General features: G+C 52.2%; 58 protein-coding genes, 5 tRNA genes and 2 rRNA genes (2 of these 65 running past the window's edge). 8 read left to right on the plus strand and 57 right to left on the minus strand.

Features of this window, described 5'->3' with window-relative positions; genetic code table 11:
* From uvrA to ACJJI5_RS21145, 6 genes are all read left to right on the plus strand, one after another.
* Nucleotides 1-2,553, plus strand: partial view of an excinuclease ABC subunit UvrA gene (uvrA, locus tag ACJJI5_RS21120; protein ID WP_445355115.1) — the 3' portion only. Its footprint begins 273 nt before the window's first position; 2,553 of the gene's 2,826 nt are visible here — the last part of the coding sequence; the start codon falls outside the window, past its left edge; the stop codon is at nucleotides 2,551-2,553.
* 88 nt (nucleotides 2,554-2,641) lie between these two features.
* Nucleotides 2,642-3,241 carry a hypothetical protein gene (locus tag ACJJI5_RS21125; protein ID WP_445355116.1) on the plus strand — a complete coding sequence of 200 codons (600 nt, stop codon included), beginning with the start codon at nucleotides 2,642-2,644 and terminating at the stop codon, nucleotides 3,239-3,241.
* A gap of 66 nt (nucleotides 3,242-3,307) precedes the next feature.
* Nucleotides 3,308-4,057, plus strand: a complete 750-nt coding sequence (pxpA, locus tag ACJJI5_RS21130) for a 5-oxoprolinase subunit PxpA (RefSeq protein WP_445355117.1) — start codon at nucleotides 3,308-3,310, stop codon at nucleotides 4,055-4,057.
* Complete coding sequence (pxpB, locus tag ACJJI5_RS21135) at nucleotides 4,054-4,782, plus strand: 5-oxoprolinase subunit PxpB (protein ID WP_445355118.1); 729 nt, start codon at nucleotides 4,054-4,056, stop codon at nucleotides 4,780-4,782. Before pxpA ends, pxpB begins: the two co-directional genes overlap by 4 nt.
* Before the next feature lie 12 nt (nucleotides 4,783-4,794).
* Nucleotides 4,795-5,772, plus strand: coding sequence for a 5-oxoprolinase subunit C family protein (locus tag ACJJI5_RS21140; RefSeq protein WP_445355119.1), 978 nt, complete (start codon nucleotides 4,795-4,797; stop codon nucleotides 5,770-5,772).
* Nucleotides 5,773-6,132: 360 nt separating this feature from the next.
* Nucleotides 6,133-7,587 (plus strand): pectin acetylesterase-family hydrolase, encoded by a 1,455-nt coding sequence (locus ACJJI5_RS21145; RefSeq protein ID WP_445355120.1) that lies wholly within the window; start codon nucleotides 6,133-6,135, stop codon nucleotides 7,585-7,587.
* Nucleotides 7,588-7,643: 56 nt separating this feature from the next.
* On the opposite strand, the gene ACJJI5_RS21150 is transcribed toward ACJJI5_RS21145, so the two are convergent.
* The 30 genes from ACJJI5_RS21150 to rpsJ all read right to left on the minus strand — a co-directional run bounded on the left by ACJJI5_RS21150 (nucleotide 7,644) and on the right by rpsJ (nucleotide 22,855).
* Nucleotides 7,644-8,279: a hypothetical protein gene (locus ACJJI5_RS21150; RefSeq protein WP_445355121.1), complete on the minus strand. Its 636-nt coding sequence runs from the start codon at nucleotides 8,277-8,279 to the stop codon at nucleotides 7,644-7,646.
* 133 nt (nucleotides 8,280-8,412) lie between these two features.
* Nucleotides 8,413-8,670, minus strand: a complete 258-nt coding sequence (locus tag ACJJI5_RS21155) for a YeaC family protein (RefSeq protein ID WP_445355122.1) — start codon at nucleotides 8,668-8,670, stop codon at nucleotides 8,413-8,415.
* A 72-nt stretch (nucleotides 8,671-8,742) separates the two neighbouring features.
* Entirely contained in the window at nucleotides 8,743-9,129 is a 387-nt protein-coding gene (gene rplQ, locus ACJJI5_RS21160) for a 50S ribosomal protein L17 (RefSeq protein ID WP_108731671.1), read from the minus strand.
* A 123-nt stretch (nucleotides 9,130-9,252) separates the two neighbouring features.
* Nucleotides 9,253-10,257, minus strand: coding sequence for a DNA-directed RNA polymerase subunit alpha (locus ACJJI5_RS21165; protein WP_282934387.1), 1,005 nt, complete (start codon nucleotides 10,255-10,257; stop codon nucleotides 9,253-9,255).
* Between the two features lie 44 nt (nucleotides 10,258-10,301).
* Entirely contained in the window at nucleotides 10,302-10,922 is a 621-nt protein-coding gene (gene rpsD, locus ACJJI5_RS21170) for a 30S ribosomal protein S4 (protein WP_108731669.1), read from the minus strand.
* Between the two features lie 15 nt (nucleotides 10,923-10,937).
* Nucleotides 10,938-11,327 carry a 30S ribosomal protein S11 gene (rpsK, locus tag ACJJI5_RS21175; protein WP_020411406.1) on the minus strand — a complete coding sequence of 130 codons (390 nt, stop codon included), beginning with the start codon at nucleotides 11,325-11,327 and terminating at the stop codon, nucleotides 10,938-10,940.
* Between the two features lie 89 nt (nucleotides 11,328-11,416).
* Nucleotides 11,417-11,773 (minus strand): 30S ribosomal protein S13, encoded by a 357-nt coding sequence (gene rpsM / locus ACJJI5_RS21180; RefSeq protein WP_282934388.1) that lies wholly within the window; start codon nucleotides 11,771-11,773, stop codon nucleotides 11,417-11,419.
* A 344-nt stretch (nucleotides 11,774-12,117) separates the two neighbouring features.
* Nucleotides 12,118-12,234: a 50S ribosomal protein L36 gene (gene rpmJ, locus ACJJI5_RS21185; RefSeq protein WP_010133825.1), complete on the minus strand. Its 117-nt coding sequence runs from the start codon at nucleotides 12,232-12,234 to the stop codon at nucleotides 12,118-12,120.
* Between the two features lie 41 nt (nucleotides 12,235-12,275).
* On the minus strand, nucleotides 12,276-13,622 hold the full coding sequence (secY, locus tag ACJJI5_RS21190) for a preprotein translocase subunit SecY (protein WP_282934389.1): 1,347 nt from the start codon (nucleotides 13,620-13,622) through the stop codon (nucleotides 12,276-12,278).
* 11 nt (nucleotides 13,623-13,633) lie between these two features.
* Nucleotides 13,634-14,068, minus strand: a complete 435-nt coding sequence (gene rplO, locus ACJJI5_RS21195) for a 50S ribosomal protein L15 (protein ID WP_282934390.1) — start codon at nucleotides 14,066-14,068, stop codon at nucleotides 13,634-13,636.
* Nucleotide 14,069: 1 nt separating this feature from the next.
* On the minus strand, nucleotides 14,070-14,255 hold the full coding sequence (gene rpmD / locus ACJJI5_RS21200; RefSeq protein WP_020411402.1) for a 50S ribosomal protein L30: 186 nt from the start codon (nucleotides 14,253-14,255) through the stop codon (nucleotides 14,070-14,072).
* A gap of 38 nt (nucleotides 14,256-14,293) precedes the next feature.
* On the minus strand, nucleotides 14,294-14,800 hold the full coding sequence (gene rpsE / locus ACJJI5_RS21205; RefSeq protein ID WP_282934391.1) for a 30S ribosomal protein S5: 507 nt from the start codon (nucleotides 14,798-14,800) through the stop codon (nucleotides 14,294-14,296).
* A 10-nt stretch (nucleotides 14,801-14,810) separates the two neighbouring features.
* Nucleotides 14,811-15,161, minus strand: coding sequence for a 50S ribosomal protein L18 (gene rplR, locus ACJJI5_RS21210; RefSeq protein ID WP_282934392.1), 351 nt, complete (start codon nucleotides 15,159-15,161; stop codon nucleotides 14,811-14,813).
* Between the two features lie 13 nt (nucleotides 15,162-15,174).
* Nucleotides 15,175-15,708 carry a 50S ribosomal protein L6 gene (rplF, locus tag ACJJI5_RS21215; protein ID WP_282934393.1) on the minus strand — a complete coding sequence of 178 codons (534 nt, stop codon included), beginning with the start codon at nucleotides 15,706-15,708 and terminating at the stop codon, nucleotides 15,175-15,177.
* A 12-nt stretch (nucleotides 15,709-15,720) separates the two neighbouring features.
* The gene (rpsH, locus tag ACJJI5_RS21220) at nucleotides 15,721-16,113 is read right to left on the minus strand and encodes a 30S ribosomal protein S8 (RefSeq protein ID WP_282934394.1); all 393 of its coding nucleotides are present in this window, start codon (nucleotides 16,111-16,113) and stop codon (nucleotides 15,721-15,723) included.
* Nucleotides 16,114-16,153: 40 nt separating this feature from the next.
* The gene (gene rpsN / locus ACJJI5_RS21225; RefSeq protein ID WP_020411397.1) at nucleotides 16,154-16,459 is read right to left on the minus strand and encodes a 30S ribosomal protein S14; all 306 of its coding nucleotides are present in this window, start codon (nucleotides 16,457-16,459) and stop codon (nucleotides 16,154-16,156) included.
* A gap of 9 nt (nucleotides 16,460-16,468) precedes the next feature.
* Nucleotides 16,469-17,008, minus strand: a complete 540-nt coding sequence (gene rplE / locus ACJJI5_RS21230) for a 50S ribosomal protein L5 (RefSeq protein WP_020411396.1) — start codon at nucleotides 17,006-17,008, stop codon at nucleotides 16,469-16,471.
* Between the two features lie 31 nt (nucleotides 17,009-17,039).
* Nucleotides 17,040-17,351: a 50S ribosomal protein L24 gene (rplX, locus tag ACJJI5_RS21235; protein WP_108731661.1), complete on the minus strand. Its 312-nt coding sequence runs from the start codon at nucleotides 17,349-17,351 to the stop codon at nucleotides 17,040-17,042.
* A gap of 20 nt (nucleotides 17,352-17,371) precedes the next feature.
* Nucleotides 17,372-17,740, minus strand: a complete 369-nt coding sequence (gene rplN / locus ACJJI5_RS21240) for a 50S ribosomal protein L14 (protein WP_067151032.1) — start codon at nucleotides 17,738-17,740, stop codon at nucleotides 17,372-17,374.
* Nucleotides 17,741-17,786: 46 nt separating this feature from the next.
* A complete protein-coding gene (gene rpsQ / locus ACJJI5_RS21245; protein WP_108731660.1) occupies nucleotides 17,787-18,050 on the minus strand; it encodes a 30S ribosomal protein S17 in 264 nt (87 codons plus the stop codon).
* Between the two features lie 2 nt (nucleotides 18,051-18,052).
* Nucleotides 18,053-18,244: a 50S ribosomal protein L29 gene (gene rpmC, locus ACJJI5_RS21250; RefSeq protein WP_020411392.1), complete on the minus strand. Its 192-nt coding sequence runs from the start codon at nucleotides 18,242-18,244 to the stop codon at nucleotides 18,053-18,055.
* Entirely contained in the window at nucleotides 18,244-18,657 is a 414-nt protein-coding gene (rplP, locus tag ACJJI5_RS21255) for a 50S ribosomal protein L16 (protein WP_282934395.1), read from the minus strand. Before rplP ends, rpmC begins: the two co-directional genes overlap by 1 nt.
* An 11-nt stretch (nucleotides 18,658-18,668) precedes the next feature.
* The gene (gene rpsC, locus ACJJI5_RS21260) at nucleotides 18,669-19,349 is read right to left on the minus strand and encodes a 30S ribosomal protein S3 (protein ID WP_282934396.1); all 681 of its coding nucleotides are present in this window, start codon (nucleotides 19,347-19,349) and stop codon (nucleotides 18,669-18,671) included.
* A gap of 19 nt (nucleotides 19,350-19,368) precedes the next feature.
* On the minus strand, nucleotides 19,369-19,701 hold the full coding sequence (rplV, locus tag ACJJI5_RS21265) for a 50S ribosomal protein L22 (protein ID WP_282934397.1): 333 nt from the start codon (nucleotides 19,699-19,701) through the stop codon (nucleotides 19,369-19,371).
* A 15-nt stretch (nucleotides 19,702-19,716) separates the two neighbouring features.
* Complete coding sequence (gene rpsS / locus ACJJI5_RS21270) at nucleotides 19,717-19,995, minus strand: 30S ribosomal protein S19 (RefSeq protein WP_069946924.1); 279 nt, start codon at nucleotides 19,993-19,995, stop codon at nucleotides 19,717-19,719.
* Between the two features lie 37 nt (nucleotides 19,996-20,032).
* A complete protein-coding gene (gene rplB, locus ACJJI5_RS21275; RefSeq protein ID WP_108731657.1) occupies nucleotides 20,033-20,857 on the minus strand; it encodes a 50S ribosomal protein L2 in 825 nt (274 codons plus the stop codon).
* A 14-nt stretch (nucleotides 20,858-20,871) separates the two neighbouring features.
* On the minus strand, nucleotides 20,872-21,168 hold the full coding sequence (rplW, locus tag ACJJI5_RS21280) for a 50S ribosomal protein L23 (RefSeq protein WP_282934398.1): 297 nt from the start codon (nucleotides 21,166-21,168) through the stop codon (nucleotides 20,872-20,874).
* Nucleotides 21,165-21,779: a 50S ribosomal protein L4 gene (rplD, locus tag ACJJI5_RS21285; protein ID WP_020411385.1), complete on the minus strand. Its 615-nt coding sequence runs from the start codon at nucleotides 21,777-21,779 to the stop codon at nucleotides 21,165-21,167. The genes rplW and rplD overlap by 4 nt, the downstream gene beginning before the upstream one ends.
* Nucleotides 21,780-21,797: 18 nt before the next feature.
* Complete coding sequence (rplC, locus tag ACJJI5_RS21290; RefSeq protein WP_108731654.1) at nucleotides 21,798-22,433, minus strand: 50S ribosomal protein L3; 636 nt, start codon at nucleotides 22,431-22,433, stop codon at nucleotides 21,798-21,800.
* Nucleotides 22,434-22,543: 110 nt separating this feature from the next.
* Nucleotides 22,544-22,855, minus strand: coding sequence for a 30S ribosomal protein S10 (rpsJ, locus tag ACJJI5_RS21295; protein ID WP_010133849.1), 312 nt, complete (start codon nucleotides 22,853-22,855; stop codon nucleotides 22,544-22,546).
* 174 nt (nucleotides 22,856-23,029) lie between these two features.
* On the opposite strand from rpsJ, the gene ACJJI5_RS21300 reads away from it, so the two are divergent.
* Nucleotides 23,030-23,506, plus strand: a complete 477-nt coding sequence (locus ACJJI5_RS21300) for an aminoacyl-tRNA deacylase (protein ID WP_282934399.1) — start codon at nucleotides 23,030-23,032, stop codon at nucleotides 23,504-23,506.
* Between the two features lie 190 nt (nucleotides 23,507-23,696).
* Here ACJJI5_RS21300 and tuf (ACJJI5_RS21305) read toward each other — a convergent pair whose 3' ends face one another.
* From tuf (ACJJI5_RS21305) to ACJJI5_RS21425, 25 genes are all read right to left on the minus strand, one after another.
* Nucleotides 23,697-24,890 (minus strand): elongation factor Tu, encoded by a 1,194-nt coding sequence (gene tuf, locus ACJJI5_RS21305; RefSeq protein ID WP_108731642.1) that lies wholly within the window; start codon nucleotides 24,888-24,890, stop codon nucleotides 23,697-23,699.
* 76 nt (nucleotides 24,891-24,966) lie between these two features.
* The gene (gene fusA, locus ACJJI5_RS21310; RefSeq protein ID WP_282934400.1) at nucleotides 24,967-27,072 is read right to left on the minus strand and encodes an elongation factor G; all 2,106 of its coding nucleotides are present in this window, start codon (nucleotides 27,070-27,072) and stop codon (nucleotides 24,967-24,969) included.
* Nucleotides 27,073-27,162: 90 nt separating this feature from the next.
* Entirely contained in the window at nucleotides 27,163-27,633 is a 471-nt protein-coding gene (rpsG, locus tag ACJJI5_RS21315) for a 30S ribosomal protein S7 (RefSeq protein WP_152451131.1), read from the minus strand.
* Between the two features lie 110 nt (nucleotides 27,634-27,743).
* Nucleotides 27,744-28,118, minus strand: coding sequence for a 30S ribosomal protein S12 (gene rpsL / locus ACJJI5_RS21320; protein ID WP_108731651.1), 375 nt, complete (start codon nucleotides 28,116-28,118; stop codon nucleotides 27,744-27,746).
* A 250-nt stretch (nucleotides 28,119-28,368) separates the two neighbouring features.
* Nucleotides 28,369-32,598: a DNA-directed RNA polymerase subunit beta' gene (rpoC, locus tag ACJJI5_RS21325; RefSeq protein ID WP_282934401.1), complete on the minus strand. Its 4,230-nt coding sequence runs from the start codon at nucleotides 32,596-32,598 to the stop codon at nucleotides 28,369-28,371.
* Between the two features lie 135 nt (nucleotides 32,599-32,733).
* Entirely contained in the window at nucleotides 32,734-36,807 is a 4,074-nt protein-coding gene (gene rpoB, locus ACJJI5_RS21330; RefSeq protein WP_445355123.1) for a DNA-directed RNA polymerase subunit beta, read from the minus strand.
* A gap of 298 nt (nucleotides 36,808-37,105) precedes the next feature.
* Nucleotides 37,106-37,474: a 50S ribosomal protein L7/L12 gene (gene rplL / locus ACJJI5_RS21335; protein ID WP_282934403.1), complete on the minus strand. Its 369-nt coding sequence runs from the start codon at nucleotides 37,472-37,474 to the stop codon at nucleotides 37,106-37,108.
* Between the two features lie 77 nt (nucleotides 37,475-37,551).
* Entirely contained in the window at nucleotides 37,552-38,046 is a 495-nt protein-coding gene (rplJ, locus tag ACJJI5_RS21340; RefSeq protein ID WP_282934404.1) for a 50S ribosomal protein L10, read from the minus strand.
* A gap of 277 nt (nucleotides 38,047-38,323) precedes the next feature.
* Nucleotides 38,324-39,019, minus strand: coding sequence for a 50S ribosomal protein L1 (gene rplA / locus ACJJI5_RS21345; protein ID WP_108731646.1), 696 nt, complete (start codon nucleotides 39,017-39,019; stop codon nucleotides 38,324-38,326).
* Nucleotides 39,020-39,451, minus strand: a complete 432-nt coding sequence (gene rplK / locus ACJJI5_RS21350) for a 50S ribosomal protein L11 (protein WP_108731645.1) — start codon at nucleotides 39,449-39,451, stop codon at nucleotides 39,020-39,022. It lies immediately after the preceding gene.
* A 154-nt stretch (nucleotides 39,452-39,605) separates the two neighbouring features.
* Entirely contained in the window at nucleotides 39,606-40,139 is a 534-nt protein-coding gene (gene nusG / locus ACJJI5_RS21355) for a transcription termination/antitermination protein NusG (protein ID WP_108731644.1), read from the minus strand.
* 10 nt (nucleotides 40,140-40,149) lie between these two features.
* A complete protein-coding gene (gene secE, locus ACJJI5_RS21360) occupies nucleotides 40,150-40,518 on the minus strand; it encodes a preprotein translocase subunit SecE (RefSeq protein ID WP_108731643.1) in 369 nt (122 codons plus the stop codon).
* A gap of 116 nt (nucleotides 40,519-40,634) precedes the next feature.
* Nucleotides 40,635-40,710 (minus strand) — tRNA-Trp (locus ACJJI5_RS21365).
* A 97-nt stretch (nucleotides 40,711-40,807) separates the two neighbouring features.
* The gene (gene tuf, locus ACJJI5_RS21370; protein WP_108731642.1) at nucleotides 40,808-42,001 is read right to left on the minus strand and encodes an elongation factor Tu; all 1,194 of its coding nucleotides are present in this window, start codon (nucleotides 41,999-42,001) and stop codon (nucleotides 40,808-40,810) included.
* Nucleotides 42,002-42,130: 129 nt separating this feature from the next.
* Nucleotides 42,131-42,205 (minus strand) — tRNA-Thr (locus ACJJI5_RS21375).
* A 69-nt stretch (nucleotides 42,206-42,274) separates the two neighbouring features.
* Nucleotides 42,275-42,348: transfer RNA gene (locus tag ACJJI5_RS21380), tRNA-Gly, on the minus strand.
* A 56-nt stretch (nucleotides 42,349-42,404) separates the two neighbouring features.
* Nucleotides 42,405-42,488, minus strand: a tRNA-Tyr gene (locus tag ACJJI5_RS21385).
* Nucleotides 42,489-42,596: 108 nt separating this feature from the next.
* Nucleotides 42,597-42,672: transfer RNA gene (locus ACJJI5_RS21390), tRNA-Thr, on the minus strand.
* 192 nt (nucleotides 42,673-42,864) lie between these two features.
* Entirely contained in the window at nucleotides 42,865-43,554 is a 690-nt protein-coding gene (locus ACJJI5_RS21395) for an SPOR domain-containing protein (RefSeq protein ID WP_413664282.1), read from the minus strand.
* A gap of 14 nt (nucleotides 43,555-43,568) precedes the next feature.
* The gene (locus ACJJI5_RS21400; protein ID WP_413664281.1) at nucleotides 43,569-44,306 is read right to left on the minus strand and encodes a type III pantothenate kinase; all 738 of its coding nucleotides are present in this window, start codon (nucleotides 44,304-44,306) and stop codon (nucleotides 43,569-43,571) included.
* Nucleotides 44,303-45,304 carry a bifunctional biotin--[acetyl-CoA-carboxylase] ligase/biotin operon repressor BirA gene (birA, locus tag ACJJI5_RS21405; protein ID WP_445355124.1) on the minus strand — a complete coding sequence of 334 codons (1,002 nt, stop codon included), beginning with the start codon at nucleotides 45,302-45,304 and terminating at the stop codon, nucleotides 44,303-44,305. Before birA ends, ACJJI5_RS21400 begins: the two co-directional genes overlap by 4 nt.
* Nucleotides 45,305-45,309: 5 nt before the next feature.
* The gene (gene alr, locus ACJJI5_RS21410) at nucleotides 45,310-46,422 is read right to left on the minus strand and encodes an alanine racemase (RefSeq protein WP_444895287.1); all 1,113 of its coding nucleotides are present in this window, start codon (nucleotides 46,420-46,422) and stop codon (nucleotides 45,310-45,312) included.
* Between the two features lie 27 nt (nucleotides 46,423-46,449).
* Nucleotides 46,450-47,640: an ABC transporter permease gene (locus ACJJI5_RS21415; RefSeq protein ID WP_444895288.1), complete on the minus strand. Its 1,191-nt coding sequence runs from the start codon at nucleotides 47,638-47,640 to the stop codon at nucleotides 46,450-46,452.
* Nucleotides 47,637-48,374, minus strand: coding sequence for an ABC transporter ATP-binding protein (locus ACJJI5_RS21420; protein ID WP_444895289.1), 738 nt, complete (start codon nucleotides 48,372-48,374; stop codon nucleotides 47,637-47,639). The genes ACJJI5_RS21415 and ACJJI5_RS21420 overlap by 4 nt, the downstream gene beginning before the upstream one ends.
* Entirely contained in the window at nucleotides 48,371-49,837 is a 1,467-nt protein-coding gene (locus ACJJI5_RS21425; protein WP_445355125.1) for an alpha/beta fold hydrolase, read from the minus strand. Before ACJJI5_RS21425 ends, ACJJI5_RS21420 begins: the two co-directional genes overlap by 4 nt.
* 136 nt (nucleotides 49,838-49,973) lie before the next feature.
* Here ACJJI5_RS21425 and ACJJI5_RS21430 point away from each other — a divergent pair, with 136 nt between their 5' ends.
* Nucleotides 49,974-50,933, plus strand: a complete 960-nt coding sequence (locus tag ACJJI5_RS21430; RefSeq protein ID WP_445355126.1) for a hypothetical protein — start codon at nucleotides 49,974-49,976, stop codon at nucleotides 50,931-50,933.
* A 775-nt stretch (nucleotides 50,934-51,708) separates the two neighbouring features.
* Here ACJJI5_RS21430 and rrf read toward each other — a convergent pair.
* Together rrf and ACJJI5_RS21440 are read right to left on the minus strand one after the other, a co-directional pair.
* A 5S ribosomal RNA gene (rrf, locus tag ACJJI5_RS21435) occupies nucleotides 51,709-51,824 on the minus strand.
* 203 nt (nucleotides 51,825-52,027) lie between these two features.
* Nucleotides 52,028-54,829: ribosomal RNA gene (locus ACJJI5_RS21440) — 23S ribosomal RNA — on the minus strand (it continues 80 nt past the right edge of the window).

Below are 54,829 nucleotides of genomic sequence, written 5' to 3' on the forward strand. Positions count from 1 at the left end.
CACAACCCCCGCTCCACTGTAGGTACCATCACAGAGATCTATGACTACCTGCGGCTGCTATTTGCCCGGGTTGGAGAACCCCGCTGCCCCGAGCACGACGAACCCCTGCAAGCCCAGACGATCAGCCAGATGGTGGATCAGGTACTGGCTTTACCGGAAGGCAGCAAGATTATGTTGCTGGCGCCGGTAGTTCGCGATCGAAAGGGTGAGCACCAGCACGTATTTGAACAATTGCGCCGGGACGGATTTGTGCGAGCACGGATCGACGGAGTTATCTGTGACCTGGACGACACCCCCAAGCTGGATAAGCGCCGCAAGCACACCATTGAGGTGGTGGTAGACCGCTTTAAGGTGCGTGAGGACCTGCAACTGCGTTTGGCGGAGTCCTTCGAAACTGCCCTGAATCTCACCGACGGTATCGCCTCCATCAGTTTTATGGATGGAGACCAGGAAGATCGCCTCTTCTCTGCCCGCCACGCCTGCCCCGTCTGTGATTACTCACTGGATGAGCTGGAACCGCGTCTGTTCTCCTTCAACAACCCCGCGGGTGCCTGCCCCAGTTGTGACGGCCTGGGCGTCAAACAGTTCTTCGATGAAGACAAGGTAATTATCGATTCGGAAAGCAGTATTTCCGAGGGCGCCATTCGCGGTTGGGACAGACGCAACATTTACTATTACCACATGCTCGACTCCCTCGCCGAGCACTACGGTTTCGATCTGGATAAGCCCTGGAAAAAATTACGCAAAGCCCACCGCAAGGTTATCCTGCAGGGCAGTGGCGACGAAGAGATAGACTTCAGCTACGTCAATGATCGCGGCGATGTCACCGTGCGCCAGCACACCTTCGAGGGCATTATCCCCAACTTCCAACGCCGCTATCGGGATACCGAGTCCCAATCGGTACGGGAGGAGTTAGCCAAGTATCTGAGTACACAAAAATGCCCAGAGTGCCACGGTACCCGCCTACGCCGCGAGGCCCGTCATGTCTTTGTGGATAACCGCACCCTGGCGCAAATTACTGAGCTGCCTGTAGGCGATGCGTTCGAGTATTTCGGCCATGAGCTGGCTTTTAAAGGCGCCCAGAAAGAGATTGCCGATAAGATTCTCAAAGAGCTGCGCGATCGATTCCGCTTCCTCGTCGATGTCGGCCTGAATTACCTGACCCTAAACCGCAGTGCAGAAACCCTCTCCGGCGGCGAAGCGCAGCGCATTCGCCTCGCCAGCCAGATCGGCGCCGGCCTCGTGGGCGTAATGTATATTCTCGACGAGCCCTCTATCGGCCTACACCAGCGGGACAACGAGCGCCTGCTCAACACCCTTACCCACCTGCGCGATATCGGCAATACGGTTATTGTGGTGGAGCACGATGAGGATGCCATTCGCAGTGCTGACTTTATTGTCGATATTGGCCCCGGTGCCGGTGTCCATGGCGGAGAGGTCGTGGCAGCGGGCACCGCCGATAAAATTACCAAATGTAAGAAGTCCCTAACCGGTCAGTACCTCTCCGGCAAAAAGAAAATTGCCGTACCGGAAGAGCGCTACTTACCCGACCCGGACTATTTGTTGCGTCTCGAAGGCGCCAGTGGAAATAATTTACAGGACGTCGATCTGGAAATCCCAGTAGGATTATTTACCTGTGTAACCGGTGTATCGGGCTCTGGTAAGTCCACCCTGATCAATACAACCCTCTATCCACTTGCCGCCACTGCACTTAACAAAGCAACAACCCTTAAGGCCTCCCCCTATAAAGAGGTGCACGGCCTGGAGCACTTCGACAAATGCGTGGATATTGATCAGAGTCCTATCGGGCGCACTCCTCGCTCAAATCCGGCAACTTATACCGGTATTTTTACCCCAATTCGCGACTTGTTTGCCGGCACCCAGGAAGCCCGCTCACGGGGCTATAAACCCGGGCGCTTCAGCTTTAACGTCAAGGGTGGGCGTTGTGAAGCCTGCCAGGGCGACGGGGTGATTAAGGTAGAAATGCACTTTTTGCCGGATGTCTATGTACCCTGTGATACCTGCCACGGCAAGCGCTACAACCGCGAGACCCTGGAGGTACACTACAAGGGCAAAAATATCCACGAAGTATTGGAAATGACCGTGGAAGATGCACGGGAATTCTTTGACCCTGTGCCCGCAATCGCGAAGAAGTTGCAAACCCTAATGGATGTCGGCCTCTCATATATCAAGCTGGGCCAGGCTGCCACCACTCTCTCAGGTGGTGAAGCCCAACGGGTAAAACTCTCCCGCGAGCTATCCAAACGAGACACTGGGCAAACCCTGTACATCCTCGACGAACCGACTACCGGCCTGCACTTTGCCGATATCCAATTACTGCTGGATGTTCTGCATCGCCTGCGCGATCACGGCAATACCATCGTAGTGATCGAACACAATCTGGACGTGATCAAAACTGCAGACTGGATTATAGACCTTGGCCCGGAGGGTGGCTCTGGCGGCGGGCAAATTATTGCCACGGGGACACCTGAGGATGTTGTAGAAATGGACATTTCCCATACCGGGCGCTTTCTAAAAACCATGCTGAACTAATTGAATAGGAAAGGATGCCAATCTATAGATCGGCATCCTTTCTTGCTCAATTCACTTAAAAATAACTAGTAGGTAGGTGCGACAAGATATGAAGTTATTCAATCGCGACCGCTTAAACTCAGTGATCGCAGTAAGTGCAATTATGATTTCTCTGGCATCCTTCTATGCCACCTATTTACAAGCCAGAGCTGCCAATCAACAAGTCAAAATAATGACAATGCCTGTTATTCAGTTCAGCCATGGCAACTATGACGAGGAGAGCAATCAAAGCAAAATTACATTTGGCTTTCGCAATGCTGGGGCCGGCCCTGCCATCCTAAAATCCGTTAGCTTTAAATATAAAAATGTAGAATACTCAAGCACCCATGATTTTTTGCGCGCCTGCTGTCAGGAAGAGCATAAAATGATGAAAAATAAATTTAATAGAAATTATAAAAATCACCACCCACCCCTTGACGAAGGCTTTCAAAGCTCTTCAGAAATAAATGAAGTTATCATTCCCGCACAATCGGAGTACCCTTTCTATTCTTTAAGTCGTGGCACTGCAACTTCTGAACTATGGGAAAAAATTAATCAAGAAAGATGGAACCTTTCAATTTCCGCCTGCTTCTGCTCCCCACTGGGAAATTGCTATGAATCAAATTCAAAGAAAATCTCTATGGAAGTAAATCAGTGCCCTGACAATTAACCACTTTAATAGGCAGATTCTTAGCGTTAAAACCCATTCAAAATATATTACAGGCAGGATGCCACAGTGAACATTGATATCAACTGCGATCTGGGTGAAGGTGCTGATTTACACAGCTGTGACAGGGACGCCCAAATCATGCCGTTTATTTCCCGTTGCAATATAGCTTGCGGCGGTCACGCTGGCACTCCCGAGATCATGGGTAGATCAATCGAAAACGCCCTAAAAAATAGCTTAAAAATCGGCGCGCACCCCAGCTACCCCGACAGGGAAAATTTTGGCCGCAAATCTCTAGTTATTCCTCAAAATAAATTGCTCGACTCTCTTTGCACACAAGTAAACCAACTAGAAAATATCGCGCGCAGCCTAGGAGCAACTTTAGACCATATTAAACTACACGGCGCTCTCTACAATGATACAGAGTCAAACAGAGAACTCGCTAAAAGTATTATTACCCTACTCGACAAAGAATATCCTTCACTGAAAATTATTGGGTTAGCCAACGCTGCCATGCAGTTCGCTGCTGCCAAACAAAATAAAACATTTATTCGCGAAGGATTTATGGACAGGCAGTACCTCAGCAATAACCAACTAGCTCCACGCTCAATGGCGGGCGCTGTTATTGCTGAGACAGAACAGTGCTTAGAGCAGGCTATCTGCTTGGCAAAGGGCTTAGAATTTAACGATTATCATGGTGAAAAATTACAATTCTCTGTGGATACCATCTGCCTCCACGGCGATAATCCCCAAGCGCCCATTATCGCCAGACAACTTAATCAACATCTCAATGCAAACGGCGTGAGCATAGCTCGGTGACACACCCTGCCCCCCATATACCACTAGCTATAACCATTAACGGAGATTGTGCAGTAGATATCCGCTTTTCCGGTAAACCATGCAAAGCTCTTAGCCGGACAATTATCGGTTTGAGAGCGGCTCTATTAAATGAAGTGCATCCAGGTATCATTGATATCATTCCTGCATACCAGTGCTTAACTGTTATTTTCAATCCTTCCCTATGGGATCACAAAACCTTATACCAATTACTCACTAAAACTACCGAGGACGTTCTAAACAACCCTGCCCCCTCCACCAGTAGACCACGTATAGTGCGTATTCCCGTATGCTACGAAGAAGGCTTTTCTCCAGACCTTGAGGCATTATCAGAACATACCAAATTATCGTCACAGGAAATCATCAAGCGACATACCGCACAACGTTACTTAGTGCATATGTTGGGCTTTACTCCAGGCTTCTTATACCTTGGCGGACTTGACCCAAAGCTATATTGCCCCAGAAAAGAAACTCCCCGAACCAGAATTCCCGCAGGCGCTGTCGGGATAGGTGGAGAACAAACAGGCATCTACCCGCAAGCTACACCGGGGGGATGGCAAATTATTGGCCAGACACCCCTTAGTCTTTTTCAACCTGCGGAACCCTCCCCATTTATCGCTGCACCTTTAGATGAAATTGAGTTTTATGCAATAGATTCTCAGCAATTTCATATACTCTCGCAGAGTACTAAAAGTAGTTCACCCTAAAAAGGAGGGTCTATGGGTATTCACTTTCTTCGAGCAGGGCTACAGACAAGTATTCAGGACCTGGGTCGTCCAGGCATGATGCACTGTGGAATTCCATGGGGAGGTGCTGCCGACCCACTATCGATGAAAATAGCCAACCTGTTATTAGGAAACCCGTTAGGGCACCCAACCTTTGAGATCACCCTGCTCGGTCCTAGAATCGAATTCCTCTGCAATCTCACTATCGCTATAGCCGGAGGCCAATTCAGAGGTTCCTTAAATAACGAGTCAATTGATAATTTCCGAACCTATAGGGTTAAGCCTGGTGATATTTTGGATATAGCTCAAGCTATTTCCGGTGCAAGAACCTACCTTGCGATTTCTGCCAAGATAGACGCACCCAATATCTTAGGTAGCTCTGCAACTCACGTTATAAGTAAATTTGGCGCAAATAGTGGCAAACCGATCACATCTAACGAAGTCATCCACTTTAAAGAAGTCCACAACGCAAAAGAATCTGTACTAAATAAAAGGTTTCACCTTCACTACTCACATAATTCAAAGCTACGACTAGTGGCTGGACCAGAGAGCAATTTATTTTCCAAGAAATTTATTGAACACTTTTACGGCTCAATCTATCTGGTTTCTACCCAAAGCAATCGTATGGGCATTCGTCTATCCACTAAAAACAATTCTACAATTCATAAAATTACAAACGGAAAGACACAACTATCATCAGCTGGACTCTATCCCGGCAGCATTCAAGTACCACCCGATGCCAATCCTATTATTTCCTTTATTGAGGGACAGACTATTGGCGGGTACCCCCGAATAGGCCATATTATAAAATCGGAACTTCATCGCCTGGGCCAGCTGGCCCCAAAAAACAAAATCACATTTCAAGAAATAAGCATTGAAGAATCGCGTGAAATTTTCAAAAAGAAACAAGACCTAATTAAAAAACTCCAACAGAGCCTGAATCTTAATCATAGGGAGGCACTATCCCTTTAATACAAGCATAAACATTATCAGATACAGAACTATTTAATGCTCAAAAATAACAGCATAAAGTAGAGAATAAAAATTACGCCAAAATAGACAAAATAATTTTATTAAAAATTTAAATGGAATATTTTTGGACAAAAAAAGAAAAAATATTACAGAAATTCTGTGACCGGCAAGTTTCCCCTCATATCTTTCTAGACCAAAACATCATTATTAACTAACCTCATTGGGTTTTACCCAAACAGCGATTTGGACTAGCGTGCAAGTTGATTATCTATAGGGAGCAAATAACCTCCAAACAATTATTGCAGGATCAACAAAGCACACTCCAAAGAGAAAACACACAATACCTTAAGGGGATTAATAATGATAAAAATTCTCCGTGGTTTTATTTCAATACTCTTAGCGAGTTCTCTACTTATCACAGCGCATGCAAATGCAGAACCGGGTGATTACAACTTCTGGACTACCCTAAAGCATTTGTTTGATCCACCCAATGCCGATGCGCCAGTCACCTCGCAGCAAGCTGAGGGGATGTATCCACTAACTATGGACGATCCCAGTTTTAATGATGATTTTGATCCTGGCGACTACAACACCTGGCAAAAAATTGATGTACCTACCAGTACAGGTGCCATGTGTGGGAATGGATCACCCTATAAGTTCTTTGTTCACCGTGTTCCAGATACCAGTAACACCATTTTCTATTTCGAGGGTGGTGGGGCATGCTGGGACTATGAAAGCTGCTCAGGACAAGCTGGTATTCGCGGGGCTCGCAACCCCAATGGCATTCCCGATGATTACCTAAGCAATGTGCACTTGTTAGATTTTACAAATTTCGAGAATCTTACTACCGCTGGCGTATCCCCTTTGATTTATACACATCATCCCTACGACCAGTATAAAACTGGCGAGTGGAATATGGTTTACGTGCCATACTGCACTGGGGATATCTACGTAGGCGATAAAACTGAAATATACGAGGACACTACTGGCGAGAACCCCGACCTTATCTGGCACCACAATGGATTACGCAACGTTCAGGCAGTTACTTCCTGGGTGAAAAATAATTTGCAAAAACCGAAGCAGATGCTCGCTGCAGGTTGTAGTGCAGGCAGTATTGGTGCCCTGTTTAATTATTCAAAATTGCGCGAGGATATGAATGTCGATTATGGCTATCTCCTCGATGATTCAGGCCCTCTCTATCAGGCACCTTTAGACGGGAGTGACAGCACCCAATATCCCTCATTACCGCTACATAAAGAAGTGCTGCGCTCTTGGACTACCTATACCGCCGATAGCGATGAAAGCTCGGAAAACCCCATCACTATGTTAAAAGCCATAACACCGGGATTCGAAGCCAATCAGCTAGCCTCACTTTATGCTGCGCTTTCCAATAAATTCCCTTCAGATCGATTGGGTATTACGCACTTTCTTGCTGACGGGAATTTTTCATCGTACTCCTACGAGAGATTTTATGAGGATATTTATAATGATCCCAATGCAGACTCCCGTTTAAATAAATTGCGACAGCGCTGGCAGAAAGATACCCATGAAAATTTGATTCCACTGCTGGATCAAACTAGTAACTGGGGCTATTACTTCCCGATGTTCCGCAACTTGAACGAGAGCCACTGCACAACCATTATCGATTTAAACTATGGTGAGATTGCCGAGCACGGGCTTGAATTAAAAGATTTCCTCGACAACATCGTCAATCATAACGGTGGAGGAATGATTCGGGCATACGAAACCGATGAGGTTTCAGATTATGAGGACAATAGTAACTGGTTCTATGATCTGATCGGCTTGTTTATGTAATTAAAATGTCCCCAGCGCTGCCGGTAACTAGCTGGCAGCGCTGAATGATAGAAAGCCTAACTGCCATATACCGCCTCACGGGCGTCCTGAAGGCGTTTACGTAAGTATTCATGTCTACTCATACCATCGGGAAAGGACGTCATCTGCTGAACTTCCTCAACGATCGAGCGCTCAAGATCCTTATAGGTGGAAAAGCCCGGAACCTCGACATGAGGGTCGTAATCCCTGATCACCGTTTGCGCTTTATCCCGATAAATATTAAATAGCTCTTCAGCTCTTTGGGTGAACTCTGCCTGGTTAAGGCTATTTTTTTCCAGCCAGGCCAACTTCATTGAAAGCGCTTCATAGCCTGTAATACGCGATTCCCGCTCTATTTTTTCAATTGCATCCCAGGCCTCTTCACCAGAGAGACTGCCCAGGTCTGCAAAGTAGTCCTTGAGCGCCTGCTTAACATTCTCACGGTCCAGATAAGCCTGAACCCGAGGATGATTTAATAACTCTTCGACCTCCCCATGTTCCAGCTGGGACCAGGGTATGCTGTCAGAAATATTCTTTACTAATTCACTATCATCTTTTAGCGGCTCTATCATCTGGCGCACCTTGGCCACACTTGAGCGCACATCAATATCGTAGTGATCAACCCCTACAACGGCGAGCGTTACTGCTCCGGCAAGCAAAATCAGCTTTTTCATAATTAGTTACCGAGCAAATTAGAAATTATGTATTTGTCTGTCGGTAACTATCTAAGCAGAGAATTGGGAGAGCATGAAAGAAAATAACGCCCTCACCAATGAATAAAGTGCCAATATCTTACAGACTGATTAGCTAGCCAACCCAGTTAACAGCTTGCTCATCGTCTTTTTTTCCTACACAGGGCTCATCCTTGGTCTTCGGCGCCACATAGCCTACCTGTTGCTCCCGCGGAAGGTTTGCGGACTCCCAATTGGAAACCGCTTCTGCGCAGAGGCTGCGTTGCTCAGGGGATAGCGCAACACCACTAGGCCATTTTCCAAGTTCAATGGCCCGCTTTAAGCTGCCCACAATCTCGGGATTCAAACTCTTTAACAGTTGCTCAAAAGACATACAAAAATCTCCTTATGGCAAAAAAAAGGCCGGTCAAAGACCGGCCTTCCGTAGCGCTATGGCTAATAACGCTTAAGCTTCAGCAGCTTCGTCTTCTACTTGAGGACGGTCTACCAGCTCAACGTATGCCATCGGCGCCTTATCACCAGCGCGGAAACCACACTTCATGATACGGATGTAACCACCAGGACGGGCTTCGTAACGAGGACCCAGCTCGTCGAACAGCTTGCGCACAGCATCCTTATCACGGATACGAGCGAAAGCCAGACGGCGGTTAGCAACACTGTCTTTCTTAGCCAGAGTGATCAGCGGCTCGGCAACGCGGCGCAGTTCTTTGGCTTTGGCCAGTGTGGTTTTGATCAGTTCGTGCTCCACCAGAGAGGCGCTCATGTTCTTGAACATGGCCTTGCGGTGAGCGCTCGTGCGGCTGAATTTACGGCCACTATAGCGATGACGCATGACTCAATTCCTTACGACCTAAGTTGCTGTCACAGCAGGTCGTTCTGGAGCGGTGTCGCGCTAAGCTGTAGCACCGCTCGGGTTCTTTCTACTAATCACGACACCGTCGCGACTACCAAATGCTTACAGGGGGCTTAACTTGCTGTCGCCTTTCAGGCTGGCCGGCGGCCAGTTTTCCAGGCGCATACCCAGGGACAAACCACGGGAAGCCAGTACGTCCTTGATTTCAGTCAGAGACTTCTTACCAAGATTCGGCGTCTTCAGCAGTTCTACTTCAGTGCGCTGAATCAGATCACCGATGTAGTAAATATTCTCTGCCTTCAGACAGTTCGCCGAACGTACAGTCAACTCCAGGTCGTCTACCGGGCGCAGTAGTACCGGATCAACTTCAGGCTCTTCAGCCTTCGGTTGTGCATCCTTCTCGCCTTCCAGGTCCACAAATACTGCGAGCTGTTGCTGCAGAATAGTGGCGGCGCGACGAATAGCCTCTTCCGGGTCCAGGGTACCGTTGGTCTCCAGATCCAGAACCAGCTTATCCAGGTCAGTGCGCTGTTCTACACGCGCGCTTTCCACGCTGTAGGAAACGCGACGCACTGGGCTGTATGAAGCATCCAGCTGCAGACGGCCAATTGCACGGCTTTCCTCTTCCTCGCCACGACGAGCATCGGCGGGCTGGTAGCCGCGACCGCGCGCTACAGTGAGACGCAGGTTGAGCTCGACATCACCAGTAATATTGGCGATCACGTGCTCAGGATTAACGATCTCGATGTCGTGATCTACCTGGATATCTCCAGCAGTCACCGCACCTGGGCCCTTTTTGCTCAGGCTCAATACCGCCTGATCCTTACCGTGCATAACAACGGCGATTTCTTTCAGGTTGAGCAGGATTTCAATTACATCTTCCTGCACACCTTCGATCGCGCTGTACTCGTGCTCGACACCTTCGATTTCCACCTCGGTGACGGCGCAGCCCGGCATGGAGGACAGCAGGATGCGACGCAGCGCATTGCCAAGAGTGTGGCCAAAGCCACGCTCCAGGGGCTCCAAAATCACTTTGGCGTGATTCGGATTGTACTCGGTGACGTCAATACGACGCGGTGTCAAAAACTCGTTGACAGCAGTCTGCATAGCCATACCTGTTTACAGTTGCATTCCTTAAAGTGGACTTATTGTTACTTGGAGTACAGTTCCACGATAAGGTTTTCGTTGATCTCTGCCGGCAGATCGACACGATCCGGAGTGCGCTTGAAAGTGCCTTCCAGTTTGCTCGCGTTTACGTCTACCCACTCGACATCGCCACGCTGGGCAGCGAGGGAAACGGAATTCTGGATACGCAGCTGCTTCTTGGCTTTCTCACGTACAGCGATAACGTCGCCTTCTTTAACCTGGAAAGAAGGGATGTTAACGGTAGTGCCGTTTACAAGAATCGCTTTGTGGGAAACCAGCTGACGCGCTTCAGAGCGAGTTGAGCCGAAGCCCATGCGGTAAACCACGTTGTCCAGACGCTGCTCGAGAAGTTGCAGCAGGTTTTCACCTGTAGCGCCCTTCAGACGTGCTGCTTCCTTATAGTAGTTACGGAACTGCTTTTCCAGTACGCCGTAGATACGACGAACTTTTTGCTTTTCACGCAGCTGAATACCGTAGTCGGACAGACGACCGCGACCAGCGCCGTGCTGACCGGGTTTGGATTCTGCGCGACACTTGGAGTCGTGCGGACGAACACCACTCTTCAGCTGCAGGTCAGTCCCTTCACGACGGGACAGTTTACATTTTGGTCCAATATAACGTGCCATTTTGTCAGCCCCCTCTTACACGCGACGCTTTTTAGGTGGACGACATCCGTTATGCGGGATAGGCGTCACGTCGGTGATGTTGGTGATCTTGTAGCCGCAGTTGTTCAGTGCACGAACGGCAGATTCGCGACCGGGGCCAGGGCCCTTAACTTCTACGTCGAGGTTTTTCAGGCCGTATTCCTGAGCTGCAGTACCTGCGCGCTCAGCGGCAACCTGGGCTGCAAACGGGGTGCTCTTACGCGAGCCACGGAAGCCAGATCCACCTGCGGTGGCCCAGCTGAGGGTATTACCCTGGCGATCAGTGATCGTCACGATCGTGTTGTTGAACGATGCGTGGATGTGGGCAATACCGTCGACAACGGTCTTTTTGACCTTTTTGCGAACAGTAGTTTTTGGCTTAGCCATACCAGTATCCTAAATCCTGTATCAAATCCCCTCGGCGATTAGCCGGACGGGGCATCTTGAACCGCGATTTCGCGCCTTTTAGTTAAGGCTTACTTGCGAATCGGCTTGCGCGGACCCTTACGGGTGCGAGCATTGGTCTTGGTGCGCTGACCACGCAGCGGCAAGCTGCGACGGTGACGCAGACCGCGATAACAACCCAGATCCATCAAACGCTTGATGTTCATGGATATTTCACGGCGCAGGTCGCCTTCCACGGTCAGTTTTGCAACTTCACCACGGATGGTTTCGATCTGCTCTTCAGACAGTTCGCGGATTTTGGTGGATTCAGCGATACCAACCGCTGCCAAAATAGACTTAGCCGTAGTGCGACCAACCCCATAAATGTGGGTCAGGGAGATTACGGCGTGCTTGTGGTCTGGTACATTGACACCAGCAATACGTGCCATAGAGGCGTACTCCACGTATTGGAGTCACTGCTTTATATTAAGTATGTGACTCTACTTTGATTTCGGCGCTGACAGCGACTAAAAAACCGGCGGCGCCACCAAAAAGGCGCGCAAGAATAGCTTTTCAGACACTAATTTGCAATAGCCAACGTCCGCATCGGTCCCCCGAAGCGGATGAAGACGACAGTCAACGCCCCCAGTTGGAAGTTTGCTGTTGCTAACTTCCCACCCCAAAAAACTTCCCGGGGTGTTGCCATTCGATACGGGGCTGTATCGAGTAGCGAATTTTTCCAGCTTTTACAGAGGCGCCCTGTGGGCGCTCTCCGCAAGGGGCTGGCCCCTTCTTAGCCTTGACGCTGCTTGTGACGTGGCTCAGCGCTGCAGATTACCCGCAGAACACCCTTGCGACGCACGATTTTGCAGTTACGGCAGATCTTTTTTACAGAAGCGCGTACTTTCATGACCTTACCTCAATTCAATCAAACTGCGAGCAGGCGACGCCCTAGCGACGACCGTAGCTTTGCAGGTTAGATTTTTTCATCAAACCCTCGTACTGGTGCGACAGCAGATGCGATTGTACCTGTGCCATAAAGTCCATCACTACGACTACAACGATCAGCAGTGAGGTACCCCCCAGATAGAAGGGAACGTTAAACCCAACCACCAGGAACTGCGGCAGCAGGGATACCAGTGCGATGTATACAGCACCCACCAGAGTGAGGCGAGTCAGCACGCTATCGATATAGCGGGCCGTCTGCTCTCCAGGGCGAATACCTGGCACATAAGCACCGGACTTTTTCAGGTTATCCGCAACTTCATTCGGGTTGAACATCAACGCCGTGTAGAAGAAACAGAAGAAACCAATCAACAGTGCGAACAGAATAATGTTCAGCGGTTGCCCTGGTCCAAGCTGCAACGCCATCCACTGCAGGATCTCTGCACCGAGACCTTCCCCGCCCTGACCAAACCACTGTGCCAGTGTGGCCGGGAACAACAGGATACTGCTGGCAAAGATTACCGGAATTACACCGGCCATGTTTACCTTCAGCGGCAAGTGGCTCGCCTGTGCAGCTGGAGCTGCAGAGTAACGTCCCGCTTGGCGCCTGGCGTGATTGATCGTAATGCGGCGCTGGCCGCGTTCCATAACAACCACAAAGAACACTACAGCAAGAGCGATGACGCCAATCATCAACAGCATGAGTATGTGCAGCTCACCCTGTCTCGCCTGTTCAAATGCCTGGCCGATGGCACCGGGTAAACCGGCGACGATACCGGCAAAAATCAGCATGGAAATGCCGTTGCCAACACCGCGCTCGGTGATCTGCTCACCGAGCCACATCATAAATACAGCACCAGTCACCAGTGACGTTACCGCCACAAAGTAAAAACCAAACGCGGGCTCAGATGAGTAAGCCAGGTTCTGCCCTGCCAGGCCGAAAGTCATACCGATCCCCTGAATCAGGGCCAGTATTACCGTCAGATAGCGGGTGTACTGGTTGATCTTACGTCTTCCGGCCTCCCCTTCCTTCTTCAACGCTTCCAGAGAGGGAGTCACCGCGCTCATCAACTGCATGATGATGGACGCGGAGATGTAGGGCATGATGCCCAGCGCCAGAATACTCATCCTTTCCAGGGCGCCGCCTGAAAACATGTTAAACAGGCCAAGGATGGTTCCCTGGTTCTGGTTAAACAGGTTTGACAGCTTTTCCGGATCAATGCCGGGCACCGGAATATGTGTCCCCAGTCGATAAACAAGAATCGCTAGAAACAGAAAACGAAGGCGAGCCCAAAGCTCGCCCAATCCCTTGCTGTTGCCCAGGGGATTTCCACCGGATCCTGGTCGTGCCATTGGCGCCTCGATTAGTCTTCTATTTTACCGCCAGCAGCTTCAATCGCTGCCTTTGCACCTTTGGTAACTCCCAGACCCTTAACGGTAACAGCTTTGGTCAGCTCACCTGAGAGGAACACTTTGGCGCGTTTAATATGGCTGCCGATGATATCGGCATTCTTAAGCGCTGCCAAATCGATTACGTCATTTTCTACCTTCGCCAGCTCAGCCAGACGTACTTCTGCGGTAAAGCGAGAAACACGAGCGGTGAAACCGTACTTAGGAAGACGCTTCTGCAAAGGCATCTGACCGCCTTCGAAGCCCGGACGAACACTGCCGCCGGAACGCGCTTTCTGACCTTTGTGGCCGCGGCCACCGGTCTTACCAATTCCGCTACCAATACCGCGACCAACGCGCTTGGCGCTGTGCTTGTGGCCTGGTGCTGGAGACAAGTCGTTCAAACGCATGTTATTCCCCCTCAACCTTAACCAGGTAGTTTACTTTGTTGATCATACCGCGCACGGAGGGAGTATCCTCCACTTCCACTGTGTGGCCGATGCGGCGCAGGCCCAGACCCGCAACGCACGCCTGATGACTTTTCAGGCGTCCGTTGATGCTTTTGGTCTGGGTCACTTTTATGGTCTTCTTAGCCATGGTCTTAACCCACCAATAACCTTAAATCCGAGCTGTAATTAGCCCAGAATCTCTTCGACAGATTTACCGCGCTTGGCAGCTACATCTTCCGGGCTCTGCATTTGCTCCAGAGCTTTGAAAGTTGCACGTACTACGTTCACCGGGTTGGTGGAGCCGTAACACTTAGCCAATACGTTGTGTACACCAGCCATTTCCAGAACGGAGCGCATAGCACCGCCGGCAATTACACCGGTACCCTGGGAAGCGGGCTGCATGTAAATCTTGGAACCGCCGTGGCGACCATTGGTAGCGTACTGGATGGTGTCACCATTCAGGTCTACCTGGATCATGTTGCGGCGTGCAGATTCCATCGCCTTTTGAATCGCTACAGGCACTTCACGTGCCTTGCCGCGACCAAAGCCAACACGGCCATTGCCATCACCAACTACGGTCAGTGCGGTAAAGGCGAAGATACGACCACCTTTAACAGTCTTGGCAACGCGGTTGACCTGGACCAGCTTCTCCTGCAGGCCTTCGTCGTTGCTTTTGTCTTTCTCTCTAGCCATAACTCAACCCTTAGAATTTCAGACCGGCTTCGCGGGCAGCGTCAGCCAGAGCCTTAACACGGCCATGGTATCTGAAGCCGCTACGATCGAAGGCAACTTGTTCAACGCCAGCGGCTTTCGCGCGCTCAGCGATCAGTTTGCCAACTGCGGCAGCAGCGTCAGCGTTGCCAGTTTTACCAGAGCGCAGGTCCTTGTCCAGGGTAGAGGCGGAAGCCAATACCGCGCTGCCTTCGGCAGACAGGATCTGTGCGTAAATGTGGCGCGGGGTGCGGTTCACGGTGAGGCGAACGGCGCCCAGCTCACGGATCTTGGCGCGGGCACGACGTGCACGACGCAAGCGAGATGCTTTCTTAACGTTCATATCTATGCCCTACTTACTTCTTCTTGGCCTCTTTGCGATACACGCGCTCGTCGGCATAACGGACACCCTTACCTTTGTAGGGCTCCGGCGGACGGAACGAGCGGATCTCAGCGGCCACTTGGCCCAGCAGCTGTTTATTGCTGCTCTTCAGTACGATTTCAGTCTGGGATGGAGTTTCCGCAGTCACACCTTCCGGCAACTGATAATCGATCGGATGGGAGAAGCCCAGGGTCAGGTTAACCGCTTTACCGGCTGCTTTCGCACGATAACCAACACCCAGCAACTGCAGCTTCTTCTCGAAGCCCTTGCTTACGCCTATCACCATGTTATTGACCAAAGCACGGGTGGTACCCGCCAAGGCTCTGGCCTGCTTGGAGTTATTGCGCGCGGCAAAAGTCAGCTGGCTTTCAGCCTCGCTCACTTCTACATCACCGTGAATAACCATATCCAGGTTACCGCTACCGCCTTTAACAGCGATATTTTGACCTTTCAGGTCTACGGTTACACCTGCGGGGATAACTACCGGACTATTTGCTACTCGAGACATTGCAACCCCCGCTTAGAATACGGTGCAAAGCACTTCGCCACCGATACCAGCCTGACGTGCAGCGCGGTCAGTCATCACACCATTAGAGGTGGAAACGATCGCGACACCCAGGCCACCACGTACGGTAGGCAGAGCTTTTTTACCAGTGTAAGCGCGCAGGCCCGGACGGGAAACGCGATTGAGCTCGGCAATAACCGGCTTGCCCTGGAAGTATTTCAGAGCAATGGTCAGTTCCGGCTTAGCGCCTTCGCTTACGTTTAAATCAGTAACGTAACCTTCGTCTTTCAGGACTTTGGCCACTGCTACTTTCAGTTTGGATGATGGCAGGGTGACTTCCGCCTTTCCGCGCGCCAGGGCATTGCGGATGCGAGTCAGCATATCTGCCAACGGATCTTGCATACTCATCTTATGAGACTCCTCAAATCTGCCTTAAACCAGCTGGTAATTACCAGCTGGACTTCACGAGGCCAGGAACATCACCACGCATCGCAGCTTCACGAAGCTTGTTACGGCACAGGCCGAACTTGCGGTATACAGCGTGGGGGCGACCAGTAATACGACAGCGGCGTTGCTGACGTACCGGGCTTGCATCGCGCGGCATTTTCTGCAGCTTGAGTTGAGCCTCCCACTGCTCCTCTTCGGAAGCAGTGGAACTGGCGATGATCGCCTTCAGCTCTTGACGCTTCTCGGCGTACTTAGCTGCGGTTCGAGCGCGCTTGTTTTCGCGCGCAATCATGGATTTCTTCGCCATGGAATCCTCTTAACCCTTGAAAGGGAAGTTGAACGCTTTCAGCAGCGCACGACCTTGATCGTCGTTTGCAGCTGTAGTGGTAATACAAATATCCAGACCGCGGAGCTTGTCTACTTTGTCGTAGTCAATTTCCGGGAAGATGATTTGTTCAGTCACGCCCATAGAGAAGTTACCGCGGCCGTCGAACTGCTTCGGGCTAATGCCACGGAAGTCGCGGATACGCGGAATCGCGATGTCAACCAAACGCTCCAGGAACTCATACATGCGCTCACCGCGCAGAGTTACCTTGCAGCCGATCGGCCAACCGTCACGAATCTTAAAGCCCGCAATAGACTTGCGCGCTTTAGTAACGATGGGCTTTTGACCAGTAATTGCTGTCATATCGTTGACAGCGTGCTCCAGCACCTTCTTATCACCAATCGCTTCACCAACACCCATGTTGATGGTGATCTTGGTGATGCGCGGCACTGCCATCACATTCTCGAGACCAAGCTCTTCTTTTAGCTTGGCCACGAGGTCCTTAGTGTAGAGCTCTTTAAGCTTTGCCATGATCTACCAACCTGCTTTTGCGTCAAGAGCCTTAGATGGCTTCGCCGCTGGATTTGAAGACGCGAATCTTAGTGCCGTCTTCCAGTACTTTAAAGCCCACCCGGTCAGCCTTCTGGGTGTTAGGGTTGAAGATGGCTACGTTGGAAGCTTGGATAGCAGCTTCTTTCTCAACGATGCCACCTGCAATACCCATCTGTGGGTTTGGCTTTTGGTGCTTTTTGATCATCTGTATGCCGGAGACAATCAGACGACCGTCGTTCAGTACTTTACGTACTGAACCACGTTTGCCCTTGTCACGACCGGCGATAACGATCACTTCGTCGTCACGCTTGATCTTGCGCATAACTCTTCTCCGCTCGAGGCCTAGATAACTTCGGGAGCGAGGGAGATGATCTTCATGAACTTCTCACCGCGCAATTCGCGAGTTACCGGACCAAAAATACGGGTGCCAACCGGCGCCAGTTGCTGGTTCAGCAGCACCGCTGCGTTATCGTCAAATTTAATCAGGGAACCGTCCGCGCGACGCACACCTTTTTTGGTGCGAACCACAACGGCGTTCATTACCTGACCTTTCTTCACTTTACCGCGGGGGATGGCTTCCTTAACGGTTACCTTGATAATGTCGCCCACGCCGGCATAACGACGATGGGAGCCGCCCAGCACCTTGATGCACATGACGCGGCGAGCCCCACTGTTGTCAGCTACTTCTAAGTAGGATTCCGCTTGAATCATTGTCTCTCTCCGAAACCTTTCAATTCGGCAGTCAATGCGCTAGGGGTTATACCTTCGCCGCACGCTCTACAATTTTCTGCAAAGCCCAAGATTTGCTCTTGGACAGAGGACGAGATTCCTCGATGGTTACAACATCACCGATGCTGCAATCATTGTTCTCATCATGTGCCTTGAGCTTTGTGGACTTGTTTACAATTTTGCCGTAGATCGGGTGCTTAACACGGCGCTCGATCAAAACGGTGATGGTTTTATCCATCTTGTCACTCACAACCTTGCCGGTCAGAGTACGCTTCAGTTTTGCTTCAGCCATGATTAATTACCTGCCTTCTCGGTCAACACAGTCTTTATGCGAGCAATGTCGCGACGAGTCTGCTTCAGCAGATGAGTCTGAGCCAGTTGACCGGTGGATTTTTGCATACGAAGCTTAAATTGAGCTTCGAGCTGGTTCAGCAGTTCTTGGTTCAGCTCTTCAACTGACTTTTCGCGTAGATCTGCAGTCTTCATTACATCACCGAACGCTTAACGAAAGTTGTTTTTACAGGCAGCTTGGCCGCAGCTAATGCAAAAGCCTCACGAGCCAGCTCCTCGGACACACCCTCCATCTCATAGAGGACCTTGCCCGGCTGGATCTGAGCTACCCAGTATTCAACGCCACCTTTACCTTTACCCATTCGAACTTCGAGGGGCTTATTGGTAATTGGCTTGTCTGGAAACACACGAATCCAGATTTTACCGCCACGTTTAATGTGACGAGTCATTGCGCGACGAGCCGCTTCGATCTGGCGCGCAGTAATGCGACCACGACCGGTAGCCTTAAGGCCAAACTCGCCAAAGCTCACTTTAGAGCCGCGCTGAGCAAGACCGCGGTTGCGACCCTTCTGTACCTTGCGGAATTTTGTACGCTTTGGTTGCAGCATTTGCGTACCCCTTATTTAGCAGCTTTTTTGCGGCTCTTTACCGGCTTCTCATCGGGCACTTCGTCACCGATTACCTCGCCTTTAAAGATCCACACCTTGATACCGATGATGCCGTAAGTAGTCTTCGCTTCAACATTGGCGTAGTCGATGTTGGCGCGCAGGGTGTGCAGGGGCACACGGCCTTCGCGATACCATTCGGTACGCGCGATTTCTGCACCGCCAAGACGGCCACTTACTTGAATCTTGATACCTTCGGCACCCTGACGCATAGCGTTCTGTACGGCACGCTTCATAGCGCGACGGAACATAACACGGCGTTCCAGCTGCTGGGCAACGTTCTGGCCAACCAGAGCCGCGTCCATATCAGGCTTGCGCACTTCTTCGATGTCGATGTGCACAGGTACGCCCATCTGCGCGCTTACTTCTTTGCGCAGACGTTCTACGTCTTCACCTTTTTTACCGATCACGATGCCCGGACGTGCAGTGTGAATCTTCACACGTGCAGTGTTTGCCGGACGTTCGATCTCAATACGGCTCACAGAAGCGTGGGCCAGTTTTTTGCGAATGTATTCGCGAACTTTCAGATCCGTGTACAGCTTGTCTGCGTACTCGTCGCTGCCGGCATACCAAACAGAGGTATGCTTTTTAACGATACCCAGACGAATGCCGGTAGGATGTACTTTTTGTCCCATGGTTTTCTCGCCTGCTCTCTTATTTCTCGGCCACTTTCACAGTGATGTGACAAGTACGCTTAAGAATGCGATCAGCACGACCTTTAGCACGCGGCTTAATGCGCTTCATGGTCATACCTTCGTCCACAAAAATTGTGGAAACCTTCAGCTCGTCAACGTCAGCACCTTCGTTGTGCTCAGCGTTGGCAATGGCCGACTCCAGTACTTTCTTAATGATCGCCGCACCCTTTTTAGTACTGAAAGCCAGTATATCCAGGGCCTCTTCAACGCCTTTGCCGCGAACCTGATCAGCTACCAGTCGCGCCTTTTGCGCCGATAGACGTGCGCCGCGTAATTTTGCTGCTACTTCCATCTTTATAACCTCGGCTTAGCGCTTCTTCGCTTTCTTGTCCGCAGCATGACCGCGGTAAGTGCGGGTAGCAGCGAACTCGCCCAGTTTATGGCCAACCATTTCTTCGTTAACCAAAACGGGCACGTGTTGACGACCGTTGTGCACGGCAATCGTCAGTCCAACCATTTCCGGCATAATCATGGAACGGCGGGACCAGGTTTTAATCGGCCGACGATCGTTTGCTGCAATCGCTGCCTCCACCTTCTTGATCAAATGCAGATCAATAAAGGGACCTTTCTTTAATGAGCGTGGCACTGTCGATTCCTCTCTAGCTGCTCAGACATCGCGCGGCTTACTTGCCGCGACGACGTACTATCATCTTATCGGTGCGCTTGTTCTTGCGCGTTTTCTTACCCTTGGTCGGAACGCCCCACGGAGTAACCGGATGACGACCACCAGAGGTACGGCCTTCACCACCACCGTGCGGGTGATCTACCGGGTTCATCGCCACACCGCGAACGGTAGGACGAACACCACGCCAGCGTGCAGCACCAGCTTTACCCAGCTTGCGCAGGCTGTGCTCGGAGTTGCTCACTTCACCCAGGGTTGCGCGGCACTCAGCGAGAACCTTGCGCATTTCGCCGGAACGCAGACGAATGGTCGCATACTGACCTTCACGAGCTACCAGCTGCACAGAGGCACCAGCAGAACGGGCCAGCTGAGCGCCTTTGCCTGGCTTCAGCTCGATCGCGTGGATTACAGAACCTACCGGAACGTTGCGCAGAGGCAGAGTGTTACCCACAACAATCGGTGCGGCATCGCCGGACTGAATGGTGGCACCTGCTTTCAGGCCTTTCGGTGCGATAATGTAACGACGCTCACCGTCGGCGTAACACACCAGAGCGATGTGTGCGCTGCGGTTGGGATCGTACTCCAGACGCTCAACTTTAGCCGGAATACCGTCTTTGTTGCGCTTGAAGTCGATTACACGGTAGTGCTGCTTGTGGCCACCACCGATGTGACGGGTAGTGATACGACCATTGTTGTTACGGCCACCACTTTTGCTCTTGCTCTCTAACAGAGGAGCGTAAGGAGCACCCTTGTGCAGGTCGGTGTTAACAACCTTAACCAGGTGACGACGGCCGGCGGAGGTCGGTTTTGTTTTTACAATTGCCATTGTAACGGTCCCCTTTACTCAGCAGCTTCAAAATTGATGTCGCTGCCCTCAGCCAGGCGAACGTAGGCTTTTTTCCAATCGCTGCGCTGGCCCATGCCATTGCGAGTGCGCTTGGTTTTGCCCTTTACGTTCACGGTGCGAACCTGCTCAACGGAAACGTTAAACAGCTTCTCAACCGCAGCCTTGATCTCAGCTTTTTCGGCGTCGGTGGTAACCTTGAAAACTACCTGATTGGCGCTATCCGCCAGTCCAGCAGCTTTTTCGGAAATTACCGGGCCCAGCAGTACTTTGTAGAGTCGCTCTTGGTTCATCCCAGCACCTCTTCAATTTTCTTGAGCGCAGAAACGGTAACCACGACCTTATCAAAGCGAATCAGGCTTACTGGATCGATCGCCTGTACATCGCGGACGTCGATCTTGTGCAAGTTGCGTGCGGCCAGGTAGAGGTTTTCGCTAACCTCTTCAGTCACGATCAGCGCATCGGACAGGTCAAACTGAGCCAGTTTGCTTACCAGCTGCTTGGTCTTGGGTGCGTCCACATCAAAGGACTCAACCACTACCAGGCGCTCCTGACGAGCCAGCTCAGACAGAATGCAACGCAGTGCAGCGCGGTACATTTTTTTGTTCAGCTTAACGCTGTGATCGCGCGGATCAGCGGCGAAGGTTACGCCACCGGAACGCCACAGCGGGCTGCGGATAGTACCGGCACGTGCGCGGCCAGTACCTTTTTGGCGCCATGGCTTCTTACCACCACCAGAAACATCGGAACGATTTTTCTGCGCCTTGGTACCCTGGCGAGCGCCGGCCATGTAGGCCACAACTGCCTGGTGTACCAGATCTTGGTTGAACTCACGTCCGAAAGTCACTTCAGAGACAGCTACTGTGCCTTTAGCGCCTTCGGGAGTAGCGATATTCAGTTCCATATCTATTTCCCCTCAGACTTAGGCTTTAACTGCCGGACGAACGATAACGTTGCCACCGGGTGCACCGGGTACAGCGCCTTTAACCAACAGCAGGTTGCGTTCGGCATCGACACGAACCACTTCCAGGTTTTGCACGGTTACGCGCTCAGCACCCATATGTCCGGCCATCTTCTTGCCTTTCCATACGCGGCCAGGAGTCTGACATTGACCGATAGAACCGGGTGCGCGGTGAGACAGGGAGTTACCGTGGGTTGCGTCCTGGGTGCGGAAATTCCAACGCTTAACGCCGCCCTGGAAGCCTTTACCTTTGGAAGTGCCGGTTACGTCGATCATCTGGCCAGCTTCGAAGCTGGAAACAGTAATTTCAGAACCGATTTCGAAAGTCTCTTCGGAACCGTCAGTGCGCAGTTCGAAAAGATTTGTGCCAGCCTCTACATTGGCTTTGGCGAAGTGGCCCGCTGCGGGCTTGGAGACACGGGAAGCTTTGCGGCTGCCTACTGCTACTTGAACAGCGCTGTAACCGTCAGTTTCCTGAGTTTTCACTTGGGTGACGCGATTCGGAGCAACCTCAACAACGGTTACCGGAATGGATACGCCATCTTCAGTGAAGATGCGAGTCATGCCGCTCTTGCGGCCGACAATACCTATAGTCATCTTTTTTAACCTCTCAGTGCACGGGGCTTTAACCCACTGCGGCCGCCCAATTTCAGAGCGTTACACTACCCGGACCGTTTTCGTCCGGGATTCGGTAGTTAGTAAAAGTGTTAGCCGAGACTAATTTGGACCTCAACACCGGCCGCCAGATCGAGCTTCATCAGCGCGTCGACGGTTTTCTCGGTAGGCTCAACGATGTCCAGCAAACGCTTGTGAGTACGGATCTCATACTGATCGCGAGCGTCTTTATTAACGTGCGGGGAAATCAGTACGGTGTACTTCTCTTTGCGAGTCGGCAGCGGGATAGGACCGCGAACTTGTGCGCCAGTGCGCTTAGCCGTCTCTACGATCTCCTGAGTGGACGCGTCGATCAGCTTGTGATCGAAGGCCTTCAGGCGAATACGGATACGTTGACCCTGCATGGAATCAAACTCCAATTATTAACTAAAGAACGTCCTCTTACGCAGCCCCGAGGGCGGGCGAAAAGGAGCGCGAATTCTACGGGGAGCGCAGCAGGCTGTCAACTGTACAGGCTGATCAAATTTCAATCTACTGAAACTACAATTGAGTACCCCAAGCGGAACGAGGTATCCACAATGACTATCGCCGCAACACTGAGTCAATATTTAAATGACCAATCGGTCGATTATCATCTGATTCAGCATCCACACACTCGCACCAGCCGGGAAAGTGCCCGCGCCGCCCATGTGCGTGAAGATCAGGTGGCAAAAGCGATTTTGCTTCAGGATATAGAGGGTTACGTAATGGCTGTGATCCCAGCCAGCAGCAGCCTCGACATGCGCTCTCTTCACAATGAGACAGGGCGAAACTCACTGCAAATGGTCTCGGAAACCGAGCTCGGCGCCATATTCCCAGACTGTGAACTGGGCGCCCTGCCCGCCCTAGGCCAGGCTTACGGAATTACCACCCTGCTAGACACCAGTCTTGGACACCGTGAAACCATTTACTTTGAGGCCGGTGACCACGAAGAGCTGGTCGAGATGAGCGGCCCTCAATTCACCAAGCTGTTTGCGGGCAGCAGAAGCTGTGATTTAAGCCGGGATTGGCCATAAGCTCGCTAGATTAAAAGCAAATATTAGCGGCCGCAGATATGCCGGAAAGGATTCAATATTGAGCCCCTAACAGAGAGGGGTGATGCTCGCAGCACCAAACAACACCAGCTGGTGCAAGTAGGCAATTATCGGGCACAAAAAAAGCCGCAGCGCGTCCGCTGCGGCTTTTTATTTAGATCAGGAGTAACTATTACTCGATGATCTTGGCAACAACGCCCGCACCTACGGTACGACCACCTTCGCGGATAGCGAAGCGCAGGCCGTCTTCCATGGCGATCGGAGCGATCAGGGTAACAACCATTTGAATGTTGTCGCCCGGCATTACCATTTCAGTACCTTCCGGCAGCTCTACCGCACCAGTTACGTCGGTAGTACGGAAGTAGAACTGAGGACGGTAGCCTTTGAAGAAGGGGGTGTGACGACCACCTTCGTCCTTGGACAGTACATACACTTCCGCTTCGAACTTGGTGTGCGGAGTGATGGAGCCCGGCTTAGCCAGTACCTGACCACGCTCTACTTCGTCACGCTTGGTGCCGCGCAGCAGTGCGCCGATGTTCTCACCAGCACGACCTTCGTCGAGCAGCTTGCGGAACATTTCAACACCAGTACAGGTAGTAGTGGTGGTTTCTTTGATACCAACGATTTCGATCTCGTCGCCAGTGTTGATCACACCGCGCTCTACACGACCAGTTACAACGGTACCACGGCCAGAGATAGAGAATACGTCTTCGATCGGCATCAGGAACGGCTGATCTACAGCGCGCTCTGGCTCAGGGATGTACTCGTCCAGAGTCTCTACCAGCTTCTTAACAGCGGTAGTACCCATTTCGTTGTCGTCTTCGCCGTTCAGGGCCATCAGAGCGGAACCAACGATGATCGGAGTGTCGTCACCTGGGAACTCGTACTGGTCCAGAAGTTCGCGAACTTCCATTTCCACCAGCTCGAGCAGCTCTTCGTCGTCTACCATGTCCGCTTTGTTCAGGAATACAACGATGTAAGGTACACCTACCTGACGGGAAAGCAGGATGTGCTCACGAGTCTGCGGCATGGGGCCGTCAGCTGCGGAACATACCAGGATAGCGCCGTCCATCTGAGCAGCACCGGTGATCATGTTCTTAACGTAGTCGGCGTGTCCCGGGCAATCTACGTGCGCGTAGTGGCGAGTCGGGGACTCGTACTCAACGTGAGAAGTAGCGATGGTGATACCGCGCTCACGCTCTTCCGGTGCATTGTCGATACCGTCGAAAGCAACAGCGTCACCGCCCCAAACTTCCGCACATACGCGGGTCAGAGCAGCGGTCAGGGTGGTTTTACCGTGGTCAACGTGACCGATGGTGCCCACGTTCACGTGGGGCTTGGAACGTTCAAACTTTTCTTTTGCCATCTTTAGATGTCCTCTAGCTAAAAGTTTGCCAAAGGGGCCCCAGCTGTTGGCCCGGCCCCCTTTAAGCAGAAGTTAATTAGGCCTTAGTCTTGGCGATGATCTCATCGGCAACATTTTTCGGCGCTTCGGCGTACTTCAGGAATTCCATGGTGTAGGTAGCACGGCCCTGAGTAGCAGAACGCAGGTCGGTTGCGTAACCGAACATTTCTGCCAGAGGTACTTCCGCATTGACAACCTTACCGGAGGGGTTGTCTTCCATACCCTGGATGAGGCCACGGCGACGGTTGAGGTCACCAACCACATCACCCATGTTCTCTTCCGGAGTTACCACTTCCACCTTCATCATCGGCTCGAGCAGTACCGCACCGCCCTGACTGGACAGCTTCTTGGTCGCCATAGAACCGGCGATCTTAAACGCCATTTCATTGGAGTCCACATCGTGGAAGGAACCGTCGTACAGAGTCGCCTTCAGGCCCAGCAGCGGGTAGCCAGCCAGAACACCGTTCTTCATCTGCTCTTCGATACCTTTCTGTACCGCAGGAATGTATTCCTTCGGTACCGCACCGCCCACGATTTCGTTAACGAATTCCAGACCTTCCTGAGACTCGTCTTCGGCGGGCTCAAACTTCACCCATACGTGACCGTACTGACCGCGACCACCGGACTGACGAACGAACTTACCTTCGATCTCAGAGGTGTTGCGGATAGTTTCACGGTAGGCAACCTGAGGCTTACCGATGTTCGCTTCAACGTTGAACTCACGCTTCATGCGGTCAACGATGATATCCAGGTGCAATTCACCCATACCGGAGATAATGGTCTGACCGGTTTCCTCGTCAGTCTTCACGCGGAAGGACGGATCTTCCTGGGCCAGCTTGCCGAGGGCAATACCCATTTTTTCCTGGTCCGGCTTGGACTTGGGCTCAACCGCAACAGAAATTACCGGCTCGGGGAACTCCATACGCTCCAGAACAATCTTGTTGGCTTCGGAGCACAGGGTGTCACCAGTGGTTACGTCTTTCAGACCAATCGCAGCAGCGATGTCACCAGCCAGTACTTCTTTAATTTCCTGACGATCGTTGGAGTGCATCTGCACCATACGACCGACACGCTCTTTCTTCATTTTTACGGAGTTGTATACCGCAGTACCGCTCTCCAGCTTACCGGAGTAAACACGGAAGAAAGTCAGGGTACCAACGAAGGGGTCGGTAGCAATTTTGAACGCCAGTGCAGCGAACGGCGCGTTGTCGTCAGCTTCGCGGCTCTCAACAGTTTCGCCATCTTCCAGAGTACCTTCGATCGCCTTAACTTCAGTCGGCGCCGGCAGGTATTCGATAACTGCGTCCAGTACAGCCTGTACACCCTTGTTCTTGAACGCAGAACCGCCCAGAACCGGTACAATTTCGTTGGCCAGGGTACGCTGACGGATAGCTGCCTTGATTTCTTCTTCGGACAGCTCACCTTCTTCCAGGTATTTTTCCATCAACTCTTCGCTGGCTTCAGCCGCCGCTTCTACCAGGTACTCGCGCATTTCGTCGCACTCGTCCTGCAGCTCAGCGGGGATGTCAGCGTAGTCGAAAGTCATGCCCTGGTCGGCTTCATTCCACAGAATGGCCTTCATCTTCACCAGGTCAACAACACCCTTGAACTCGTCCTCAGAGCCGATGGTCATCTGCAGAGGTACAGCATTCGCGTTCAAGCGGTCTTTCAGCTGGCTCACAACGTTGCGGTAGTTCGCACCGGCGCGGTCCATTTTGTTTACGAATACCATGCGCGGTACTTCGTATTTGTTCGCCTGGCGCCATACGGTTTCAGTCTGAGGCTGAACACCAGAGGAGCCACACAGTACAACAACAGCACCGTCGAGTACGCGCAGGGAGCGCTCAACTTCAATAGTGAAGTCAACGTGTCCCGGGGTATCGATGATGTTTACGCGGTGCTGGTCGAACTGCTGCTGCATGCCAGACCAGAAACAGGTAGTTGCAGCAGAAGTAATGGTGATACCACGCTCCTGCTCCTGCTCCATCCAGTCCATGGTGGCAGCACCTTCGTGTACTTCACCAATTTTGTGGGATAGACCAGTGTAGAAAAGTACGCGCTCGGTAGTAGTGGTTTTACCGGCGTCTACGTGGGCACAGATACCGATGTTACGGTAACGTGCGATGGGCGTTTTACGTGCCACAGTTGTATCCTCGATATAACGGCAAAAGGCAGCCTGGAATTTTCCGTGCTGCCTTTCGGTATTAATTTCCGATGTTGGTATTCATCAGACTTAGAAGCGGTAGTGAGAGAATGCCTTGTTGGCTTCTGCCATGCGGTGTACATCTTCACGCTTCTTGACCGCGCCACCCTTGTTTTGGGCTGCATCGATCATTTCGTTGGCCAGACGCTGAGCCATAGATTTCTCACCGCGCTTACGGGAGAACTCCACCAACCAACGCATTGCCAGAGCCGTACGACGCGAGGGGCGCACTTCTACAGGCACCTGATACGTCGCACCACCAACACGGCGGGACTTTACTTCCACCATAGGCGCGATATTTTCCAAAGACTCCTCGAATACTTCGATCGGATCTTTGTTCAATTTTTCAGAAATAGTTTCAAGTGCACCGTATACGATACGCTCTGCAACTGACTTCTTGCCGCTGATCATGACGTGGTTCATGAACTTGGCCAGGGTGACGTTCCCGAACTTGGGGTCCGGTAGCACTTCGCGCTTGGCGACTACTCGTCTTCTCGGCATGGGTATTGCCTCTCTTCAGGGTTATTCTGAGACGCCGCCGTAAAACATTACAATCCGGCGAGCTCAGCCTTACTCCGGTTGGAAACCGAAACGCAAATCGTTAAAGGTGATTAACCTTTAGGACGCTTGGCGCCGTACTTAGAACGGCCCTGCTTGCGATCGTTTACGCCGGCACAGTCAAGTGCACCGCGTACAGTGTGGTAGCGCACACCCGGCAGGTCTTTTACACGACCGCCGCGAATCAGTACCACGCTGTGCTCTTGCAGGTTGTGGCCTTCACCACCGATGTACGAAGTTACTTCGTAACCGCTGGTCAGACGCACACGGCAAACCTTACGCAGTGCAGAGTTCGGCTTCTTCGGTGTAGTGGTGTACACACGAGTGCAAACTCCGCGACGCTGCGGGCTAGCCTGCAGAGCAGGAACGTCGCTTTTTTCAACTTTGCGTTTTCTCGGCTTACGAACCAACTGGTTGATCGTTGCCATTAAAAATCACTCCAAAAATAAAATGCCCCCACCTCTAACAGTGAGGGCCTATCGTCTGTGTGTATCGTCCGATCCTGGGATCAAACGGAACACCCCACATAAGCGGGGGCCGCATTCTATAAGCGACAACCCGCCTAGTCAATCGGCGACGGAAGTAAGTGCTTACATCACAGACAGTCGCCAATATCAGATCGGGCACCTAAGTGCCCCAACCTACCCCACTCCACCAACAGATAGAGTGGGATACGCCTTATTCGCCTGAGGACTTCAGAGCCTCAGTCAGAGCCGCTTCAACCTCAGCTGCGGAAGGTCCTTCACCGAAGGCCTCTTCCAACTGCAGACTGCGTTTGCGCTTGCGCTCGCTGTGGTAAGCCAGACCGGTACCAGCCGGGATCAGTCGACCCACAACCACGTTCTCTTTCAAGCCGCGCAGGTTGTCTTCCTTACCAGTTACCGCCGCTTCGGTCAGAACGCGAGTGGTTTCCTGGAACGAAGCCGCTGACAGGAAGGACTCAGTTGCCAGGGACGCTTTGGTAATACCCAGCAGCAGGCGCTCGAACTGAGCGGGCTGCTTGTTCTCGGCACGCAGCTGTTCGTTCTCTTCGATCACGCGCTGGTATTCAACCTGGTCGCCCTTAATCAAGCTGGAATCACCCATCTCGGTGACTTCAACTTTACGCAGCATCTGGCGCACGATGGTTTCGATGTGCTTATCGTTAATGCCTACACCCTGGAGGCGGTAAACCTCCTGGATCTCGTTGGTGATGTAGCGAGCCAGCTCTTCAACACCTTTCAGGCGCAGAATATCGTGCGGGTTGGACGGGCCATCGGAGATAACCTCACCCTTCTCTACGGTTTCACCTTCGAACACGGTCAGCTGGCGGTGCTTTGGAATCAGAACCTCGTAGTGGTCCTTACCATTGGCCAGCGGCTTGCCGTCGCGCGGAGTAATCTGCAGACGAACCTTGCCTTTGGTCTCTTTACCGAAGGAAACGGTACCGGAGATTTCCGCCAGAATGGACGGCTCTTTCGGCTTACGCGCTTCAAACAGGTCGGCAACGCGGGGCAGACCACCGGTGATATCCTTGGTACCGCCGGATTCCTGCGGAATACGTGCAATTACGTCACCCACGTTCACCTGCTTACCTTCAGCCAGGCTGAGGATTGCACGCGGCGGCAAGGCGTAGTGCGCAGGCGCATTACTGTTAGCCAGAGTCAGCTCTTCGCCGTTCTCATCCAGCAGGGTTACCGCTGGGCGCAGGTCTTTACCCGCTGCCGGGCGCTCGGCCGGATCGATAATCTCGATAGAAGACAGGCCAGTGATATCGTCGGTCTGCTTGCGGATGGAGAGCCCTTCTTCCATACCGGACAGTTTCACCCAACCGGCTACCTCGGTGATGATCGGGTGAGTGTGCGGGTCCCACTTGGCCACGATCTGGCCACCGTCTACCTCAGCACCTTCGTAGACGCTAATCACAGCACCGTAAGGCAGCTTGTAGCGCTCGCGCTCGCGACCGGCGCTGTCGGCAATCGCCAGCTCACCGGAACGGGACACGGCTACCAGAGTGCCAACTTCGGTCTTAACCGTCTTAACATTGTGCAGACGTACGGTACCGCCCTGCTTCACCTGGATGCTATCCGCAGCAGAGGCACGGCTTGCAGCACCACCGATGTGGAAGGTACGCATGGTCAGCTGGGTGCCCGGCTCACCGATGGACTGTGCGGCAACAACGCCCACAGACTCACCCGGGTTGGCGCGGTGGCCACGGGCCAGGTCGCGGCCGTAACACTGGGCACAGATACCGTGTGCAGTCTCACAGGTGATCGGGGAGCGAACCAGAACCTCATCGATGCCCATGGCTTCGATGCGCTCTACCCACTTCTCGTCGATCATAGTGCCGGCAGAAACGGCGATTTCGTCACTGCCTGGCTTCAGTACATCGCGGGCCACTACACGACCGAGGATACGGTCACCGAGAGATTCGATAACATCACCGCCCTCGATTACCGGCGCCATGGTCAGACCGTCGTCGGTGCCACAATCCAGCTCGGTAATTACCACGTCCTGGGCCACGTCAACCAGACGACGGGTCAGGTAACCGGAGTTAGCGGTTTTCAGTGCGGTATCCGCCAGACCTTTACGAGCACCGTGGGTCGAGATGAAGTACTGCTGTACAGTCAGGCCTTCACGGAAGTTTGCCGTAATGGCGTTCTCGATAATGGAGCCATCCGGACGGGCCATCAGACCACGCATACCAGCGAGCTGACGGATCTGCGCTTCAGAACCACGAGCACCGGAGTCAGCGTACATGTATACGGAGTTGAAGGAGTCCTGCTTGGTCTCGTTGCCCTCGCGGTCGATCACCTTCTCTTTCTTGATACCGGCCATCATCGCCTGGGTTACCTTGTCGTTGGTGCGGGACCAAACGTCGATAACCTTGTTGTACTTCTCACCCTGGGTTACCAGGCCGGAAGCAAACTGGCTTTCAATCTCTTTCACTTCCGCTTCAGCGGCATCGATCAGCTCAGCTTTCTCAGCTGGAATCTCAAAGTCGTTCACACCAATGGAGGAACCGGACTTGGTAGAGAAATCGAAACCGGTGTACATCAGCTGGTCGGCAAAAATAACCGTCGCCTTCAGGCCTACCTTGCGGTAGCACTCGTTCAGGGCGCGGGAGATTGCCTTTTTCTTCATCGGCTGGTTGACGTGCGCAAACGGCAGGCCTTCCGGCACGATGTTCCACAGCAGCGCGCGGCCTACAGTGGTGTCCTGAATGGAGATAGTCTCGTGCTTCTCACCGTCTTCGCCGACGATATTTTCGCGGATACGCACCTTGATCTTCGCTTGCAGACCAACCTGCTTGGCGTAGAAAGCGCGGCTCACTTCTTTGATATCGGAGAAGAACATGCCTTCGCCTTTATCGTTAACACGCTCGCGGGTCATCCAGTACAGACCCAGTACCACGTCCTGGGACGGTACGATGATCGGCTCACCGTTGGCAGGCGACAGGATGTTGTTGGTGGACATCATCAGCGCGCGGGATTCCAGCTGCGCTTCGATCGTCAGCGGTACGTGTACCGCCATCTGGTCACCGTCGAAGTCGGCGTTATAGGCCGCACAAACCAGCGGGTGCAGCTGGATTGCCTTACCTTCAATCAGTACCGGTTCAAACGCCTGGATACCCAGACGGTGAAGGGTCGGTGCACGGTTAAGCAGTACCGGGTGCTCGCGAATCACTTCGTCGAGGATATCCCAAACGACAGCTTCCTCGCGCTCAACCATCTTCTTGGCAGCTTTGATCGTAGTGGCCAGGCCACGGGATTCCAGCTTGCCAAAGATAAACGGCTTAAACAGTTCCAGTGCCATCTTCTTGGGCAGACCACACTGGTGCAGACGCAGGGTCGGACCTACCACGATCACGGAACGACCGGAGTAGTCAACACGCTTACCCAGCAGGTTCTGACGGAAACGACCCTGCTTACCTTTAATCATGTCAGCCAGGGACTTCAGCGGGCGCTTGTTGGAGCCAGTGATGGCGCGACCGCGACGGCCGTTATCCAGCAGTGCGTCAACAGATTCCTGCAGCATGCGCTTTTCGTTGCGCACGATAATGTCTGGCGCGTTCAGCTCAAGCAGACGCTTCAGACGGTTGTTACGGTTGATCACACGACGGTAGAGGTCGTTCAGATCCGAGGTCGCGAAACGACCGCCATCCAGCGGTACCAGCGGACGCAGATCCGGCGGCAGAACCGGCAGAGCCTTCATCACCATCCACTCCGGGTTGTTGCCGGACTTGTAGAAGGCTTCCAGCAGCTTCAGGCGCTTGGACAGTTTCTTGATCTTGGTTTCGGAGTTGGTCGCCGGGATCTCTTCACGCAGGCGCTGGATTTCTGCGGGCAGCTCGATATCCGCCATCAGCTCCTGGATCGCCTCGGCACCCATCTTCGCTTCAAACTCGTCGGCGAACTCTTCCATCGCCTCAAAGTACTGCTCGTCATTCAGCAGCTGACCGCGCTCCAGGGTAGTCATACCCGGCTCGGTAACCACGTAAGATTCGAAGTACAGCACGCGCTCGATATCGCGCAGGGTCATGTCCAGCAGCAGGCCGATACGGGACGGCAGGGACTTCAGGAACCAGATGTGTGCAACCGGGCTGGCCAGCTCGATGTGACCCATGCGCTCACGGCGAACCTTGGCCTTGGTCACTTCAACGCCACACTTCTCACAGATAATGCCGCGGTGCTTCATGCGCTTGTACTTACCGCACAGGCACTCGTAGTCTTTTACCGGGCCAAAGATCTTGGCACAGAACAAGCCTTCACGCTCAGGCTTAAAGGTACGGTAGTTGATGGTCTCCGGCTTTTTCACTTCGCCGTAGGACCAGGAGCGAATCATGTCCGGTGATGCCAGACCGATACGAATCGCATCAAACTCTTCCAGCTGCTCCTGGGACTTCACCAGATTTAATAAATCTTTCAAGGCCTTTCCTCCACTAGGGGGTAGTCAACCCGGCTCTCGCACTAGCCGCCGGGCTAGCCAGCTGCCCCACTGCTTCGAGGGGCGCTGGCACTTGTCTCATTTCACCTGCCAACAGGCTTCGGTACGGGTTCGGATTTACTCGTGCTCAAGCTCGAAGTTCATACCGAGAGAGCGGATTTCCTTAACCAGTACGTTGAAGGATTCCGGCATGCCCGGCTCCATGCGGTGGTCGGAGTCCACGATGTTCTTGTACATCTTGGTACGGCCTTCCACGTCATCGGATTTAACCGTGAGCATTTCCTGCAGGGTGTATGCAGCGCCGTAAGCTTCCAGCGCCCACACTTCCATCTCCCCGAAACGCTGACCACCGAACTGGGCTTTACCACCCAGCGGCTGCTGGGTAACCAAGCTGTAGGAACCGGTAGAACGCGCGTGCATCTTGTCGTCTACCAAGTGGTTCAGCTTCAGCATGTACATGTAGCCCACAGTTACCGGACGCTCGAAAGCATCGCCGGTGCGGCCGTCGTGCAGGGTGATCTGACCGGAGTCCGGGATATCGGCAAGACGCAGCAGCTGCTTGATCTCACTTTCATCGGCACCGTCAAATACCGGGGTCGCCATAGGTACGCCGCGACGCAGGTTTTGCGCCATGGTCATGACTTCCACATCGGAGAACTCGTCGAGTTCTTCCTTGCGTCCGCCAGTGGAGTTGTAGACCTCTTCCAGGAATCCGCGCACCTTGGCGATTTCCTGCTGCTCCTTGATCATCTTGTCGACTTTAACGCCGAGGCCTTTAGCGGCCATGCCCAAGTGCATTTCCAGAACCTGACCAACGTTCATCCGCGAGGGAACGCCCAGCGGGTTCAGGACGATATCTACCGGCTCACCGTTTTGGTCATATGGCATGTCCTCAACGGGCTTGATTACGGAGATAACACCTTTGTTACCGTGACGACCGGCCATCTTGTCGCCCGGCTGGATGCGGCGTTTGATCGCCAGGTAAACCTTGACGATTTTCAGCACGCCCGGAGCCAGGTCATCGCCGGACTCCAGTTTCTTCTTCTTGTCTTCGAAGGCTTCGTCGAGCAGCTTGCGACGCTCTTTCAGCTGAGCTTCCGCTTTTTCCAGCTGATCGTTCAGGCTGTCGTCTTCCATACGCAGCTTGAACCAGTCTTCGCGCGGCAGGGCGGCGAGGACTTCAGCGGTCATCTCATCGCCCTTCTTAACGCCCTTACCACCGGCGGCCTTTTGGCCCAGCAGAGCTTGTTGCAGACGCTCGAAGGTCGCACCTTCTACAATGCGATATTCCTCGTTCAGATCCTTGCGGACCTCGTCCAGCTGTGACTTCTCGATATCGAGGGAGCGCTGGTCTTTCTGCAGGCCGTCGCGGGTAAATACCTGAACGTCGATCACCGTACCGCGGGTGCCACTGGGCGCGCGCAGGGAGGTGTCCTTAACGTCGGAAGCTTTCTCTCCGAAGATTGCGCGCAGCAGTTTTTCTTCCGGAGTCAGCTGGGCTTCGCCCTTCGGAGTGACCTTACCGACCAGGATATCGCCAGCGCCTACTTCTGCGCCGATGTATACGATGCCGGACTCGTCCAGCTTATTCAGGGCAGATTCGCCAACATTGGGGATATCCGCAGTAATTTCCTCACTGCCCAGCTTGGTATCGCGGGCAATACAGGTCAGCTCCTGAATGTGGATGGTGGTGAAGCGGTCTTCCTGTACAACGCGCTCACTGATGAGGATGGAGTCCTCAAAGTTGTAACCATTCCAGGGCATAAATGCGATGCGCATATTCTGGCCCAGAGCCAGCTCACCCAGGTCTACAGAGGGACCATCGGCGAGAATATCGCCACGGACTACACGATCGCCAGTATTAACGATCGGGCGCTGGTTGATACAGGTATTCTGGTTGGAGCGGATGTATTTGGTCAGGTTGTAGATATCCACACCTGCATCACCGGCTTCCACCTCAGCATCGGCCACGCGAACAACCACACGGCTGGAATCAACGCGCTCAATAATGCCGCCGCGCTTAGCAACCACACACACGCCGGAGTCGCGCGCTACAGTGCGCTCCATACCGGTGCCCACCAGCGGCTTTTCAGCGCGTAGGGTCGGTACCGCCTGACGTTGCATGTTCGATCCCATCAATGCACGGTTGGCGTCATCGTGCTCGAGGAATGGAATCATCGCCGCAGCTACGGAAACCACCTGCTTGGCGGAAACATCCATATACTGGATTTCGCCCGGTGCTTTCAGGGTAAATTCGCCCTGGTGACGCACGCTGATCAGGTCATCAACAAAGTTGCCGTTGTCGTCTACTTCCGCAGACGCTTGGGCAATAATGAAGTTGGCTTCATTGATCGCGGACAGGTACGCAATTTCATCAGTTACCTTGCCGTCAACCACTTTGCGGTAGGCGCTCTCGAGGAAACCGTAATGGTTGGCGCGGGCGTAAGTAGCCAGGGAGTTAATCAGACCGATGTTCGGTCCTTCCGGCGTCTCAATCGGACATACGCGGCCGTAGTGAGTCGGGTGCACGTCGCGCACCTCAAAGCCAGCGCGCTCACGGGTCAAACCACCCGGGCCGAGGGCGGAAACACGACGCTTGTGAGTCACTTCCGACAGCGGGTTGTTCTGGTCCATAAACTGGGACAGCTGCGAGGAACCGAAGAATTCCTTCACGGCAGCGGCAACCGGCTTGGCATTGATCAGGTCCTGAGGCATCAGGCCTTCGGACTCCGCCATGGACAGGCGCTCTTTAACAGCGCGCTCTACACGTACCAGGCCAACGCGGAACTGGTTTTCAGCCATTTCGCCTACGGAACGCACGCGACGGTTACCCAGGTGATCGATATCGTCGACCATGCCCTGACCGTTGCGGATATCGATCAGAGTCTTCAGAACTTCGACGATATCTTCTTTGCTCAGAGTGCCGGGGCCAGTTTCGTCTTCGCGACCCAGGCGTCGGTTGAACTTCATGCGGCCAACAGCGGACAGGTCGTAACGCTCGTCGGTAAAGAACAAGTTCTCGAACAGCGCTTCTGCGGACTCCTTGGTGGGCGGTTCGCCCGGGCGCATCATACGGTAAATCTCTACCAGCGCTTCCAACACAGTGCGAGACGGCTCTGCACGCAGGGTGTCGGAGATAAACGGACCGCGATCCAGGTCGTTGGTGTACAGGGTTTGGAAACTCTTAACGTTCAGTACACGCAGCTTGGCGATCACTTCATCAGTAATCTCGGTATTACAGTCGATCGCAATCTCACCGGTGGACTCATCAATGATGTCGTTCGCCAGTACACGGCCAAACAGGTACTCAAGCGGTGCTTCCAGCTTTTCTACGCCGGCCTTTTCCAACTGGCGGATATGACGCGGGGTAATACGGCGACCCTCTTCGACAATCACCTTGCCCTGACCGTCTTTGATGTCAAAAGAAGCAACATCACCGCGCAGGCGAGACGGAATCAGCTCCAGGCTGACACGGTCTTCCAACAGCTCAAAGGTGCTGGTCTCGAAGAACATTTCCAGCATTTCCTGGGAGGTGTAACCCAGGGCACGCAGCAGAATAGTCGCTGGCAATTTACGGCGACGATCGATACGAACGAATACCAGGTCTTTCGGATCGAACTCGAAGTCCAGCCATGAGCCACGGTAGGGGATGACACGCGCGGCGTACAACAGCTTACCGGAAGAGTGAGTCTTGCCTTTGTCGTGATCGAAGAATACACCCGGGGAACGGTGCAGCTGGGATACGATAACGCGCTCGGTACCATTGATTACGAAGGTACCGTTGTCGGTCATGAGCGGAATCTCGCCCATGTAAACTTCCTGCTCTTTAATGTCCTTAATGGACTTATTCGCAGATTCTTTATCGTAAATAATCAGACGCACGCGCACGCGCAGCGGACATGCATAGGTAACGCCGCGCAAGGTACATTCCTTAACGTCAAAAGCGGGCTTACCCAGCGTATAACTTACGTACTCCAGGGCGGCATTGCCGGAATAGCTGACAATCGGAAATACAGATTTAAACGCCGCTTGCAGGCCAACGTCCATACGGTCGTCGGGGCGCTTGTCGGCCTGTGTAAAGTTGCGATAAGAATCGAGCTGTATCGCAAGCAGAAAGGGCACATCCATGACCTTAGGCAGTTTGCCAAAATCCTTGCGGATACGTTTTTTCTCAGTATATGAGTAAGCCATTCAAATTCCCCAGCTTGATCAGTGACAAGACTTCGTGGGACTCCAGTCCAGAGCCCCTCCGGGCGAGAAGCCTCTGGTCAATGCAACTTGCCTGCACTGGCCAGAAACCTCTCCGCTTGCTTTTGGGTAGCGCTACTGCGCTATGGTTAAATGAGGTTTGCCACGGTTTTTAAATCCCGCCGGCACCGGTAAAAACCTCAGTACCGCAAACGGCAAAAAGGCCGGCGGACAAAAGTCCACCAGCCTTACCGCTACCCGCCGCTTTACGCGACAGCTAGCGGGAGACGCAAGAACCGAATTACTTCAGTTCTACAACTGCGCCAGCTTCTTCCAGCTCTTTCTTAGCTGCTTCAGCTTCGTCTTTGCTTACGCCTTCTTTCAGCGGGCTCGGAGCGCCGTCTACCAGACCTTTAGCTTCTTTCAAGCCCAGGCCAGTGATGCCGCGAACAACTTTGATCACGTTCACTTTCTTGTCGCCTGGGGAGGTCAGGATTACGTCGAAAGAGTCTTTCTCTTCAGCGGCAGCTTCGCCACCAGCTGGGCCAGCTACAACTGCTGCAGCAGCAGTTACGCCGAATTTCTCTTCCATTGCTTCGATCAGCTCAACAACATCCTTAACGGACATTTCGGCAACAGCATTGATGATATCTTCTTTGGTCAGAGACATGATTCAGTACCTGAATTGGTTTGAGCAGTAGCTGCTCGTATTTCGTTTTGAAACTGCGATTCGCTCTAGCGAAAAAATTACGCAGCTTCCTGCTCTTTTTGGTCGCGAACGGCCGCAATAGTGCGAACCAACTTGCCAGCAGATGCTTCTTTCAACACGCTCATCAGCTTGGCGATCGCCTCGTCGTAAGTCGGCAGGCTTGCCAACAATGCGACGTCGGTGATCGCGCCTTCGAAGGCAGCACCTTTCAGTTCCAGCTTGTCATTGCCTTTAGCGAACTGGCTCAGGATGCGCGCGCCGGCACCTGGGTGTTCGTTAGAGAATGCAATGATGCTAGGACCTACGAACTTGTCAGTCAGACATTCGTATTCGGTACCTGCCAGAGCGCGACGCGCCAGAGTATTGCGGACGACTTTCAACCAAACGCCGTTCTCGCGAGCCTCTTTGCGCAGAGTGGTCATGTCATTCACGGTTACGCCGCGGGAATCCGCAACAACCGCAGACAGAGCACCTTCAGCAGCTTGCTGGACATCTGCGACAATCGCTTTCTTGTCTTCGAGTCCAATAGCCATAGTGTCACTCCTGGATTTGAAAAAAACCGGACTTAAACGTCCGATCCGTTCCGGTGCATAAAGCTCAAATCCAGTAAAAATACTGGTTTGGGCGACACCGTCTGCGTAGGCTCGAACCTCGCAATGGCCAACCTGGCCGAAGTTCGGATTAAGCCAGGCACGTTAAACCTCAACGCACCTGACACCTACGGTCTTTGACGGCCCACCTTCTGCCGAAGCATTCAGGTGGACCCCAAAGTTCGATTTACTGAGAGGTGATCACACCCCGCAGTGATATTTAGATGTTCAGGGAAGACTGATCGATAACCAGACCCGGGCCCATAGTGGTGCTCAGGGTGATCTTCTTCAGATATACACCTTTTGCAGAAGCCGGCTTGGCTTTCTTCAGGTCGGCAACCAGAGCTTCCAGGTTCTCTTTCAGAGAGTTCGCATCGAAAGCAACTTTACCGATACCACCGTGGATAATGCCGCCTTTGTCAGCGCGGAAACGCACCTGACCAGCTTTGGCATTTTTAACCGCAGTAGCAACGTCTGGAGTTACAGTGCCAGTCTTCGGGTTCGGCATCAGGCCGCGCGGGCCGAGGATTTGACCCAGTTGACCTACAACGCGCATCGCATCGGGGGAAGCGATTACTACGTCGAAGTCCATCTTGCCTGCTTTAACGTCGGCAGCCAGCTCGTCCATACCGATCAAGTCAGCGCCCGCTTCTTTAGCGGCGTCAGCGTTAGCACCCTGGGTGAAAACAGCTACGCGAACTTCTTTACCAGTACCGTGCGGCAGAGTAGTTGCACCGCGAACAGCCTGATCGGATTTACGTGGGTCGATGCCCAGGTTTACGGAAGCGTCTACAGTTTCTGCAAACTTAACGTTGGACAGCTCTTTCAGCAGGGCTACGGCTTCTTCGATACCGTAAGCCTTACCAGCTTCAACTTTCTCAGCGATTACGCGCTGACGCTTGCTCAATTTAGCCACTTAGAGACCCTCCACTTCGATACCGGCGCTGCGAGCGGAACCGGCGATAGTGCGCACGGCCGCGTCCAAGTCGGATGCAGTCAGGTCTGCTTTCTTCATTTCTACGATCTCTTCCAGCTGAGCGCGGGTTACTTTACCCACTTTCTCAGTGTTCGGACGACCGGAACCGCTCTTGATCTTGGCAGCCTTGCGCAGCAGTACAGCGGCGGGCGGCGACTTCATGATGAAGGTGAAGGAGCGGTCGTTGTATACAGAGATTACAACTGGAACTGGCAGACCTGGCTCGAGGCTCTGGGTCTGGGCGTTGAACGCCTTACAGAATTCCATGATGTTCACACCGTGCTGACCCAGTGCGGGACCAACGGGCGGACTCGGGTTGGCCTGACCGGCCTTAACTTGCAGCTTGATATAAGCTTCTACTTTCTTAGCCATTACAGCTCTCCTCTAGTTGGGTATTAACGCCCGCCACTCAGCCATAAGGTTTAAGGGCAAGCTCCCCGAACCCCGAAATGAAAACTCATTTTTCGGGGACGCGAAAACCCCCTTCCACCTCGCGGCGAAAGGGGGCAAAAAATTTATACTGGAATCAGGTCTTCTCTACCTGACTGAACTCCAGTTCAACCGGGGTGGAACGCCCGAAGATCAACACAGCCACTCGCAAGCGACTCTTCTCGTAGTTAACCTCTTCAACCACACCGTTGAAATCATTAAACGGACCGTCGATAACTCGAACCATTTCACCGGGCTCAAACAGAGTCTTGGGCTTGGGCTTATCGGCGGAATCGTCAATGCGATTCAGGATAGCCTGCGCTTCGCGGTCAGTAATCGGGGCTGGCTTATCCGCCTTACCGCCGATAAAACCCAGTACTCGGGGAGTTTCTTTCACCAAGTGCCAGGTATCGTCATTCAATTCCATTTCTACCAGGACATAGCCCGGGAAAAACTTGCGTTCACTCTTGCGCTTTTGCCCTGCGCGCATCTCGACCACTTCTTCCGTGGGAACCAGGACTTCACCAAACAGGTGGTCCATTTCGTTCAGCTCAATGCGCTCTTTCAGGGAGCTGGCGACACGCTTCTCATAGCCCGAGTAAGCCTGGACCACATACCAATTCTTTGACATGTATCAACCTTTAGCCGATAAATTTGGAAGCCGCCCAACCCAGAGCCGAATCAAGCGCCCACAAGATAAGCGCCATAATCAACACGAAAACAACCACAATCGCTGTGGTCTGGGTTGCTTCTTGGCGGGTCGGCCAAACCACACGCCTGACTTCAGTTTGCGCTTCGCGCAACAGTTGCCACAACGCATTGCCTTTGGCGGTATTTACAGCCACAACCAGAGCTACCAGACAGATGGCAGTTACTGCCAACACTCGGTAAAACAAAGGGAATTCGGCATAATATGAATTGCCTGCAACAGCACCGCCCACCAGCAGCACTATTAACAACCACTTCAGACCGTCAAGACGAAAGGTTTTCGCTTCTGTTTTAGCATTCATATAAGAAGCCCTTAGCGCACTATAGATAATCTTTTAGCGCTCATAAACACAAAAGCCCCACTGACAAGTAGGGTTTTGCGACACCCCTAAGCTTATCTAAGCGGAGTGATTAAAAATGGCAGGCCAGGAGGGACTCGAACCCCCAACACCCGGTTTTGGAGACCGGTGCTCTACCAATTGAACTACTGGCCTGTACAGTGTGAGCACTTTCGCACTCAAAGATGAGAGAGCTACAGGAACTCTCCCACCTGGTGCACCACATAGAATATTGTGATGCAGAAATCAAAGATTACTCAATGATCTTAGCAACAACGCCCGCACCTACGGTACGACCACCTTCACGGATAGCGAAGCGCAGGCCGTCTTCCATGGCGATCGGAGCGATCAGGGTAACAACCATTTGAATGTTGTCGCCCGGCATTACCATTTCAGTACCTTCCGGCAGCTCTACCGCACCAGTTACATCGGTAGTACGGAAGTAGAACTGAGGACGGTAGCCTTTGAAGAAGGGGGTGTGACGACCACCTTCGTCCTTGGACAGTACATACACTTCCGCTTCGAACTTGGTGTGCGGAGTGATGGAGCCCGGCTTAGCCAGTACCTGACCACGCTCTACTTCGTCACGCTTGGTGCCGCGCAGCAGTGCGCCGATGTTCTCACCAGCACGACCTTCGTCGAGCAGCTTGCGGAACATTTCAACACCAGTACAGGTAGTAGTGGTGGTTTCTTTGATACCAACGATTTCGATCTCGTCGCCAGTGTTGATCACACCGCGCTCTACACGACCAGTTACAACGGTACCACGGCCAGAGATAGAGAATACGTCTTCGATCGGCATCAGGAACGGCTGATCTACAGCGCGCTCTGGCTCAGGGATGTACTCGTCCAGAGTCTCTACCAGCTTCTTAACAGCGGTAGTACCCATTTCGTTGTCGTCTTCGCCGTTCAGGGCCATCAGAGCGGAACCAACGATGATCGGAGTGTCGTCACCTGGGAACTCGTACTGGTCCAGAAGTTCGCGAACTTCCATTTCCACCAGCTCGAGCAGCTCTTCGTCGTCTACCATGTCCGCTTTGTTCAGGAATACAACGATGTAAGGTACACCTACCTGACGGGAAAGCAGGATGTGCTCACGAGTCTGCGGCATGGGGCCGTCAGCTGCGGAACATACCAGGATAGCGCCGTCCATCTGAGCAGCACCGGTGATCATGTTCTTAACGTAGTCGGCGTGTCCCGGGCAATCTACGTGCGCGTAGTGGCGAGTCGGGGACTCGTACTCAACGTGAGAAGTAGCGATGGTGATACCGCGCTCACGCTCTTCCGGTGCATTGTCGATACCGTCGAAAGCAACAGCGTCACCGCCCCAAACTTCCGCACATACGCGGGTCAGAGCAGCGGTCAGGGTGGTTTTACCGTGGTCAACGTGACCGATGGTGCCCACGTTCACGTGGGGCTTGGAACGTTCAAACTTTTCTTTTGCCATTGCAGCCTCCTATATATAGGCGAGCCGATAACGGCACCACCCACGTCCAGAACATGCACATCCGACCCGGAAAATCCGACCCCGGACACAAACAACCGCAAGAGCTTTCACCCTTGCGGTCATATAAAATGGAGCTCATGGGCGGATTTGAACCGCCGACCTCACCCTTACCAAGGGTGTGCTCTACCCCTGAGCTACATGAGCTAAAATCTTGCCGATAACGGCATCTTAAAATGTTGCACCCTGGAGAGCATTCCAACCAACCCCAAAACTTGGAGCGGGCAGCGGGGATCGAACCCGCATCATCAGCTTGGAAGGCTGAGGTTCTACCATTGAACTATGCCCGCTTTCGGGACCTCCATGCGAAACCGTTCGATTTCGCGCAACACCCTAAGGTGTAATATGGTGCAGGGGGGTGGATTCGAACCACCGAAGCTTTCGCGTCAGATTTACAGTCTGATCCCTTTGGCCACTCGGGAACCCCTGCTCAAAGCGGTGTGCATTGTCTACACATCTCGCTGCGCTGTCAACAATTTTTCTTTAAATTTCACATACTTAGCAGCGAAACCTAATTTTGACAGCAACGGGATGAAAATGGAGCTGGCGAGAGGAGTCGAACCCCCGACCGGCTGATTACAAGTCAGCTGCTCTACCAACTGAGCTACGCCAGCCCTATCCCGTTCATTGCCGAAGTTGTTATGTCACCCTCGTCAATGGAGGCGGGATTCTATGGGAACTTATCTCGACACGCAACACCCTTTTTGCAGATAAATCATATTTTTTATGTCGCCTATTCCAACTTGTTGAAAAAAACAGCGATTCGAGACGCCACCTGATGATTTTCTGATAAATCTGCTTTTTTGTTAGCCAAGTACTTCAGAACAAAGATTTGGGCGCCGATCCAGATCCGGGTATTCACTTTGCAGTTGTCGCCAAAATTCTTCTGCAAGACTTTCTGTGCTGCCAGGGGGCATAACTATCCACCGCTCCATATAGGTTTGCGGCTCCTCCTTGAACTGCGCGGTAACCCCCCTCTCCTTCAAAACGGCGGTATGGGACTCAGCTCGGGCTCGCTCACTGAAAATCCCAAATGAAATGCCATTTTCCAATGCGCCTTTGGGAATGACATAGCTGTCGATCCCCTGAGACTGTAGTTCACGCAAGCGATTGTAGGCCTCCCGCCTCGAACTCAGTGGCGGCAGATATACCCAGTAGCGCATCTGCCCTTGCATTTCTATATCACGCAGTTCGGCTTTAACCTGAAGGGACCGGATTCGCTGCAAGAGATCCTCGCCCTGGTACTCCTCCGCGAAAGGCCCCAACAGCGTACAAAGCTGCTCAACCTCAAAGGACTCCTTACTCAGTGCCCCAGCCTTCTCTGGAGCAGGCAGCTCTTCAGGGGATATTTCGCTAACGAGGGTAATTTTCTTTCCCTCCGACTCGAGAGGGATCGGGCTCTTGCCGCTACTTAACTGCGGAGATGGCGCTACCAACATATACCAGGCAAAAAGCACAGCGTTCAGGGCAACTAAAGAAAGGGCTATCCAGCGCATAACAGAGTAAATTTTTATGGATTACTAAGGGCCAACCCATCCATCACCAAATCGGGAACCAGGCGATGTTCGTGCTGGTAAACTGCGGAAAGCAACTGCGCATCCCCGCCGGTTAACCACAATAAAGGGGGGGAACCGGAGTGGACCTGCAATTCTTCCATTGCTCGATCAACCGCACCCAACACCATCAGCAAGAGGCCACGGTTTATCGCCTCATTGGTATTGCGTCCCGCGCCCAATGTTTTTGTCAGGGCCAGTGCCTCACGACTCTTTGCTGCATGGGTATCGACACTGAGAACGCGATTCATCAATCCGAAACCGGGAACGATATATCCCCCAATGTGGCGCCCGCTATTGTCCAGCAAATCTAAGGTGACCGCACTGCCGCAATCCACAATTAATGATGCTCGGGGAGATTGCTGGTAGGCCGCCAACATTGCCAACCACCGATCCACCCCCAGGGCGGAGTGGTCTTCATACCCACAGATAACGCCGGCACATTGAGGTGCCACTGCAGAGAATTCAGCCTCCAGTGTGAACAGGTCTCGGGCCACCTGACTCAAGAATTCAGCAACAACGGGACCGGCGACATTCACTACCCGAAAACGGTAGGGGGTTAAGTCTGCCCAACCCTCAGGCAAAACCTGCTGGCGCAACTGCCCAGTTTCGATATCACCACGGGCTATCACCTCGCCTTCGACCAGGTAGCGCCACTTACCCCGTGTATTGCCGACATCCAGCTCTAGAATCACACCTGCCCCCTCAACGAGATTTCCCCCCCATGAAATGACTTTTGCCCTTTATCAGTGTCGAGTAACAAGGCTCCTTTTTCATCGACACCGGCCGCAACACCTTCCCAGCTCAAATTACCTGACCGCAACTGAACTGGCTGCCCGGCAAACTGGTCTAGGGTTGACCACGATTCCCGGTAAGTGGCGAACCCCCCTTCCGGGTAAGTTTCCAGCATCGGTAACAGCTCGCTGAGTATCGCCGCAGTTAATTCACTGCGGCCAATACCAGGACGGACTTGCTGGAGATCTGCCCATGGTTGATCAATCTCCTCTGCTGTCTTTGCGTTGAGACCATTATTCAACCCGATACCGATAACCACTGAACAGCGGTCGGTTAAATCCCCTTTTAGCTCAAGTAATACACCGGCCAATTTACGGCCCTGGCACCACACATCATTTGGCCACTTCAGGCGCACGCCCGGTACAGAAAAACGCTCGAGCGCTTTTGCCACAGCAACACCGACGGCAAGACTCAACCCCTCCAGGCTTAGTACACCACCATTAAACTCCCAGCCCACTGAGAGGCTGATACTTGTGGCATACGGGCTGACCCAATTGCGACCACGGCGACCCCGACCGGCACTTTGCCGCTCGGCGAGAATCGCTACAGCATGCCCCTTACCTTCTTCAAAACGTTCCAGTAACAGCGAGTTCGTTGAACTCAATTCATCAAAAACCCGCAACTCGCGCAGTAGCGCTCGGGCTGAATCATCCAGCTGAGCGGTAACAGTCTGCGCAGATAGCAAGTCGAGACCTCCCGGCAAGCGATAACCTCGCCCCTTAGCAGACTCAAGCGTCAGGCCGTAGCTCTCGAGCTTTTGTAGTTGTTTCCAAACAGCGGCTCGGCTGACACCAAGCGCATTCCCGAGGGATTCTCCCGAGTGTATTTCCCCATCCGCCAGCAGCTCCAGCACCGGGCGAAGCTGTTCTAATGGTGTTTTTGCGGCGACGTCCTGCAATTTGTTCAACCTTTTACATAATGGCGGCCATAGCGATGCCCGAGGCTCGTCAGGACTTCATAACCGATAGTCCCGGCATACCCAGCGACCTCATCCACCGTAAGCTGGTCATTGAGAATCTCGATCGACTGAAGGGAGTCCCGCTCCTCTTCGCTGAGACCCGAAATATCGAAAGTGGTAGAGTCCATTGATATACGCCCGACAATTGGCAGAGGGCGGCCGTGCCCCCATCCGCGCCCCCGCCCCCCTTGGGCTCGTATAATGCCATCGGCATATCCACCCCGAGCTACCGCAAGCCAACTATCTCCGGGAACTTCCTGGGTCGCACCATACCCCACAGACCGGGACTGACTGACATAGCGCTTTTGGACAATTGGCAAGCCCAAAGTCACCGTTGGACGCATCGGGTTTTCAGCCTCAGGGACAGGGTTAAGGCCGTATAGTGCGGAGCCCGGTCGGGCAATATCAAAGTGATAGTCCTCACCCAAAAAGATGCCGGATGAGTTCGCAAGGCTGAGCTGAATATCCGGGCACAGTTCCCGCAAGCGATCGCCCGCGGTCTTAAACTCGTTCAACTGAAGCTTGTTATGCGGATGCTGGGGCTGATCTGCACAGGCAAGATGACTGAAGAACATCCGAACATCGGCGGACTCCAAGAGAGGGCGGTCCTTGAGCAGCAATTCGAACTCATCTGGGGTCAATCCCAGCCGAGTCATGCCGGTATCAATTTTTACGGCGCAAGGGGCCTCCAACTGAGCTTTCTCGCAGATTTCAACCCAGCTCTTCAATTGATCCAGAGTAAACAATGTGGGGATCAAACCCGCGCGAGCGCACTCTAGTTCAGCACCAGGCCTGACACCGGTAAAAATGACTATATTCACATCGTTGCCGAGGTCACTGCGCAAGCGCTCCCCCTCGACTTGGGTGGCCACAAAGAAATCGCGGCATCCCTGAGCGTATAGCGCCGGTGCAACATGAGCCATTCCCAAGCCGTAAGCATCCGCTTTAACCACAGCACCGCACCGGGTGCCGGCTTTCAAGCGATTAGCCAGATCCTGATAGTTATCTGCTATAGACCTCAGGTTGATACTTAATAACCCTTCACGAAAGTCACTCATACCAGTACAACTCTCTAAATCAGTAAGCTAGGTAGCTCCGAGCAGACTCTCTCGCTGCAGCGCTCGGGCACCGCCTAATATACACCCAACAACCAACAAAAGGCTGACCAGTGAGCCAGCGATCATTAGTGATATGGAGACCGTATCCCCAACCAGTAGAGCCTTAAACCACTGCTGTTGCGCGACCAGCGGGACCAACTGCCAGACAGGTTCCTCTAGCTCTATGGATGACATATCCAATATTAACAACATAGTGACAGGTAAAATCTGCAATATACTCAATTGAGTTTGAGCATCTTTAAATGACTGGGAACGCAACGCTAACAATATTTGCAGTACAGCAACCAATAGAGCCAATGGCAGCAGGGCAAGCGCCATAGCGACCATTCCACTTAGCGTAGTTGCATGTTGTATCCCCATTTCAGCCAAGGGCAAAAATGGAAAAACAGCCATTAGCGAAACTAACGCAAGAATAGAAGATAACCAACTGATACTGGCTACAGCGAGCACCTTGGCCAGGACCACCTGCCAGGCGGCCAGAGGTTGTTGCAGCAATACCTCAAAACTCATTCTCTCCCGCTCACCGGCAGAGGCATCAATGGACGAGGACAAGCAACCTATAAACAGCGTCATTATCAGGAGTGCCGGTATTGAACCAACAATCCAGGCACTGCGGGTAGAGGGGGTACTGACATCCCTGACCTGTACTTGCCAGGGTGCCATTGTTTTTAGTGGGACTCCCCTAGCGACCATTCTTTGTTGAATAACGAGCTGTTGTAGCTCACCCAGCTTTTGTTGAACATGGCTCGCGCCTTGCCCGCTGAAACGATCGGAGCTATCAACATACAAATAAATCTTGGGGCTGCGGAAATTGCGATAATCGGTAGAAAAGCCTTCGTCAATTTTCACAACTGCATCGTAACCTTCATCAAGTAAAGCCATCGGGTCCCCTTCTGACAGGCTATCCAGTTCCACCCGCCCTTTACTCAGCTGCTGCTCCAATACTGGTAAATCCTGACCGCCTAACAACGCTAGCTGAAATGTCCTCTCTCCTTGGGACTTAAACATAAACAGAGTCATTGATGCGATCATTCCGGGAAATAAAATGGCAAAAAACAACGATAAATACAGTGCTCGCCGGTCACGCCAAACCTCTAATAACTCCTTTTTCAAAAGAGCAGACATGGCGGGAGTAAATAATAGGTTTAAAAATTTCATGCCATCACCTCCCCTTTAACCCCGTAAGCCAGAGTGACAAAACTATCTTCCAGGTTTTTACAGCCTGTGCGCTCTACAAGCTCATCTGGGGTACCACTGTCGACAATAGCACCGTTAGCCATCACCAACACTCTATCTGACAACTCAGTGACTTCAGCCATAATATGGCTGGAAAATAAAATGGCTACGCCCTCAGAGCGCAACCGCAGAAGTGTTTTCCGCAGCAGTCTCGCTGCAAGGACATCAAGACCGCGAGTCGGTTCATCTAGTATCAAATGCGTAGGCCGGTGGACTAGTGCCCGCGCCAGCGACACTTTCATTCTCTCCCCCTGGGAAAAGCCTTTTGTCCGACGTTGCCACAAATCTTCTAATTCCAGCTCTTCTCGAACAGAATTCAATGCGCGCTTAAGCTCTGCCCCAAATAATCCTTGCGCACTGGCAAAAAATGATAAGTACTCCGCTACAGTAAGTCGTTCATACAAGCCTTCACGATCGCCGACAACGCCCAATTGCCGCTTTATTTCTAATGGCTTTTCGGCCACATTAAGCCCACTAACAAATACTGTACCTTCATCCGGTTTTACCAACCCCGCTATAATTCTCAGGCAAGTAGTTTTACCGGCTCCATTAGCCCCCAGCAAAGCGGTTATTTGGCCATCAGGTATATTGAAGTTCAGGTCTTTGAGTACTTTCTTTCCAGAGAATTGCTTGTGAATAGATTTAACAGCAATCATTTGTTATCCCCTTGGCTCGATAGCAACTCACTGGATACCGCTTTATCAATTTCAGGTCCAAAAGCACCCGCCATAAAAGGTGGTCTTTGAATATCCGCAATACAATCACTATCTAAAGAAGCAAGTGGAGATTTTAGAAAATCATCTATTAGCTTTGGTATACAACCGCGCATACTATTGATATGCCCACCACCTGGAACCACTACCTGTGTTAATTCTGAAAGATACCCCAAGCTTTGTTCAGCATAATAATGTGGGGTAATAGGGTCAGCCTCCCCGGAAATAATTAACACAGGATGATTTCTTTCTTCCGGGACTTCGTAAGTGATAGGAGATACGGGCCACACCTTGCAACCCTCAGCAAAAATCTCAAAAAAAGCATCACCTAAAAAGCTATTGCGAATATCTGCAGCCAGCTCTTCCTCTGTAGTGCGATTTAACTCTTCAGCGCAAGCAACTGATAAGGTGAGCCCCATAGACATACTTCCATCATCAGATAAAAGTCCAGCCAATCCCGATAGCGGCAAATAATTACCTTCCTCAGCCTGGCTAATAGCGTATGGTAACTGCGCTGCCATTTCAGGTGTGTAGAGCGCGGTCCTTATCAGGTTTTGTATGAAGCTCCGGGGAACACTTGTTTCCATTGTGCGACCAGAGTGGGGGTCCGGGAAATTCGATGCTCTTCCATCCCAGTCCCTAAGCAAGCTATCCAGGTCAGATCTCCAATCGCCAAATTCGGAGCACACCGGATCCTGACTGCAGTCTTTCTCCAATTTTAGCAGCGCCTTTTCAGCAGCTTGCGCAGTAAGAAAAACTTTTGAATCAATCGGGGCTACGGCATCCAGGATCAGGACACTCAAACTTTCGGGATACCATTGCTGGTAAAGAAGCGCTGTGCGAGTTCCCCAAGAACCTCCCCACAAAGCAATTTTTTTATGCCTCAACTGGAGGCGCACTTCCTCCAGATCATCAACCGCTTGACGGCTATGCAGGGCTTTCGCAAAGGAAGAGTTTTCAAGGTAGCAAGTTGAGAATTGATCGGTGACCGCCTCCAGATCCATATGGACTTCTCCGTCGATCCCACAATCAAATGCAGCCGAGTAACCCGAGCCGCGCCTATCGACAAGAACGATCGCCCTACTCTGATTGACTTTATATAAGGCATTTAGAATTGGGGTCAGATAACTGGCTGCCTGGCCGGGGCCACCGGCCAGTAAATAAAGTGGCTCCAGTCCAATGTCATTAACTGCTGGGGCTATCATTACCGCTAGATCTACTGCAGCTTCTCCTTCACCAACCGGTATCTTTGTACAGTGCAGAGCATGGCTCCAGCCGTCCAGGTAGCAGGGCGAGAAGTTACTCTCTTCTCTCTCCTCTGCAACTGCTGGAGATAGCCCTATAAACAAGCCGATCGCGAAGATCGCAAACCTCTGTATCCAAACCACTGACAACTCCCTATCCATCTAATTTATCCCAGCCAGTGTATCGAACCATTTTCAACATGTCGCCATTCAACAAAAGACAGATAATTGCATTTGCATTAGCACCCACCCCTGCACAGTGGTATGGTTTCTTATTTACTTGCCCATGATTGCACCCATGAGCTTTTCAGACCGAGAAAAACACCTAATCCGAGCCGCCTTTGCCTGGGGCCAAATCACACAACAGGAAGGCTATACACTTTCTGATCTTGAAATTGAAAAATCGGTTCTCTTCCGACGATTACTTGGCGGCCGGCCGCCATTGGCATTCCCGCCGCCATTGCGTCACGGATTTCCCTGGTATGACGTTATTGAAGGGCGTAGCGAACACTTAGTGAGTGCATCCGAAGCCTCACCTGAATGCAGCATCATTGCTCCGGGCTGCAAGCTCGGGGATACCTGCATTCTTATTGACGGCGCCTTTTGGCGCGTAGTCGAAACTGTTCGCGAGCACGAAGAATATATCGTTGAATGGGGCCAATACCCAATGCAGTGGCGCTTGAAAAAGCACTGGGAAGTAAACTATGAAATGACACAACAGCTTCATAGTTTTCGTAAAGATAACCCCAATGCCGAAGTGAGCTTTGACAACTATTTAAGCCAAAGGGAGTACCGGGAATTTCGCATAGACGATGATCAGACGGTATGGCTCTGTGAATGGCAATTAAGCCGCACCAGCCTCTCTGGTTGGGTATGGGTGGGGACAATACTACCTGTTCCCGGTTATCAGCTCATTCCAGTATTCGACGATGATCAAGGTCCGGTTATTCTCGGCGAGGATGGTAATTCCAATGGGCAGGCCTGGCTGCGTATTGAAGATGCCACGGATGAATACCGCTTCGTTAAACTATTGGGAACCTACGACTACCAGTCGCTAATTACTGCGAGCACCTCTGAGCTGAAGACCTTTTTACAAGATCTACAGCAAGAAGAGTTAGCAGACATTGAAGTATTGGATTGGCACCAGAACAATGCCGCACGACGCTTTGCTCTCCCTGCCGAGCTGGTTCCACTGGAAGACCTCAGTTTGAATGATATGAACTTTGAGCTCGTTCCAGATAACGCCTTTGCTTGCTAGCCCACCCAAGCCCCACCTGGTGGGGCTTTTTTTATCCCCAAATTTTTCTTCTCTCGCATACTGGCGTACCAATCAGCCGCAGTAATCCACAGATTTATCGCTCATAACACTGTTAATAACTGATGTCCGTTTTATGGCGTCTTTGTTACCAACAGAAACCATGGATAGAGCTGTGTATAACTCCGGGATATCCCCGGCCAGCCCCGTGGTTGCTTGGCTCTATTGAAGGCGGGTAAAAAAGCAGCACTTTTTGCGCGGATTTCCACAGCCAGGTGTTACTAACAGAAAGTCTGGATAGAGTTGTGCATAACTTTAATAAACGGGCTACAGGCCCCGTGGTTACAGGGGATCACTGCAGAGACTAAAAAATCACCGATATTTTTATGGGCTAATTTTAATTTTTGGCGGGAGTGGTATGGGTACTTTTCTGGTTTTTACGCGGGTTATTTTTGTTGGATTATTTTTTGAGTGAGTGCAAAGGCGTTTGGAGAGAAGATCGGTAAAGACCTATTTTTATAGGCTTTTTAGGAGAGTGTCTGTTTAAGGTGCTCAAGTAATTTTAGGTTTTTATTTTTTGTTTACTGACTGATTTTTTAAATAGAAAGTTAAGCATTAAATTTTTTCAGAGTTACTTTTATTTTTTCTATTTAATTTTTGCTAAATATTTTCTGCTTTCTCTTTCTTATTTTTGTCTTTTGTTTTTTTTGTTTTTTAAAATATTTTTTCAGCCATAAAAAAAGGGCCACCCTATTGGGTGGCCCTTTTCGGATTAGAAGCCTGACGATGACCTACTCTCACATGGGGAAGCCCCACACTACCATCGGCGATGTTGCGTTTCACTTCTGAGTTCGGCAAGGGATCAGGTGGTTCCACAACTCTATTGTCGTCAGGCAAACTGGCTTGGGTTGGCGTTGGTCTTATAAGCAAAGTGCTTGGCCTGCCGCGTTATCGCTGTTTGCCTCGGTCATATTATTGACCGGCGATAACCCCAAATAAGTCGGTAAAACAATCTGTAGTAATACACCGCAAGCGATCGTATGTCTCTAACTCACAATCCGCTAGCTTAGCTAGTCGTTAGTAACCATCTCTGTTGTATGGTCAAGCCGCACGGGCAATTAGTACTGGTTAGCTCAACGCCTCACAACGCTTCCACACCCAGCCTATCAACGTGGTAGTCTTCCACGGCCCTTCAGGAGGCTCAAGGCCTCAGGGAGATCTTATCTTGAAGGAGGCTTCCCGCTTAGATGCTTTCAGCGGTTATCCCGTCCGAACATAGCTACCCGGCAATGCCACTGGCGTGACAACCGGAACACCAGAGGTTCGTTCACTCCGGTCCTCTCGTACTAGGAGCAACTCTTCTCAAATCTCCAACGCCCACGGCAGATAGGGACCGAACTGTCTCACGACGTTCTAAACCCAGCTCGCGTACCACTTTAAATGGCGAACAGCCATACCCTTGGGACCGGCTTCAGCCCCAGGATGTGATGAGCCGACATCGAGGTGCCAAACACCGCCGTCGATGTGAACTCTTGGGCGGTATCAGCCTGTTATCCCCGGAGTACCTTTTATCCGTTGAGCGATGGCCCTTCCATACAGAACCACCGGATCACTATGACCTACTTTCGTACCTGCTCGACATGTCTGTCTCGCAGTCAAGCGCACTTATACCATTATGCTCATTGCATGATTTCCGACCATGCTGAGTGCACCTTCGTACTCCTCCGTTACTCTTTGGGAGGAGACCGCCCCAGTCAAACTACCCACCATACACTGTCCTCGATCCGGATAACGGACCAGAGTTAGAACCTCAAACATACCAGGGTGGTATTTCAAGGACGGCTCCACAACAACTAGCGTCGCTGCTTCAAAGCCTCCCACCTATCCTACACAAATAGGCTCAAAGTTCAGTGCAAAGCTGTAGTAAAGGTTCACGGGGTCTTTCCGTCTAGCCGCGGGTACACTGCATCTTAACAGCGATTTCAATTTCACTGAGTCTCTGGTGGAGACAGCGTGGCCATCGTTACGCCATTCGTGCAGGTCGGAACTTACCCGACAAGGAATTTCGCTACCTTAGGACCGTTATAGTTACGGCCGCCGTTTACCGGGGCTTCGATCAAGAGCTTCGCCGAAGCTAACCCCATCAATTAACCTTCCGGCACCGGGCAGGCGTCACACCCTATACGTCCTCTTACGAGTTTGCAGAGTGCTATGTTTTTAATAAACAGTCGCAGCCACCTGGTCACTTCGACCGGCCTCAGCTTAGGGAGCAAGTCCCATCACCAAAACCGGCGTACCTTCTCCCGAAGTTACGGTACCATTTTGCCTAGTTCCTTCACCAGAGTTCTCTCAAGCGCCTTGGTATTCTCTACCTGACCACCTGTGTCGGTTTAGAGTACGATTCACTATTACCTGAAGCTTAGAAGTTTTTCCTGGAAGCAGGGCATCAACCACTTCACCCACTAAGTGGGCTTCGTCATCAGTTCTCAGCCTTAGGGACCCGGATTTGCCTAAGTCCCCAGCCTACAACCTTAAACATGGACAACCAATCGCCATGCCGGCCTAGCCTTCTCCGTCACTCCGTCGCAGTAATAGCGAGTACAGGAATATTAACCTGTTTCCCATCGACTACGGCTTTCGCCCTCGCCTTAGGGGTCGACTAACCCTGTCCCGATTAGCGTTGGACAGGAACCCTTGGTCTTCCGGCGGGGAGGTTTTTCACCTCCCTTATCGTTACTCATGTCAGCATTCGCACTTGTGATACCTCCAGCAGACCTCCCGATCCACCTTCAACGGCTTACACAACGCTCCTCTACCATGCTCCTAAGAGCATCCGCAGCTTCGGTTATCAGTTTGAGCCCCGGTATATCTTCCGCGCAGGCCGACTCGACTAGTGAGCTATTACGCTTTCTTTAAAGGATGGCTGCTTCTAAGCCAACCTCCTAGCTGTCTGGGCCTTCCCACATCGTTTCCCACTTAACTGATATTTGGGACCTTAGCTGGCGGTCTGGGTTGTTTCCCTTTCCACGACGGACGTTAGCACCCGCCGTGTGTCTCCCGCGATTGCACTCCTCGGTATTCGGAGTTTGCATGGGGTTGGTAAGTCGGGATGACCCCCTAGCCCAAACAGTGCTCTACCCCCGAGGGTGAGACGCGAGGCGCTACCTAAATAGCTTTCGAGGAGAACCAGCTATCTCCCGGCTTGATTAGCCTTTCACTCCGATCCACAGGTCATCCCCTAATTTTTCAACATTAGTGGGTTCGGTCCTCCAGTTGATGTTACTCAACCTTCAACCTGCCCATGGATAGATCGCCGGGTTTCGGGTCTATTGCCTGCAACTAAACGCCCTATTAAGACTCGATTTCTCTACGGCTCCCCTAAGCGGTTAACCTTGCTACAGACAATAAGTCGCTGACCCATTATACAAAAGGTACGCAGTCACCCCGAAGGGCTCCTACTGCTTGTACGTATACGGTTTCAGGTTCTATTTCACTCCCCTCTCCGGGGTTCTTTTCGCCTTTCCCTCACGGTACTGGTTCACTATCGGTCAGCTGGGAGTATTTAGCCTTGGAGGATGGTCCCCCCATATTCAGTCAAGATAACACGTGTCCCGACCTACTCGATTTCACTCTAAATGCCTTTTCGTGTACGGGGCTATCACCCTGTATCGCGGTACTTTCCAGAACCTTCCACTAAAACATAAAGAGCTTAAGGGCTAATCCCCGTTCGCTCGCCGCTACTAAGGGAATCTCGGTTGATTTCTTTTCCTCCGGGTACTTAGATGTTTCAGTTCCCCGGGTTCGCCTCCATAACCTATGTATTCAGTTATGGATACTCCTAAAAGGAGTGGGTTTCCCCATTCGGACATTCTAGGATCAAAGCTTGTGTGCCAGCTCCC

The sequence above is a fragment of the Microbulbifer maximicatervae (SeqCode) genome, from assembly GCF_052467955.1.

What these genes read in the sequence shown, in the direction of transcription:
- ACJJI5_RS21125 (WP_445355116.1), top strand. Translation starts at nt 2,642, where the DNA reads ATGAAGTTATTCAATCGCGACCGCTTAAACTCAGTGATCGCAGTAAGT.
- ACJJI5_RS21140 (WP_445355119.1), top strand. Translation starts at nt 4,795, where the DNA reads ATGGGTATTCACTTTCTTCGAGCAGGGCTACAGACAAGTATTCAGGAC.
- ACJJI5_RS21145 (WP_445355120.1), top strand. Translation starts at nt 6,133, where the DNA reads ATGATAAAAATTCTCCGTGGTTTTATTTCAATACTCTTAGCGAGTTCT.
- ACJJI5_RS21150 (WP_445355121.1), bottom strand. Translation starts at nt 8,279, where the DNA reads ATGAAAAAGCTGATTTTGCTTGCCGGAGCAGTAACGCTCGCCGTTGTA.
- ACJJI5_RS21155 (WP_445355122.1), bottom strand. Translation starts at nt 8,670, where the DNA reads ATGTCTTTTGAGCAACTGTTAAAGAGTTTGAATCCCGAGATTGTGGGC.
- rplQ (WP_108731671.1), bottom strand. Translation starts at nt 9,129, where the DNA reads ATGCGTCATCGCTATAGTGGCCGTAAATTCAGCCGCACGAGCGCTCAC.
- ACJJI5_RS21165 (WP_282934387.1), bottom strand. Translation starts at nt 10,257, where the DNA reads ATGCAGACTGCTGTCAACGAGTTTTTGACACCGCGTCGTATTGACGTC.
- rpsD (WP_108731669.1), bottom strand. Translation starts at nt 10,922, where the DNA reads ATGGCACGTTATATTGGACCAAAATGTAAACTGTCCCGTCGTGAAGGG.
- rpsK (WP_020411406.1), bottom strand. Translation starts at nt 11,327, where the DNA reads ATGGCTAAGCCAAAAACTACTGTTCGCAAAAAGGTCAAAAAGACCGTT.
- rpsM (WP_282934388.1), bottom strand. Translation starts at nt 11,773, where the DNA reads ATGGCACGTATTGCTGGTGTCAATGTACCAGACCACAAGCACGCCGTA.
- rpmJ (WP_010133825.1), bottom strand. Translation starts at nt 12,234, where the DNA reads ATGAAAGTACGCGCTTCTGTAAAAAAGATCTGCCGTAACTGCAAAATC.
- secY (WP_282934389.1), bottom strand. Translation starts at nt 13,622, where the DNA reads ATGGCACGACCAGGATCCGGTGGAAATCCCCTGGGCAACAGCAAGGGA.
- rplO (WP_282934390.1), bottom strand. Translation starts at nt 14,068, where the DNA reads ATGCGTTTGAACGACTTGTCTCCAGCACCAGGCCACAAGCACAGCGCC.
- rpmD (WP_020411402.1), bottom strand. Translation starts at nt 14,255, where the DNA reads ATGGCTAAGAAGACCATAAAAGTGACCCAGACCAAAAGCATCAACGGA.
- rpsE (WP_282934391.1), bottom strand. Translation starts at nt 14,800, where the DNA reads ATGGCTAGAGAGAAAGACAAAAGCAACGACGAAGGCCTGCAGGAGAAG.
- rplR (WP_282934392.1), bottom strand. Translation starts at nt 15,161, where the DNA reads ATGAACGTTAAGAAAGCATCTCGCTTGCGTCGTGCACGTCGTGCCCGC.
- rplF (WP_282934393.1), bottom strand. Translation starts at nt 15,708, where the DNA reads ATGTCTCGAGTAGCAAATAGTCCGGTAGTTATCCCCGCAGGTGTAACC.
- rpsH (WP_282934394.1), bottom strand. Translation starts at nt 16,113, where the DNA reads ATGAGTATGCAAGATCCGTTGGCAGATATGCTGACTCGCATCCGCAAT.
- rpsN (WP_020411397.1), bottom strand. Translation starts at nt 16,459, where the DNA reads ATGGCGAAGAAATCCATGATTGCGCGCGAAAACAAGCGCGCTCGAACC.
- rplE (WP_020411396.1), bottom strand. Translation starts at nt 17,008, where the DNA reads ATGGCAAAGCTTAAAGAGCTCTACACTAAGGACCTCGTGGCCAAGCTA.
- rplX (WP_108731661.1), bottom strand. Translation starts at nt 17,351, where the DNA reads ATGCGCAAGATCAAGCGTGACGACGAAGTGATCGTTATCGCCGGTCGT.
- rplN (WP_067151032.1), bottom strand. Translation starts at nt 17,740, where the DNA reads ATGATTCAAGCGGAATCCTACTTAGAAGTAGCTGACAACAGTGGGGCT.
- rpsQ (WP_108731660.1), bottom strand. Translation starts at nt 18,050, where the DNA reads ATGGCTGAAGCAAAACTGAAGCGTACTCTGACCGGCAAGGTTGTGAGT.
- rpmC (WP_020411392.1), bottom strand. Translation starts at nt 18,244, where the DNA reads ATGAAGACTGCAGATCTACGCGAAAAGTCAGTTGAAGAGCTGAACCAA.
- rplP (WP_282934395.1), bottom strand. Translation starts at nt 18,657, where the DNA reads ATGCTGCAACCAAAGCGTACAAAATTCCGCAAGGTACAGAAGGGTCGC.
- rpsC (WP_282934396.1), bottom strand. Translation starts at nt 19,349, where the DNA reads ATGGGACAAAAAGTACATCCTACCGGCATTCGTCTGGGTATCGTTAAA.
- rplV (WP_282934397.1), bottom strand. Translation starts at nt 19,701, where the DNA reads ATGGAAGTAGCAGCAAAATTACGCGGCGCACGTCTATCGGCGCAAAAG.
- rplB (WP_108731657.1), bottom strand. Translation starts at nt 20,857, where the DNA reads ATGGCAATTGTAAAAACAAAACCGACCTCCGCCGGCCGTCGTCACCTG.
- rplW (WP_282934398.1), bottom strand. Translation starts at nt 21,168, where the DNA reads ATGAACCAAGAGCGACTCTACAAAGTACTGCTGGGCCCGGTAATTTCC.
- rplD (WP_020411385.1), bottom strand. Translation starts at nt 21,779, where the DNA reads ATGGAACTGAATATCGCTACTCCCGAAGGCGCTAAAGGCACAGTAGCT.
- rplC (WP_108731654.1), bottom strand. Translation starts at nt 22,433, where the DNA reads ATGACTATAGGTATTGTCGGCCGCAAGAGCGGCATGACTCGCATCTTC.
- rpsJ (WP_010133849.1), bottom strand. Translation starts at nt 22,855, where the DNA reads ATGCAGGGTCAACGTATCCGTATTCGCCTGAAGGCCTTCGATCACAAG.
- ACJJI5_RS21300 (WP_282934399.1), top strand. Translation starts at nt 23,030, where the DNA reads ATGACTATCGCCGCAACACTGAGTCAATATTTAAATGACCAATCGGTC.
- tuf (WP_108731642.1), bottom strand. Translation starts at nt 24,890, where the DNA reads ATGGCAAAAGAAAAGTTTGAACGTTCCAAGCCCCACGTGAACGTGGGC.
- rpsG (WP_152451131.1), bottom strand. Translation starts at nt 27,633, where the DNA reads ATGCCGAGAAGACGAGTAGTCGCCAAGCGCGAAGTGCTACCGGACCCC.
- rpsL (WP_108731651.1), bottom strand. Translation starts at nt 28,118, where the DNA reads ATGGCAACGATCAACCAGTTGGTTCGTAAGCCGAGAAAACGCAAAGTT.
- rpoB (WP_445355123.1), bottom strand. Translation starts at nt 36,807, where the DNA reads ATGGCTTACTCATATACTGAGAAAAAACGTATCCGCAAGGATTTTGGC.
- rplL (WP_282934403.1), bottom strand. Translation starts at nt 37,474, where the DNA reads ATGTCTCTGACCAAAGAAGATATCATCAATGCTGTTGCCGAAATGTCC.
- rplJ (WP_282934404.1), bottom strand. Translation starts at nt 38,046, where the DNA reads ATGGCTATTGGACTCGAAGACAAGAAAGCGATTGTCGCAGATGTCCAG.
- rplK (WP_108731645.1), bottom strand. Translation starts at nt 39,451, where the DNA reads ATGGCTAAGAAAGTAGAAGCTTATATCAAGCTGCAAGTTAAGGCCGGT.
- nusG (WP_108731644.1), bottom strand. Translation starts at nt 40,139, where the DNA reads ATGTCAAAGAATTGGTATGTGGTCCAGGCTTACTCGGGCTATGAGAAG.
- secE (WP_108731643.1), bottom strand. Translation starts at nt 40,518, where the DNA reads ATGAATGCTAAAACAGAAGCGAAAACCTTTCGTCTTGACGGTCTGAAG.
- tuf (WP_108731642.1), bottom strand. Translation starts at nt 42,001, where the DNA reads ATGGCAAAAGAAAAGTTTGAACGTTCCAAGCCCCACGTGAACGTGGGC.
- ACJJI5_RS21395 (WP_413664282.1), bottom strand. Translation starts at nt 43,554, where the DNA reads ATGCGCTGGATAGCCCTTTCTTTAGTTGCCCTGAACGCTGTGCTTTTT.
- alr (WP_444895287.1), bottom strand. Translation starts at nt 46,422, where the DNA reads ATGAGTGACTTTCGTGAAGGGTTATTAAGTATCAACCTGAGGTCTATA.
- ACJJI5_RS21415 (WP_444895288.1), bottom strand. Translation starts at nt 47,640, where the DNA reads ATGAAATTTTTAAACCTATTATTTACTCCCGCCATGTCTGCTCTTTTG.
- ACJJI5_RS21420 (WP_444895289.1), bottom strand. Translation starts at nt 48,374, where the DNA reads ATGATTGCTGTTAAATCTATTCACAAGCAATTCTCTGGAAAGAAAGTA.
- ACJJI5_RS21425 (WP_445355125.1), bottom strand. Translation starts at nt 49,837, where the DNA reads ATGGATAGGGAGTTGTCAGTGGTTTGGATACAGAGGTTTGCGATCTTC.
- ACJJI5_RS21430 (WP_445355126.1), top strand. Translation starts at nt 49,974, where the DNA reads ATGAGCTTTTCAGACCGAGAAAAACACCTAATCCGAGCCGCCTTTGCC.